The organism is Lentilactobacillus kefiri, assembly GCF_007989105.1.
GTDB classification, from domain to species: domain Bacteria; phylum Bacillota; class Bacilli; order Lactobacillales; family Lactobacillaceae; genus Lentilactobacillus; species Lentilactobacillus kefiri.
Genome location: NZ_BJVK01000010.1, coordinates 1 through 57671 on the forward strand (window position 1 = coordinate 1; position 57671 = coordinate 57671).

Here is a 57671-nt window from a genome sequence, read left to right on the forward strand (position 1 = left end):
GAGTTTCCAGACAGACCCTAATAATTAAGAAGAAAAGGCGAGAATCTAAATTAAAGATTCTCGCCTTTTGCATATATTTAAATTTGATTTTAACTTGGCAGAAGCAGCTAATGCTAATTTTTACCAGCCAATCTTACCAGCATCCTTAGGGATTTCAACCTCACCATTCTCAACGGCCGTAAAAGCATCGTCGAGGACTTGAAGAGCTTTGTCTAATTGCTCTCTTGGAATGACCAGAGGCGGCTGGAAACGCAGAATATTGCCTGCCAGGGTGATAATAACCACTCCGTGAGCAAACGCATAGTAGATAACCTTGGTTGCGGCATCGCTGTCCGGTTCCTTTGTCTTCGGATCCTTGACCAATTCGATTCCGCCATTGAGGCCCCACATGCGGACATCACCGATCATTGGGTGACGTTTTTGCATATCTAAGAATCGTTTCTTGGCATAGGCGCCATCAGTAGCTGATTTTTCAACCAACTTTTCATCTTTAATGACGTCCAATGTTGCCAAGGAAGCTGCAGAACAAACCGGGTTTCCGGCAGTTGTAAATAAGTGGGCAGGAGCATCAAGACTCTGCATGACTTCCTTCTTACCTACGACGGCACTAAGAGGCATGCCGGATGCCAACGATTTACCAACTGACATTAAATCGGGTTCAATATCCTTATACTGTTGAATTGACCATAATTTTCCAGTTCGACCCAGGCCTTGATTGACTTCATCGGTTGCAAACAAGATGCCGTTGTCGTGACAGAACTTATAAACCAGCTGCATGTATTCTTCCGGTGCCTTGATGATTCCGCCATCACCTTGGATTGGTTCAATCAGAACACAGGCCGTTTCATCAGCGGGTAAAAATGATTCAAATGGTTTCTTGAATTCATTAAAGTAACGTAACGAAATATCATGTTCGGTTTCTCCTGGATAAGTGCGATATGAATCAGGATATGGAACATGCACAACGCTGGGAAGCATTGGACCAATCTTTCTGGTCATGTTAAGACTACTTCCCGATAAGGTTTGCGAACCATACGTTGAACCGTGATAAGATCCCATGTAAGAGACAATGTACTGACGGCCGGTGTACGCTCTCGCAAACTTGATGATTGCATCGTTTGCGTCTGAACCGGAGTTACCGAAACTGACCATTTTAGGAGAGTTTCCAGGGGCAATCTTTGCCAGCTTCTCGGAGAGTTCCATTCCGGGTACATGGTGGAAATATGCTGGTGTGTAATGAATTAATTTTTGTGCCTGATCAGTGATGGCTTTAACAACTTTTTCATGGGTGTGACCAACATTAATGGCGGATGCACTTGCCAGCAAATCAATATATTTGTTACCGTCGACGTCCACTAATGTTGCCCCATGAGCGTGATCGATTACTAAATTATAATAGTTGATTCGCGCAGAACGAGCATAGTACTTGTTTTCTTCACCAATTAATTTAGAAGCTTTGTCCAAGTTACCCATGAAATCACCAACCTTTGTTATTCTTTTTCGTGTTCGGTTTTCTTATCAATTGTTGCTGTTGAATGACTCATTCCATATGCGAAGTAAATGACCATTCCCAAAACGAACCAAACGAGGGCGTATGTTTTTGCCTGAATATCAAGTCCCCAGAAGATTCCGAGGGCACCCAAGAAGCCAAGTGCCGGTAATACAGGGTAAAGTGGCATCTTGAAACTTGGCATTGGGATATCTTTACCTTCACGTGGACGCAATGAGTAAATTCCAAGAGATACAAACATGAATGCGATTAATGTACCGGCGGAAATCAATTGTGCCAAGAAAGTGAATGGGAAGAATGCCCCAAGTGCAATGGCAATAATTGTCAAAACAACTAATGCCCGGTTAGGCAGGTTGTTGTCCAACTTGCCAAGCCATTTAGGAAGCAAACCGTCACGTCCAAATGAGTAAATCAAACGTGATCCGGCAAGCATCATACCAATTAAAGCAGTAAACATACCGACAACCGCAATTGCTTGAACAACTGTGGCAACGACTGCGTGGCCACTTTGACGAAGTGCCCAGCCAACAGGTTCGGCGTTATTTGCATAATCTGAATATTTGAACATTCCAACTAATACCAAAGCCACTGAAATGAAAAGGATAACGGCAATCACCAATGAGCCAAGAATTCCTCGAGGCATGGTCTTTTGTGGGTTCTTTGCTTCAGCAGAGTTGGCAGCGATTGAATCAAAACCAATGTATGCCAGGAAGATTTCAGAAACCCCGGCATAGATTCCCTGCCAACCACCAAATGCCGATCCATCAGGATTAACATGGTACTTTGGAATAAATGGTGTGTAGTTACTTGATTTAAGTGCAGTTGCACCAACAAAAATAAAAATAAGAATGGCAATAACTTTAAGGACAACCAGGGTGTTTTCAACACGGGCCGTTTGCGATGCACCACGTGAAAGCAAAGTGGTTACCAGAATAATGACGATAATTGCAACCAGATCCATCAACCCGCCATTATCACCGGTAGAGGCAGTGGATAATGCTTTGGGTAAGTTAAATCCAACCGGTGAAATTAACCCTTGGAAGTTGGCGGAAAGCCCGGAAGCCACGAACGCCACGGCAATGAAGTACTCAGCCAATAAAGCCCAGCCGGCAATCCAGCCCCAGAATTCACCAAAGACAACGTTGATCCATGAATAAGCCGAACCGGCAAACGGCATTGCTGCAGCCATTTCAGCATATGCGAAGGCAACAATCCCGGCAACAATCGCTGCTGCCAAGAACGAAAGGGCAACGGCAGGACCGGCATGTTGGGCGGCAACAACACCAGGTAAGGTAAAGATTGAAGTTGAAACAATGGTTCCAACACCCAGTGCAAGAAAATCTTTTGTGGTTAGGCTTCGGATCAAATGAGAATCCTTATCTTGATACACAAGCGGATCTTCTTTTCGAAACATTTTATCTGTCAAACTACTCATATAATCACTCCTAATCTCATTTTGAAATTTAATAGCCAAACGAAAACTTTCGAAAATGACAAACAACGTATTGCGGAAACCATACTTTGTAAATACGAAAACGATCGCGGTTTTCTTCCTCGACCAATAATTATGTAAATAATCATTACAAATACACAAATTTTCTGTTAATTTTGATTCAGCATGCGAGTAGTTTACCTCATTTTTTATTAGATTGTCAACACAAAATCTAATTAAACTCTCATTTTAATGGAAACTTTGTTATAATTATTTATTAGGAAACTTCAGAATTTATTTGCCGAACGGTGTGTTAATCACTATAATAGTCTTGTGCGACTGCCAACAGCCTGTTGGCAAACTAAATTACTCATGTTGGGGGCGACATTATGGAACTGACTATCAAAGAGTTGGCGGACGAATTATCGGTATCGAAAACTGCAATTAGAAAACATATGGACGATAAGTTCAGAGATACATATACGATAAAAAAGGGAAACAAGATTCTGATCAAAGATGAGGGTGTTGAAGTTCTCAAAGGCCAATTCAAGAACCAGGAATCACACGTTTCAAAGGACGAACCAAAGCAAACCGCTAACCAGTTAGCAATTAAGAGTAGCGATAAGCAAACGGCGTTATTAGCTGAACAGCTTGAAGATCAACGTAAGCAGATTGATGCAAAGGACAAACAAATCGCAGAACTACATCAACTTCTTGATCAATCACAACGTCTTCAGTTGGATGTCCAAAATAAGCTCAAGCAGTTGGAAAGCAAAGGTACTTCTTCAATCAAGCAAACCATTCCAGAATCCGTTGATGAAGAAGAACAGTCGGAGGACAAAATTCCTGACAGCTACCAGCCGAGCAATGCGCGATTTCAAGACTCAGGAAAGAAAAAGCACTGGTGGCAGTTTGGCAGATAAGATATTCAATTCATTTTTCGATTAAGATTCAACATTCACGGATACATCGGCGCCGGCCGAAATCAGTAGCTATTATTTAAACAGCTCATTCTTTTGTATAAAAAAGGAAGCAGGAACGAATCCTGCTTCCTTTTTCTATTATTGAATTATTCTTTGTTGTAATGATATTCAAACCACAAGCGTTCTTCATATGGTTTGAGTTCCTTTTCCAATTGTGAACGGAGAAGGTTAACCCGAAGATCAGCAGCGAGAATCAATGCACAAATGGCGAGAATAGAAAGCTCCACGGCAATGAGGCCCCAATTTTGTTTGGCGTTCATGACAAGAACTTCTTCCAGGACCAACAGGCAGACCATGGACTTGGTCTTGCTTGCCAACCAATACCAGTTATTAATGGCCCTTAATTTCTTCGTTACAAAGGCCAACTTTTCTCCTTCCAGCTTATTCGGTTGTTTAATAGCAACCTGTAAGGGAGAAGCATCGCGAGAAACAAGCTTTGACACGTAAGATGACGATTTTCCAAGGGAATTCTTTGATAAGAAGTCGCCGATCCAAAGGGAAATCAGAAGATAAAGCATTAGACAATCAGTTATATCCAAAAATACTTTCATGATAGTGCCTCCTTGAACATATGTAATTGGATTCGTTGTGAAAGAAAACCGTGTGCTTTCATAAACGTCGTTCTTTGTATGAATCTCTATTTGAAGCGAGTATACAACGATTCAAGGCTAATTTCTATCAATTTTTGAGTCTAATTTTAGAATGCCTTTTCATGAAAACGAAGCCAATTGTTCAACGATAATTACTTCAGCAGTTTATTACAAATTGATGAGGACGGCTTTTTTGCCAGTGCTAATCAATGTATTTATACTTGCTGATTAGTTAAAATGAACGTGAATAACGTTTTATAAATGGATTTATCCGTAATGATGAAAAGAGGGAGCATAATGGCATCTATTCAATCTATTTTGCATGATCGATATCAATCAATTTTGGTTGAAAATATCAGGTACCTTAACAACCCCTATGATCCGGATCGCACACATGATTTGCGGGTCACAATCCGAACTCTTCGGGGTTTGGTTAAGTTTCTTAAACGGCGGATTGATCCGGCAGTCTATGAAAGTATTGATTCTAATTTAAGCCGGGCGGCAACTTTATTTAACACATTGCGGGAACTCGACGTGTTAATCGAACAAGCAGGTGAATACGCCTATCATCACCCGGAAGAAGGCCGTGGATATCGACATTTATTCACGGTACTGCGGGATAGTCGCCAGCAGGAAATGGAACGGACTTTGAGTGATCAGGAACATCATGCGTTTGAAAATGAACTCACTGAGGTTCATAAACAGATTTTCGATTTGAAGTTTAACCAGACAAGCAACTGGCACCAGTACATTTCAAAGGAATTGAACCGCAGAAATCATAAATTGATTAAAATGTATGACAAGCTTGATTTTAAAAACTATCCAGAAGTTCACCACGTAAGAAAGCGTTCGAAGACACTTCGATATGCATCGGTTAATTTTGCGGAATTTGCTGCCAATAAGGCTGAAAAGAGTGCCAAGTTGGCCAAGAGTATTCAAGACGATACCGGCACAATCACCGATGCCCATGTGAACTATATGCGTCTTCGTCAACTTGCCAACGCCGTTACCAAAGATGCCGATAAGCAGCTGTTGCTGAAAATTGCTGACGAGCAGCTCAAGAAGTTTAAATGATTTTAAGGGAGAACAATCATGGCGATTCTGAAATTGACACGTGCATGGCGCGCGTTGGAAGAACAGACAACAATTTATGTGATTCTCCCAAATGAGATCCAGCGAGACAAAAAACTACAAGTTCTGTGGTTACTCCATGGCTTGGGTGACGACGGCAGTGGATGGATTCGAAAAACAAATCTGGAAGTGTTGACGAAACACACCAATCTGGTTGTTATTACTCCGGAAATGAACCGAAGCTTCTATATGAATATGAAAGATGGCTTGCCATACTGGGATTATTTGGTTGATGAAGTAATTCCTGAGATGAGAAACTTACTGCCGCTATCTACCGATCCAAAAGATAACTTTGTCGGCGGGGTCTCGATGGGAGGCTTTGGTGCATTTAAATTGGCTTTCACGCATCCGGAATGGTTTAGTGCCATAGTTCCAATGTCTTCGGTAATTGATTTGACGGAACTTCCCAAGATAATGCCGGATTATCGAAACATTTTTGGTGGCCCGGGACCAGCGGGATACCTGGAAAAAATGGCTGCCAACGCTTCGCTTTCGAAGCTCAAACAACTGCGATTCTATGATTGTGTTGGTGACCAAGACGATTTCAAACCATCTAACGAGCAGTTTGCTGCTTATTTGAAAAATGATTTAGGCTTGAACGTTGGTTTCCACACGAGTCGAGGTGGGCACGATTGGCTTTATTGGCAAAGAATATTGCCTGACGTATTGAATTGGCTGATTGGTGTTTAGCTGCCTGATAGTAAATCTAAATCAAAAACCAGCTGCCAATAAAAATTGGTAACTGGTTTTTGATTAACGGGCCATGAAGCCGAAGTAGATAATCACGATGATACTTAAAACAATTCGGTACCAGCCAAATACTTTAAAGTTGTTGTGCTGGATGTAATTCAGTAAGAATCGAATAGCGAAGTAGGCAACGACAAACGACACAAACATTCCGGTAAGAAGAATTGCGGTTTGCAAGCCGGTAAACGCACCACCATTGCTGAAGTACTTATATACCTTTAATAGAGAAGCACCAAACATTGTTGGGATGGCTAAGAAAAACGAGAACTCAGTAGCAACGTAGCGTGATGTACCAATCAAGATTCCACCAAGAATGGTTGCCCCTGATCTGGAAGTCCCTGGAACAAGTGATAATAGCTGGAACATTCCAATAATAAATGCTGTTCTGTATGAGAGGCGTCCCAAATCCGTGAACCTTGGTTGCCGGTTTGCGTTTCGGTTCTCGATTACGATGAATAAGATACCATATAAAAGCAGCATTGCGGCGACAACCGCCCAGTTCATTAAGTGGGCATCCATCCAGTCATTGAACAGCAGTCCGATCACAACTGAAGGCAAGACAGCCACAATGACTTTGAACCATAAGATCCAAGTGTCATGCTGCTCGACATGGGTTTTGCTTGGTGACAGAGGATTCAGTTTGTGGAAGTACAACACAACAACCGCCATGATGGCACCCAGTTGAATAACAACGTTGAACATATCTGTGAACTGGGTACTTTGACTCATTTTGATAAATTCGTTAACCAGAATTAAATGTCCGGTTGAACTAATTGGTAGGAATTCAGTAATTCCTTCAACAATTCCAAGAATAATAGCTTTGATAATATCTAACATACGTGCCAACTTCCAATCCATTTAGTTTTATAAAGTAAGCATGCCATAAAATTGCCAATTAAGGAATTGTTTTTCGTAATATTTACAAGACTGATACTAAATCTTTAAATTATTTAACGATTCCAATTACTTGCTCCTACCCATGATTGCGCTTACAATTGCGCTAGTTGAAGAAATGAGGAGGAACAGATTATGAAAGCATTTGGATATGAGAAGCATGGGGCTCCAGAAGTCTTCCAAGAATATGATGTTCCAGAACCAACAATATCAGCAGACCAGGTTTTGATTCAAACGATTGCGGTTGGATTGAACAACCGTGAACGGGCTGAATGGGAAAATGGCCGCAGTACCACGTCACCGTATATTCCAGGTCGTGATGTTGTCGGGGAGATCGTTAAAGTTGGCGATCAAGTTTCCGATTTAAGTGTTGGCCAAACGGTCATGACACACACTGAACATGGTTATGCGGAATATGTGGTTGGTGATTTGGACGCCACGGTTGTTGTTTCCGATGGATTGACACCTACCCGGGCTGTCGGACTCATTACTCCTGGGTTGACCGCCTATAAAGCCGTGAAATACTTTGCGGATGTTAAGCCCGGGCAAACGGTTATTGTCAAAGGCGCTTCTGGTGGTGTCGGTTCCTTATCGGTGCAAATTGCCACCGACCTTGGCGCTCAAGTGATCGGCATTGCTTCCAGTCACAACGAAGCCTATGTCAAATCAATCGGTGCCGTTAAATTTGTTGCCTATGATCAAACTGATCCGGCAGAGGAGTTGGCTGATACCGGCGATGTAGTTTTAAATATGGCAATGAACGGAGCCGGAACCGATGACGACATTAAGATGGTAAAACCCAATGGGGTGATTGCCAGCGTTGCTCATCAGGCGCCAACAACGGATAAAGCATTGAAATTCGTTCACATTTTTCCAACCAACGCGATGACCGACCGCGAAGCGATGCAGGCGGTGATCGATCTTATGCGGGATGGAAAATTAGATATTAAAATTGGCTACACACTGCCATTTACTCGAGCAGGGTTTGTCAAAGGCCACCAGCTGCTTGAAGAAAAGCATGATGGTCGGGTCGTAATCATTAAATAGTTTTGACCAGATTAAAAGCCGGTCTCCCAAACGGAGGCCGACTTTTTGTTTGATTTTATATTGTTGTCGTTTGTACTAATCGAAGTGGCGCCATTCACGATCCATTAATGCTCTGGCCACAAACAAGCCCATTGGCAGGAAGATGATAATCAGAGCCGCCTTTGTCAGCCATAATGCACCAACGCTGATTTGGTTGATTCCGATATTATAGACTGCCCGGTAGATGTACAGCCCGGGGACCATGATGACGATTGATGGAACAGTCAGTGAAATTCGTGGATATCCATTGTAACGGTTAACAAGAGATGCGATCAACCCAGCGACCAACGCAGCAATGAACGCTGCGGCTGCAGGTGGAACGGTTGTCAGGTCAACCATTTCAAGTCTTAAGGTGTTGGCAACCGCACCGATCAAGCCGGCCGTCATTGCCATTTTTTGAGAACTGTTAAACATAATTGAGAATCCGTAGACCCCGCAAAAACTTGCCGGAATTCTCAGCAGCATTAAGGCAATTGGTGATAAGCCCAGCGGCAGGAAATTCTCAGGTCTGAAGTCAAACAGCAGGGCAACCAGCCACCCGACTAATGCCGCAACTGCGGTAATCATAATCGCATACGCCAGTCGTTCAAGCCCAGATCTCATATCCAATTTGGAAATGTCCAAGAAACTGGTGATAAATGGGAATCCTGGGATCACGAACAGCATTGCTCCAATATACCCAGCTTCATGTTGTGCCAGCACTTGGAAATTGGCTTCAAAAATTTTAAAGGAAAACATATAGGCAAGACAGGCAATGGCCACCGCAATGGCAATACTTGCGATTGTGGTAAGGTGCTGCTTTCCCATTGATCCCCGGAAAAACTGGCCGATTCCAGCGCCAATAAAGGAACAGATCATTTCTGGAATTCCACCTCCCAGCAAAAAAATAAATCCGCTGCAGGCTAATGCAGCTGCGAACCCAGAAATGACTGGATTGTACTGAACGGGGCGCTTTTCAATCTCGCTAATTCTTGTGTGGATTTGTTTGACGGTTGCCATCCCAAAATCGCGCTCAAAGTACTTCACGAAGTGTTCCAATGAATTCAACTTATCAGTGTTTACACCGGTATTTGGCAGTGCCAGTACCTGTGAATAACTGTGGTCATTAATGAAACAGGTGAACTGTAGAGAACTGAGGCCGATGTCCGCTGAACAGGTAAGCCCCAAAACTCTGGCGACGGTGTTCATGGCATCACGAACCCGCCAGGCTCCGGTTCCACATGAAAGCATGACAATTCCGACCCGGCCAACGATTGAAGCCCGTTCCCTCAAGCCGGCTTCTTTAGCAGGGACAGATTCATCCAACGTGAATGACTTCCAGGGAATCGTCATATGATGATTCTGCGATAGATGGAATTTTTTTGGTACATTTGGTTGCTGGCTGTTTGCCATGATTTCCTCCAGAATACTTTTAAATCGGTAAATGCATACAATTATGTATTATATGCGGACAGTCAAACAATTTTCAAGTTGGTAAAGGCTTACAGTTGAAAGTTTAAGGAATCCGGGACAAAAAATCCTTGATAATGATTATCAAGGATCAAAATTGGTGTTTATTTGGCATGTTATTGAGCCGATTCGGTTATTCAATTGACACCAGCTGGACATTACTTGCGCCCTCGACTTGGCGGATCTTTTCCAGGAGACTGTCAATCGTCCCTGAAAAGTTGCTTAAGTCCAGTGAGATCACGATACTGGCAATGTTATGAATCGGGATGTTTTGGTTGATCGTTAATACGCTGGCATTCGTTTCTGAAATTGTCGTCAAAACCTTCGACAAGATGCCGCGCTGGTTTTCAAGCATAAGGGAAATGACGGCTTTTCTGTCCATCACGCCCTCTTCGGGTAAGAAGACCAGATCTTTATATTTATAGAAGGTTCCCCGGCTGATGCCGACGACCTTTACAGCTTCACTGACCTGCTTAACTTTACCGCTCTCCAACAGCTGACGGGCTTGAATCACCTTATCAAAAGATTCTGGGAGAATCGAGCTATCAACGATGTAATACTTTTCCACGTTCGCTTACCTCACTCACGACGCCTGTTGAATCGACAGCCATCTTGCGCACAATCCATTTTGGAAATGCGGCTTGGGCATTGTTAACGATTCGATCGGCGTCCTTTTCGTCTGCAGTGATTGCCATCATAGTGGAACCACTGCCGCTAATGTACATTGTTCCGCCAAATTGTTCAGAAATGTTTTTTGCCTGACTGTAATCCGGAATCAATTCAGCTCGATAGGGTTCATGCATCCGGTCATCGCAAGCCTCATGAATCATGTCGCTGTTACCGATTTCCAAAGCTTTGGTCATCGCAGCACAGTGGCTGACTTGATGAATGGCATCCGCATAACTCAATGTTTTCGGCAATACTTTGCGAGCTTTATGGGTGCTGACTTCATAGTCCGGAATCATGGCAACAAAGTGCAGCTTGTCGCTCACCCCATATTGGATTACTTGGGGTTGGTTTTGGTCGTCAAGAAACGATACGCATAAACCACCGAGGATGGCTGGGGTGACATTGTCGGGATGACCTTCCATTTGAGTTGCCAATACCAACAGCTGGTCGGTTGAAATGGCATCGTCGAACCAAACACTGGCGGCTTTGAGCCCGGCAACAACACAGACTGATGAACTGCCAAGTCCGCGGGCAACCGGTACGTCGCCTTCGATGTCGATTTTGACATTTGGTACCGGCTTGTCCAAGAAGTTGCAGCCTTTGACAAAGGCTTTGTAGACTAAGTTGTCTTCATTTTGAAATTCTTTGGGGGATCCGGTGATGATGAGATGTTCGGCACTTTCGTCAAATGTAATGGTGGAATAATACGACACCGCCAAGCCAAGACAGTCAAAGCCGACGCCGACGTTTGCGCTAGTTGCTGGAACTTTGATCTTTATCATAGAATACCTCCTCAACTTTTTGCTTCACGTAATCAGTCATTTGATCTTTTTGAATCACACTTTCGTGACGGACTGGCAGGTCCCAAACTTTTTGCAGATTATCCGGGATTGGTGCGTGAGTCGCTTCATGTAAGTCCTTCATTACCTTTTGAACGTCATCGGATGTTTCGGGCAGCACCGCGTTGGCCACCGCATTTACAAATTTGTATGGGCTGGCGGTACTCAGCAGAATCATTGGGGTATCGGGATCGATCTTTTGGTAGTCACGCATGACTTTATAGCCCGCGGCGGTGTGAGGATCCATCAGGTAGCCGTTTTTTTCGTAAACTTCTGCGATTGAACTTTCAATATCTTCATCGGTACTGTAACCGCAATAAAAGTCTTCTTGAATATTGGCGAGGACCTCTTTTGAAACCTCATACTTGCCGCTGTCTTCCAAATCGTCCATTAATTGTTTGACGTATTCGGTATTTTCACCACTCTTATAGTAGAGAAGCCGTTCAAAGTTACTGGAAATTTGGATGTCCATACTTGGGGCGACCGTCTGGAAGAATGGCCGGTTGCGGTCGTACACGCCGTGGTTGAAAAAATTGGCGAGGACGTTGTTCTCATTACATGCCACAACGAACTTGTTAACCGGCAGGCCAAGCATCTTGGCGTAATAGCCGGCGAGTACATCACCGAAGTTTCCGGTTGGAACGGTAAAGTTGACCTTGTCGCCAACTTTGATTGATCCGTCGTTGACCAATTGTTTATAGGAATCAAAGTAATAAACAACTTGAGGGATGAGTCGGCCAATGTTGATTGAGTTGGCACTGGATAGGCTGACCTCGTCACCGAGGGATTCTTTCAGCGCTTCATTATTGAAAATCCGTTTAACATTGGTTTGAGCATCGTCGAAGTTCCCTTCAATCGCGGCAACCTTGGTGTTGTTCCCGCCAGTCGTGATCATCTGGAGCTTCTGAACTTTGCTGACACCGCCATCGGGATAGAAAACGATGATTCCCATATTGGCGAGGTCCTTAAAGCCTTCCAGGGCAGCCTTACCAGTGTCGCCACTGGTAGCCGTTAAGATCATTACCTTATTATTGTCGGTTAACACATGCTTCATTAATTGAGGAAGCAATTGAAGGCCGACATCCTTAAATGCACTGGTAGGGCCATGGAATAATTCCAAAACGTGGAAGTTGTCAACGTTCACTACCGGGGTGATCTTTGACGTATCAAAGCTTGATTTGTACGCGGTGTTAATACTCTCATCAATTTCGTCGGCGGAAAAGTCTGGCAGTAAAACCGTGAGGACTGCTCGGGCGATGTCTTGATAATTTAATTTAATTAATTTTTCGAAGTTTACTTGGAGCTTTTCCAAGTCGGGATAAACGAAGAGACCCTTGTCATCAGCGAAGCCCTTCTTGATAGCCTGCTTAGCTGAGATTTGTACTGAACTGTTTCTCGTGCTCGTATAATATTTATTCATCAACTTTACTCCTTGCATTTCTATGATTTATATGATAATCTGTTTTCATGTTAAATACAAGTGTTTATTATTTGTGAACACAATAAATTTGGAGGTTGAAGCTGTGAATATTGCAATATTAGGATTTGGGACAGTTGGTACAGGCGTTTACAAAATTATACAAAATGCAAAACGTCAGGCTCAAAACCTCCATGTAAAGCACATCTTAATTAGAAAAAATAAAAAACCGGATTTACCGGAAATGACCGACTCAATTGATGAAATTTTAAATGACGATGATGTTGACGTTGTGGTAGAAGTCATTGGCGGGATTGAACCGGCCCATCAATACATAGTTGATGCATTGAAGCATAAGAAGCATGTGATTACCGCTAATAAGGCAGTGATTGCCCAGTATATGGATGAATTTACCAGGGTTGCTGCCGAAAACGACGCCAAGTTCTATTTTGAATCAAGTGTCGGTGGTGGGATTCCTTGGATTCAAGGATTGGAACGGGCATTGCGGGTTGATGATGTCAACAAGATTCAAGGGATTTTCAATGGAACCAGCAATTTCATCCTTGATCAGATGCACCGCACCGGGAAGCCTTTCAATGAAGTTTTGATGGAAGCTCAACAATTAGGATATGCGGAAGCTGATCCAAGTGCCGATATTGATGGCCTCGATGTTGCCAACAAATTATGTATCAGCGTCGACATTGCCTATGACTTGTTCATCAAGCCAACCGCCGACCTGCCGATCTTTGGAATTCGAAATATTACTGAAGACGATATGACCCATTTCGACAAGCTGGGGATGACCATTAAGTTGATGGGTAAAAGTCATCAGCGGGGTAATGAATTTGACTACATGGTTGAACCCACCCTGTACTATGGGGACACGTTGGAAGCCCACACCCGTGACAACTACAACTTGATTTCACTGATTGGTGAAACCATTGGAACCTTGAAGTTCATGGGTCAGGGAGCCGGTCAATTACCAACTGCCAACGCTGTGATTCAAGATATTTTGGATATTTACCAGGGGAAGGAGCATTTGAAGCGAACCTTTAAAAGCAGCTTCAAATATCAGCCCGATTTGACCAAGAACGACTATATTGTCAGATCAGAGATTGACTGTTCACCACTATTCAAGGGGTTTGAATCAGAACTCCGCGGTGATTATCTTCTCATCCACGATATTCCCGTTGGCCAGATGCACCAATTGATGAAGAAAGTATTAAAACGCGATGAATCAGCATTCATGGCAAGTTTACCAACTAAGGAAGGAGGAGCAGAATAATGATAGTAGCAAAATTCGGTGGAAGTTCAGTTGCAGACGCAGGACAATTTAAGAAAGTCCGCGCCATCGTTGAAGCAAACGCAGATCGCAAAATGATTGTGGTGAGCGCTGCGGGTAAAAGTGATCGTGAGGCTGTTAAAGTCACCGACCTGTTGATTCAAGTTGAAAAGCTCAGAGACGCAGGTGAAGATTACATGCCGGTGTTCAATCATATTCAGAGCCGATTTGTTGGAATCAGGGATGCACTTGGTTTGAAGGTGGGCATTGAAACCGACCTCAAGAAGATCAGTAAGGAAATTCCTACATGCAGTCATGATTATCTCGTATCTCGAGGTGAATTTTTGACCGCCAAGTTAATGGCTGACTTTTTAGGCTACCAATTTATTGACGCTGCCCGCTTCCTAGTGTTTGACCAGAAAGGGGTTAATTATGGTCAGTCAATTAACCGGCTTCGTGACTTTATCAGTTATGATGACCATATTGTGGTTCCCGGATTCTATGGTGTTGACGAACATGGGATGACTCACTTGATGCCTCGTGGTGGAAGTGATATTTCCGGTGCTTTACTGGCCAACTTCGTGGATGCTGATTTGTACGAGAACTGGACTGACGTGTCCGGTATCAAGATGGCCGACCCACGGATCATCAACAATTCCCGCAAGATCAACGAACTTACTTATGAAGAGCTTCAAGAATTGTCATACATGGGCATTAGCGTTTTCCAAGAAGAAGCCATTCAACCTGCTAAAGAAAAGCAGATTCCAATTGCAATTTTAAACACCAATCACCCCGAAGAAGACGGAACACTGGTTGTCGATTCTGCTGATAAAACAGCCCCTTCTTTGGTAACTGGAATTGCCGGCAAGAAGGACTACATTGTCATTTCAATTAAGAAGTATCAGTTAAACAAACGTTTGGATGTGATGGCTAAAGTATTCTCAGTCATCCAAAAGTTCGGCGTAAAATTTGACTATGTACCAGCTGGAACGGATTCTGTTCAATTCTTAGCGAAACGAGCAGACGTTGACGGTAAGCTGATGGCAATCGTCAGTTCGTTGAAGTCGGAATGTTCTTTGGACGATGTAAAATTAGAAAAGAATATCGCCATGGTGGCGGCCGTTTCTTCCCAATTTGGTAAACGACCAGCGATTGCCGGTAAGATATTAGACTTGTTGGACAACAGCCAGATTAAGATTCATCTGGTTGTTCAGGAAGGTAGCGACATCAAAGTTGTCTTCGGAGTTGCCAACAGCGACTATGAAAAGACGATTGAAAAGATTTATCGAAGTACTGCTGTAAGTGCGACCAGACTTAAGATGGTCATCTAATATATAAACGTTGAGAAGGTAGAATTTTCTACCTTCTTTTTTTATTGCTTGAGTACAAAATAATAATAAAAAGTGTACCAAATAAATAAATATGTACCTAAAAGTATTTCATTTTCCCCTTTTCTATGATACCCTAACAGTGGCATTAGCCATAGCGGCATGTGAACGGGGTATTCAAGTCTTATGTGCCGACTACATTGAAGGGGGATTTTTCTATGCATAATTTATGGAAAGATCAGGATCGCAAGGTCCATTTCAAGATGTACAAGTCAGGCAAACATTGGGTGTTTGCCGGGCTGGCAGTTGTTGGACTGGGTATGGGGTTGGGCATTTCTGGGGGAAATGTTCTTGCTGATACCCATGTAGATGGAAGTGTTCCACAAACAGATCATGAAGATACAGCACAAATGATTATCACTGATAAACAACCTGGCGAACCAGATGGTACTAATCCAAAAGGACAAGTCAATCTCCCTGCGTCAGACGACGAGAGTCATTCTCAATCAGCAAAAGTTGAAATCAATCCATCTCTGTCGACTGATAATACTGATGAGAAGTCCGCAGCAGATGTGGCTGTTGTAAATACTCCAAAAGTGGCAGATCATACTACGACTGCTCAAAATACCATTAATAAGGATAAAAAAACTGATAATAATACCCACGTAAGTAAAACAAAACCAAACGAATCAGATAATCAGTCAGCATCGGCACCTATTGAAAAATTGTCAGATACCAATCCACAAACCAAACCAAATTCTGATACCAAGCAGAGCCTGAAGGCTAAAACAGCTTCAAACCATTCAGTTGAGGCGGACGCAGCCATCAGCTCTTCAGAAAGCAAGACTGCAGCAGATCATGAAACGAACTCCAATGAGTCCAATACAGTTATTGTTAAGCCGGAGAATTTTAAGGATTACTTTCAAGTAAACAGTCATGCGACTTGGAATGGGAATATGTTGACACTGACAACCGGTCATCACCAATCTGGAAATGCAACTCTGAAAACAAAAATTGATATGCAAAATAGTTTTCAGCTAAAAGGCAGTGTGATGCTTGGCGACGGAAATTATCCAAGTACTGAATGGGCTGATGGCATCTCATTCGGATTTCATAGTGGTGATGTCAATGCTCATGGCGGAGCTGGTGCTGACATGGGAATGGGCGGATTGCCTGATGGATTTGGATTTAAATTAGACACATATTCAAACACAGATCCAGACCATGAGGACCCTGAACGATTTATTTATATTCCTTATTTTGGTGGCCTACAGGAAACACAAGCTTTCGGGGCATTTGCTTACAATAACAACAAGCCAGGGAATCCGTCTGAAACATATAATCCCAGCAAATTGTCAGATCCTGACGCTCCTAAAGCATTAGCAGCTGGCGCTGACGACAGCTTAAAGCCAAAACATTTTTACCCTGTTGAAATTGATTATGATGGTAAAACCCACGATATGACAGCTATCTTTGATAATGATGTGGCACACCGCAAAATTACTTGGCACCACAATGTGTCACACTGGTCAGAAAACAAAAAGGCGTTGTCTTTTTTCATTGCAGCATCCACAGGACAAAGAGGTGGTCTTCAACAGTTTAAATTTGATAGTTTTCAATACACCGTTCCCAGTGTTGTCAATGTAAAATTTACGGACGAGGATGGCAGAACGATTCCAAACGCCCCTCAACCGCTAACAATCTACGGCAAACCAGGCCAAAAGGTTGATTTAACTGGGGTTACTGCCGATATTCAAAAGATTGAAAGGAATGGTCAATACTATTTCGATCGGGTCAAAAAAGAAGGAATAGGTGACTTTGATGTAAACAAGAATCTCTTGACAATGTCTAAGCAGACGCAAGATATTAATTACTATTTTGCAAAAAGTCAGGCAAAAATTAATGCTAATGATTTTACAATTTATGCCGGTCAGCCATGGACCTCAGATTTGAAAAATGTTACGGCGGTTGCAAAAAATGGTCAAGCAATTGATCCAAGTGATCTTGTGGTGATTCCTGAGGGCGACAGCCAAACACCAGGAACTTACAACGTTACCTACAGGTTGAATCAGCAGTGCTATCATAATGGACCTGTCCAATCGGTAACGAAGACTGTTAAGGCAACTGTTATAGAGAACAAATCAAAGATTGAGGTTAAAGATGCTTCATATTCTGTTGGTGATAAATTTGATCCAGCTAAGAGCCTTGTTTCTGCCGTTGATGGACAAGGAAAATCAGTTTCGTTAGATAGTGGGGAACTCACAAGTCAAGTTTCAGATGCAGATGGTCATTCAGTTGCTCAAGATGCTGTCACGGCGCATTCTGGAGATTACTACCTTCAATTTTCTTATAAGAATGGTCAGCAGGTCCTCTCCAAATCCAAACGTTCCAAGATTACAGTTATCCAGCCAAACAACATCACTGTTGATTTGATTGCACCGAATAACGACCAGGTAAGGTCAATTTTGCCTAAAGACCATCAGACCGGCGATCAAATTGACGTAGCCCCTTCCAGCAAATATTTAGCCAGTATCATACCGACTGGCTATCATTATGCGAAGGCCGATGAGTTACAGACTGACGAAACTCAGCCAACAGTCAATCCGGTGTATTCCGGAAAGGAACAAACGGTTAAAGTTTACGTCGTAGGGGACACTGTGGATAAAAACGCTGCTAATGCTTTGACAGTTCATCATTATCTTAAAGACTCTGCAGATGTCAAAGTTGCCCCTGATAGTTCGATTGGCGGCCGGATTGGTCAGAAGGTTGTGGCTACATTAAAGGATGCCGCCCATGCAGCTGAAGGCTATACCTTGGTGCCCAATCAAAAAGACCAGACAGCGACCTTGAAATTAAACCAAGGAAGCCAAGTGAAATTTTACTATACAGCAGATCCTCAGGATAATATCAAAGTCAATGTCCTTAATGCAGCAAACGTCGATATTGTAAAAGTGACAAAGCCGGAAGGACATCATACTGGAGATGTGTTGGATGTTTCTCCAAATAGTTCATTTTTGGATGTTGCTAAAGAACGTGGCTATCACTACGCGACCGGTGATGAACTGAATGGACATATCCAACCGCTGGGCAACCCAACTTATTCTGCAAAGCCTCAGGAAGTTAACATCTACGTTGTCGGGAACACCATCACTGATAAGATGGATAACTCACTTTTAATTCATTATTTTAAAGACAATACGACCACTGCCATAAAGCCAGAGCGAAGAGTTGGTGGCATTGTTGGGTCAACTGTCACTTTGAAACTTAATGATAAAGAGCAACAAGTTCCCGGTTATGAATTGGTATCGCCTGATAAGGACGTTGAATGGACACTAAATAATTCTAATGGACAGGTGCAAAACTTCTATTATAAGCCTAGTGAACAAAAGAATATTGCTGTTCATTTTATGAATGTCCAAACAGATAAACCTGTTGGAAGTCCTGTTGATCCGCTTGGCCATACCAATGAAACGTTAAATCTCAGTGAAACCAGCAACCAAATTCATGTTCCAGAAGGCTATCATTGGGCAACTAAAGAAGAGTTGGACAAATATCAAAGGCAACAGACTCAGGAAATGAAATGGGGAACTCAAAAGCAGAATGCCAATGTTTATGTAACTGGAAATCCAATTGATGCTAATTCGAAGAATGCTTTGACAGTTAATTACTATCTTCAAGATGATCATAGCCTAAAGACCAAAACGGCTATCAGAAATGCTGATAAGATTGGTGGAAACGTTGGCGATCAGGTAACGGTTGATCCGCAAAGTAAGGACAATCACATCGATGGATATACTGCCGTTGGAAAAGAAAAAATCACCCGCACATTGGGAACCTCCCCAACCGATCCGGTAAATCTTTATTACACTGCCAATAGCCTTAATAACATTACTGTTAAAGTGGTTGATGTTAATGGTAATCCTGATACCTTTGTTACAACGGAGACCCCAGCTGGTAAAACGGGACAGAAACTTGACTTAGCACACAATGTCAATATTCCTGATGGCTATCATTTAGCAACAAACGATGAGTTGAAGCAACATAACGCTACCCAACCAAATAATCCAACATACAAGGCAGATTCACAGCAAACAACTGTATATGTGGCTGGAGATGACGTAACAGATGCCGTGACGGTTCATTACTATTTGCAGGATGAACAAGGAAAGCCAACTATGACTGAAGTCGCAAAAGACACATCAATCAATAGTAAAGTCGGTCAAACCGTTACTGTTGACCCTGAACATCAATCTCCAAAAATTGATGGCTTCACAATTGTGCCTAATCAAAAGAAACAGTTAATAACCACCAAATATAAAATTCACAGTGTCGTCCCTGTCTACTATACGGGGAATGTCTCTTCCAACATTAACGTTCACTTCATCAATAGTAATACAGGTGAAACTGTTCAGACTGAGCATCCTCAAGGACATACTGGTGGGGTGTTGAATTTGAATGATGATTCGAGGGTTCCTATTCCAAATGGTTATCATCGAACGGATCCAAATGCAGCGGGCAATAAACAAAGCCAGAATCCAACTTATACAACTAAGGAAAAAGATGTTCAGGTATATATCACTGGAAATCCAATTAGTTCACATGATAAGAATGCCCTGGTAATCAATCATTACCTGGTGGATGATATGGGCCAAAAAACGACTGATTCTTTTCACACGTTGCCTAAGATTGTCGGTGGTCAAGTCGGTCAATCCATTACGATTGACCCTCAAGCACCTGAAAATCAAATTCCGGGGTATACAGCCATTGACCAAGCCAAGATTACTCGAAAGCTGGCCGCTCATCCAGTTGATCCGGTGAACTTGTATTATAAAGCTGATACGCTTCACAACATTACCATCGAAGAATATGATGACTTTGGGAATCCTGGCAAATACGTTACAACCGCTGTTCCAACCGGTAAAACGGGTCAGAAATTAGATTTAGCTGATAATCAAAATCTTCACATTCCGAATGGCTATCACCTTGCAACTTCTGATGAGTTGAAGGCTAACAAGGTTAGTCAACCAGCTGATCCAACCTATAGTCCAACTTCACAAACTGTCCGAGTATACATTGCCGGGAATATCGTCAAGAATGCTATGACGGTTCATCACTATTTACGAGATGAACAAGGTAAGCTAACTACAAAGATGATAGCAGATGATACACATTTACGTGGTCGAGTGGGTCAAACACTCACGTTTAAACCATCTTCCGAGCCCCAGAAGTTCCCTGGCTACACAATTGTGTCAGGTCAGCCTGAAAAGTCGGAGCCTGTTAACCCTGAAACTCCTGGTGAAACGGCTATTTACTATACTGGAAACCTCAATCAGACGATTAGTGTTCACTTCATTGACAAGCAAACCAAAAAGACAGTCACAGTTGAAGTTCCCGAAGGCCATACAGGGAGTGTATTGGATTTAACTAACCCTGATAAGGTCAAAATTCCCGATGGGTATCATCGAGTAGAACAAATCACTCAGAACCCAACGTACAGCACTGACAAGCAAGATGTGAACGTGTATGTTGCAGGTAATGAGGCTAAAGATTCCGTTACTGTTCACTATTATCTTCAAGATGAACAGGGCAGACCAACGACAATAAAGATTGCTGACGACAGCCAAATTGGAACTCAAGTTGGGCAAACTGTAACTTTTGACCCGAATAAGAATCCCAAGAAAATCGATGGTTACACACTTGTCTCGAAGCAAACTCAAAAAGTTGTTGAAATTCAGCCAAATATGCATCAAGAAATTCCTGTTTACTATACTGGCGACAAGAATAATAAGATCACTGTTCACTTTGTTGATCCCAAAAATAATGGAACAACTTTTCCAACAGAAAAGCCTGAAGGTCACACCGGTAGTGTCTTGAATTTGGATGATAACAATCAGATTAAAATTCCTGCCGGGTATCACCGACTAAATCCAGCTGATATTCCTAATAGCAAAAATCGACCTGCCAACCCGACCTATTCAACGAAAGATCAAAATGTGGATGTTTATATCACTGGAGATCCAGTTGATTCCAATGATGTGAATGCACTGATCATCAATCATTACCTCCAAGATGGAAAAGGCCAGCAAACAAAACACGTAGTTGGACCATCAAAAAGGGTAGGTGGTCAGGTTGGTGAAGTGATTACCATTGATCCTCAGAATTCTGATAATCAGATTGCAGGATATACCGCAGTCGGTAAATCCCCTATCAGCAGAACATTGGGTGTAAAAGCTGGTAGTCCAATCGACTTGTATTACACTGCCAATGCTGCTAATAACATTACCGTTCATGAATTTACTGTTAATGGGAATCATGTTGCTCTAATTAACACCGCAACGCCAAACGGAAAGACCGGGGAAACACTTAAACTGGATGATAACTCTAATTTAACAATTCCGGTTGGGTACCATATCGCAACGCCTGATGAATTGAAGGATGCAAAAGTTAGCCAACCGACCGATCTAACATATAAGGCCAGTCCTCAAACGGTAAGTGTCTATGTTGCTGGTAACCAAGTGGACAAAGCCGTTATGGTTCATTCTTATTTGCAGGATGAAACAGGTAAGAAAACAAAAACAAAGGTTGCGCACGATCAATTTCTTCACGGTCGTGTCGGCCAGGATGTGCCTGTCGATCCAGCCAAGTATCCTCAAAAAATTGACGGGTATACGATTGTTCCTAACCAGCCGGTCAACTCGTTGACAATCCCAGCGACAGGAAAAGAAGAAGCAGCTATTTACTATACTGGTGACAAGAACACCAATGTAGTTGTTCATTTTATCGATAGCAATACTGGAAAGTCGGTTACGGTTGAAACTCCGCAAGGCCATACTGGATCCAGCTTGGATTTGAACGATAATGCCAAAGTTAAGGTTCCGGAAGGCTATCACCGTGTTGATAAAGGTAACCAATCACAAAATAAGAATCTGAAATTCACTAATACCAAGCAGGATGTAAATGTTTATGTTGCTGGTAATGTTATTAAAGATGCTGTTACCACTCAGTACTATCTTCAAGATGAGAATGGTAAGCCGACAGATAGTCCAATCGCACCTGAAAAACCCCATAGTGGAACAGTTGGCCAAGACATAACGATTCATCCAGCTGTGATAGATGGGTATACGATTTCCCCTAATCAGGGCAAAATGGTATTTGACGTTACCCCTGGCATGCACAAAGTGGTTCCAATTTATTACACAGGGAACAAAAACAATATGATTAGTGTCCACTTTATTGATCCCAACGATCAGAACCACACTGTTCAGATTGAAAAGCCTGCTGGCCATACTGGTAGTGTCTTGAATTTGAATGACAATACGATTATCCATATTCCGGACGGGTATCACCGTGTTGATACAGCGGATATTCCAGGCAAAAAGCAAAGCGAAAACCCAAGATTCAGTATGAAAGAACAAAACGTTGACGTTTATGTGACAGGAAACCCAATTGATCAGAATTCCAAGAACGCTTTGATCGTGAACCACTATCTTGAAGATGAAAGCGGGAAGCCAACAACCAAATCAATTGGAAAACCGCTTCGAATTGGTGGTCGAGTTGGAGCAAAAATTATTGTTGATCCTCAGGACAAACAGAATGAAATTCCTGGTTATACAGTCGTTAAAGCACAGCCAATAACCAAGTATTTGACCAATCATCCAATTGATCCGGTTAGTTTGTACTACACCGCAAACGAGGTCCACAACATTACGATCAATGAATATGATGTGAATGGTGATTCTGATAAACCGATTCAAATAAGTGTACCAACAGGTAAGACGGGAACTCAGCTCGATTTGAATGATGTCAATAATCTCAAGATTCCGGAAGGGTATCACAAGGCAACTGCAACGGAATTGAAGGGCCATCAACAGCCAACCGATCCAACGTACACTGCAAGTCCACAAGACGTTAAAGTGTATGTTGTTGGAAATCGTGTTAAAAATGCAGTTACCGTACATTATTACTTGATGGATGAGACTGGAAAAGCCACAACCATTCCTGTGTCAAAGGATCAGACAAGTGATGGCCAGGTTGGCCAAAAAATAACAGTTGATCCATCTGACCAGCCTCAACAAATCGACGGCTATACACTTTTGCCAAATCAGCCAAAGCATCAATGGCTGGTAACACCAACTACTCAGGAAAAAACAACGATTTATTATACTGGGGATGTAAATTCGCACGTTGTTGTTCACTATGTTGATGCAAATACAGGTAAGACAATCTCAGTTGATCGACCTCAAGGCCACACTGGTGGAGCCCTTAACTTAGATGATAATTCCAAGATTGTTATCCCAGATGGTTACCACATATCTGATCAGCAAGAATTGTTGAATGGCGAAAAGCAGCCAACCAACCCAACTTATACGGCCAAAGATCAAAACGTTGATGTCTTTATTACAGGGGATGTCATTGAACCAAATGATGGTAATGCAGTGACGGTCCATCATTACCTATCTGGGACCTCCAATCCGATCATTCCGGATACCAAAGTCGGCGGAAGGGTCGGACAAGTTGTTCAGATTGATCCTCAAGCTGACAATAATCAGATTACCGGTTATACGTCAGACGCCGACCAATTCGTACAAAGACGAACTTTGGGAACAGCCCCTGTTGCCGATGCGACTATCTATTACACGCCCAATGATGAGCAAAATATTACCATTAAGTATGTTGATGGAAACACGGGTAAAGTTGTTGGGACAGCTACACCAAAGGGGCACTTCGGTGGTCAAATTGATATTGATAATCCTTCTGTTGCCAAGATCCCAGATGGATACCATCGTGCAGCAACAAATGAACTCCCTAAGGGAAAGCAGCAGCCTAAAGGAAACCTAACATTTACGGACAAAGATCAGGATGTTGTTGTTTATGTATTTGGAAACTACTCTGGCAATAACGGCGGATATGGTGGATCAGACGTTGTCACACCAACGCCAACCACCAAGCCCGAGCAGTCTAAAGCTTCACAGCCTGCTAATCCAGTTGTTAAAGTGCCTGTCTCAAATGATAGTGTTCCAAGAAATCGAAGAAGCACTATCAAGAAGGGCGAAGTCGTCTACTCCTTGAAGAAGATTTATCTTTACAAGAATAAGACCTTCTCCAAGAAGCAACGAATTGCTGGCTATGTCAAAAAGCCACGTGTTTATCGACCGATGTTCGTTGTCATCGGACATAGCTATTCCAAGAATGGGCTAATGAGATACAAGGTTCGAGATGTTAACCATTTGACTAAGAACCGGCATTTAGTTGGATATATTACTGCAAATGCGGAATACGTTCGACCAGTCTATTATCAAGGTACCCATCGAACAATTACCGTCATCAATCCACTTGGAGTAAACAGCTATAAGCATAAAGACTTATCTGGCAAGACTAGAAAGTACAAGCAAGGGACAGTTCTTCACGTTGCTAAAGTGGTTCATCATCATTTGACAACTCGATATGTGCTGACAAATGGTCGATATGTGACTGCCAACCGCAAGTTAGTGATCACTGGTAACAAGAAGATGCCAAGAACCATTCGGGTTAAGAAGACGATTAACCGATACAAGAATGTCAACTTTACTCACAGAAATAAGAAACACATTCAAAGAGGAACCAAACTTAGAGTTTTGGGTTACGATTATTCCCATGCAAACAGTGTTTCAAGACATGGTACATTAAGATACCGGGTCACAGGTGGTTACGTAACCGGAAATTCAAAATTCGTTAAAATTTATCGTTAGACTAACTTGTCTTTAAACAGCAAAAAGAACCGACTTCATTGTCGGTTCTTTTTTGGTGGGGTCATAAAATGGTTAATTCTGAGACTCGGCTACTTTAATGATTTCTTCGACTCTTTGGAGGATGGCATCATCTTTATTTTCATCTCGGTTCACGAGGTAAAAGTCACGAATGAAGTTGGTTCCAAGCTTTTCAGCCGGAACGTTCTCCGGAATATCTTGGTCAGATAGTAGTGCCTGGCCAACACCTTGGGAAACGATTCGTCTGATTAGCCCACTATTATTAACGTGAATGATCTTTTTCGGTTGAATATCAGCTTCCCGAAAATACTGATCGGTATAATATCCGACCCCTGATCCTGGTTCACGGGTAATCCAAGTTCCAGTGTTAATTCCAGCTTTGACTAGTTGGTCTTTTCCAATGGATTTTCGATTGATATTTTCGGTCACTAACGGTTTTTCAATTATGCCGACATCGATTTTATAACCTTCAAGTTGGTTCAAAACCCCTTCAGAGTTGGAAACTTCAACATCATAGGATAGCTCTGGAAAGTCGGACTTCAGTTGTTTGGCAATTTTTGAAAATAGAATTCTTGAGACGGTTTGGGAGATGCCAAAGCGAATGTGCTGGGTCTCATCGGCTTCAGCGTTCATAATTTCAGTGTTCACATCATGCCAGCTGTCCAATATTTTCGCTGCTCGATGATAGAGAATGTCGGCTGACTTGGTTGGCATAATCTCTCGTCGGCTTCGTCGTTCAAACAATTCCGTATGTAATTGAGATTCCAACTGTTTAATTTGATTTGAAACGGTTGGTTGGGTAATAAACAGTTGTTGAGCTGCCAAAGAAAAGCTTCTGGTTTTGTACACCACCATGAATGTTTCGAGAAATTTAAACATGCTCAGGGCTCCTTATAAATATGATTTATAATAAATATAAAATATATCAATTTTATTTATTCTACCATACACGCTATAATTAAGCTCATCTAAGAGAGGAGAGGACCGCATGAAGTTATTTTTGAAAAAGTTACCTTTACCAATTTGTGGATTAATACTTGGAATTGCCTCACTGGGGAATTTATTTAAAGCTATCAACTTCCCAATTATTGGTAACGCCGTTGGAATTTTGGCATTAGTATTAATTTTGCTAGTGATTGCAAAGATTGGTGTTCATTTCAAATTAAGCATGAACGATTTAAATGATCCAATCATTGCTTCAGTTGCGCCAACCTTTACGATGTCACTCATGATTATCAGTACTTTCTTGAAATCATGGGGAATTCCGGTAGTCGCAGTGGCAGTTTGGACATTCGCCGTTATTTTGCAATTCATTATCATGGGATACTTTATCTATCGTCATTTATTACGTCCAACTGTTGAACTTGATCATGTTTATCCAAGTTGGTTTGTAACTTTTGTTGGTATCGGAGTGATTCCGGTAACCGCCAATAACTTTATTCCAGCACTTGGGACACCGATCCTTTGGTTGTCACTGGGATTATATGCCATCCTATTACCAATCGTCTGCATCCGATTATTAAGACGTGAATTTATGTTTGAAGCAACTTTGCCATTGCTCACAATCATGGCTGCACCGGCTTCACTTTGCTTAACGGGTTATTTGACCATGAATACCAACCCATCTTGGGCATTTTCGTTGGTCATGGTTTTGCTGGCCCAAGGGTTATACTGGGGAACGCTTACCAAGATCGTTAAATACATCCGCCTATCATTCTACCCAAGCTTTGGTGCCTTTACTTTCCCGTTGGTCATTTCCGCAACCGCATTGAATCTGTTTAACAACAGTTTCCATTTAGCTAACGGATTTAATTCAATCATTGGTGCAATCGCAAATCTGGAAATTACCCTCGCAACTTTTATGGTTGTTTTCGTTGTTATCAAATACGGTCAATTTCTTGTTGGACTCATGAACCAATCACTTCAAGCAAAGAAAGAACATATTTCAGCAGATGAAACAATTACCAAATAAAATTAACTTTTAAGCCATTCGTAAAGGAGTGGCTTTTTTTATTTTCCTCGATAATTATAATCAATATAACCATTCCGTTTTAATTATAAAATTACCTATAAAATATCAAAATATCAATTATTATGCGTAATTATGCAAAAACAAGGTCTCGACATTGTAACGATTCTTAGGTAAGTTTCCGTTTAATTATGATAAAAATCCTTATTTAACGGCAAAGTGGAGATTCTAAATCGCTAACTAATAGTTATTAGCATAAAGTGGTTTGCGATTATTATATACAAATGTTATAATCGCTTAGTAATTGTACGGGATTCTTTCAGAGCCTTGTTTAGGCATTTTTAGATTGGAGTGGTTGTATGAGTGAAAGTTTTGCGAAACAAAATTCAACTAAGATTTGGAAATGGATCGGGGTTCTATTATTCCTATTTTCGATCTTTGTTGGATTGGGAATGAAAGCTCAACCTGTTCATGCAGCGGATATAACCAGCAGTGTTTCCGGGACAGGTGCTGGCGATGCACTTTATAATAACGAGCCAATTAATAAAGTTGATTTTGCCGACTGGGACAAATATGGCACCTACAAGCTTACATATAATTATACAATTGCCTCAGGAACGACTGTAAATCCAGGCGACACTGCCCAGGTTACTTTACCTAGTGGTACGACATTCTCTCAAGATCTTAGCTTTCCCATCAAGGCAACGGATGGTACTGTTATAGGGACATTTTCTGCCAAGTCAGGATCAACGTTTGGCCATATTACATTCAATGATTATTACAGTAAGTATAATAACGATATGAAAGGAACCATCAACATAAATGTCAGTGGTTCCAAAACTCATGGCTCAAAATCGAGCGATTACATTGGCAAAAACGGTTGGGCTTGGAATGGCGATTTCTTTGGGAAAACGTATGGACTAGACGAAAACGGCCGATACCAATATGCCGAATGGGATACAAAAATTAATCCTAATAAAAAATCCATTGTTGATGCCGTCATTACCGATGAACTCCAGGACACCACAAAGCAGAAAATATTGATTGATCCTGATACAAACAAGCCTGTCTTGAGATTAACGGATGAAAGTGGTAAAGAAATTCCATCATCGGAATATTCAATCACATACACACCATCTGATCAGCCTACCAAAATACAAATAAAGTGGAATGGCACTTTAGATAAGTCTGTTAACCTATTGTACTTAGTAAAAGTTACAGACCCAACATACGTTAATTCTGGTGATGCTACCACCCTTAATAACGATATTAATATTACAGGAACTACAAAAGATGATGGAAGTGGTGGCGGAGGCAAAAATATTAATGTGAATGGTAAATCCACAGGAACTCTCACGCTTGGTGGTGATGGAAGTGGGGGTGGATCTGACTTCAGTATTAATGTTAAAAAATTATGGAAGAATGTTCCCAACGAAGATGCTCTACCAAAACAAATTCAAGCAGTATTGTATAATAACGGCACAAAAACCGACAAAGTATTGACGCTTAACAAATCAAACAATTGGCAAGGAACCTTCGATAATCTTTTTAAAACTGACGCTAAAGGTGATCCAATTACTTACACTGTGGCGGAAGTAGCAGTTCCTGAAGGTTACATTGGGACAACGGCACCACAAAAAGTGGATTCAACGACGAATACTGCCACTTTAACAAACACATACAATGCCACCTCACTCAAAGTCAACAAAGTGTGGAAAGGAATTCCAGATGGTGTTGATAAACCTAGCAGCGTGTCCGTGAGCTTATTAGCAAATGGAGAAGCGACTGGGAAAACTCTGACATTAAATTCGGGCAATAATTGGTCGGATGAATTTACAGGTTTACCAAAAACTGATGATTCTGGTAAAACCATTATCTATACCGTCAAAGAAGCCACAGTGGATGGATATACTTCCGCTCAGACCACTAAGGATGGATCAGTTACTTTAACCAACACTTATATTCCAAAGAAAACTAGCATTAAGGTTCACAAGGAATGGACAGGTATCCCTGACGGAAAAGATAAAGACCGCAGCGTTATCGCTGTACTTTATAAGAATGGTAAGGAAACCGACCAAACGTTGACTTTAGATAAGAATAATAACTGGACCGGAACGTTCGGAAACTTGCCGGTAACTGATGAAAATGGTGGCAAAATTACCTATACCGTCGAAGAAAAGGCGGTTCCCAAGGGTTATACCACAAGCACTCCTGGTCCACGGGCTGTTAAGGATGGCAAGGTAACATTGGTTAACAAATATACCCCTGGTAAGACATCGATCAATGTTCACAAGAAATGGACAGGAGTTCCAAGTGGTGTTACAACACCAAAAGTTACGGTTACCTTGTTCAAGAATGGTAACGCAACCGACCAAAAATTGACTCTGGACAGTCAGAACAATTATTCAGGCAAGTTTGATAATTTACCGATAACCGATGACAATGGTAAAACGATTACTTACACCGTTGAGGAAACAGCAGTAGATGGTTATAAGGCCGATCAAAAGGGCCAAGTAGCTGTCAAAGACGGTGTGGTTACCTTAACGAATGAATATATTCCAAAGCAGACCAAGATTACCGTCAAAAAGCTATGGAAAGGTGTTCCTTCGGATAGTGATAAACGTAGTATCACCGCCGTCCTTTATGCCAACGGTGTCCGAACCGACAAGACCGTCGAATTGAATGCCAATAATAACTGGACTGCAGAGTTTACCAATCTGCCTGTGACAGATAAGAATGGTAAGACAATTACGTACACTGTTGCAGAAAAATCTGTTCCGGATGGCTTTACAACGACAACCAGCGGATTACAGCCGGTGAAGAATGGCGTCGTTACCTTGGTGAACGAATATGTTCCTCACAAGACTTCCGTCACTGTCAACAAGGTTTGGCATGGTGTTCCTAACGGTGTTGACACACCTCAGATTGTTGTAACGTTATTTGCCAATGGAAAGTCAACCGGCAAGACGTTGACCCTGGATAGTCAAAACGGCTATTTGGGAATATTCGACAATTTACCAACAACTGACAGTGATGGTAACGCCATTACCTACACAGTTGAAGACAATGGCTATACATCCACAACGACTGGTCAGAGAGCTGTTATCAATGGCGCGGTGACGTTTGTGAATGTGTTTGTTCCGAAGGACACGTCAATCAAAGTTGTTAAGCAATGGTCAGGTGTTCCATCTGGCACTGTACCGCCAAGCATCATCGCCAGATTGTATGCGAACGGTAAAGCAACTGACAAGACCGTGACGCTGGATGCAAGTAACCACTATTCAGCATCCTTTGATAACCTGCCGGAAACAGATGCGGATGGTAAGACAATCGTCTATACAGTTTCCGAAATCAAAGTGCCAAGTGGCTATACATCAAATACTGTTGGTCCGCAGCCGGTCAAAGATGGCGTTGTGACATTGAAGAATCAACGCACTCCGGTAACTCCGGATAATCCAAAGAATCCTAAGACGCCAAAGACACCAACGACGCCTGGAAAACCGGACAAAATTTCAAGTTCACAAACCCCTTCGAAGGTTACAACCAAATCAAGCAACGGTCACCACAAGAAGAATACCAAGACACCAACACCTGTAAATGCACAAAAAGAAAAGCTTCCACAAACAGGTGACAAAGCTAAGCAAGAAATTGCGTTAACTGTTGTCGGTATTGTAATGGGTGCACTGTTAATTGCTTGGAGATTTGTTGGAATCGACAGAAAAACAAAGTAAATTAACGAATTGATCACAATTAAAAGACGATTTTAGTAACCGTGAACGGCTGCCAAAATCGCCTTTTTATTATGCCAATGTGCGGATCCTTTAACTATTAAAAAATGCAAACCAAGCGAAAACTGGTTTGCACTACTCAATCATTTATCAAATGCAGGTAGATATTTAACTGTTCCAGAAACTCCGTCAAGTCCGCCATTTATCAATGGCTTTATCATGAAGACATCATCGGGAACCGGGAATGGGGGCTGAATATGATAGCTGCTTGCCTTTTTGTATTTAAACTTTGAATAGTAGTCAGGCCAGCCCGTCACACTGACAAACCGATAGCCTAGTCGAATTGCCCGATTATCCAGTTCATTGATGATTGCGGTACCGACCCCGCTCTTTTGAAAGGATGGCAGAACTGATAAAGGTGCCAAGCACAGGCCAACGTGATTCTGTTTGCCATTGACGACTTTGATTTCACTCAGCAGGCCGTGACCGACAATTTGGTTATTGTTTTCGGCAACGACTTCGAGCCGTTTCTTATATGTTTTATCTTCTCGGATCTTCTCGACCAGTTCGGACTCATCGCGGTATCCATTCGGTGTTTTTGCAAACGAAGTTCGAATTAAATCACTCACGTCAGAATAATCGCTTTGGCGAATTGTTCTAATTAACAGCATCCTAATATGCCCCCTCTGATTTGGTAATGAGATTCCTAATCCTTGTGATCTGTGTGGGTGATGTAGGTTGCTGCACCATAAGAGACAAGTAAAATGACCAATCCAACACTGACCAGTGGAACGGCAACTGTCCGGTTGCCCATAATTAAGAATATAACAGCGGCGATACACATAATCATTGAAATCAATCCCGCAAAGCCAACTATTGCCCGCATTCAATTCACCTCCAGTTAATTAGTTCATACTTCGAGTATACCCGATACAAACGGTCAAATTCAAAAATATTTTAAATCGGCCAATCCCCTGATAAAATGGCATTTTCATGAGAAAACTCTGATAAAAATTAAAAAAGGCTGTTGACAGACTCTGTGGTTGTGAGCTATAGTTCATTCAACATTTAAATACGACTAATTGATTTGGTCCGATGGATTAGAGTCATAGCTTTACAAAGAGAGTGCCTGGTTGGTGTGAGGGCATTAGAACTATGATTTGAAAGATCGAGCTCGATGAGTTCACTTTTCGAGGTGAGATGGTAGCACCCATTAACGTGCAGGCGTATCGGAAGTATTCTTCCTGTACGTTTTGAGGAGTTATTTGCGAAAATAACTCGAATTAAGGTGGTACCGCGTTAACTTAACGTCCTTTGGTTTTATAACCAAAGGGCGTTTTTTAGTCGGATTAATAAAAAATAAAAGGAGTGGTCATTATGAAGTACGGTGTAATTGGTGCAGGAGCAATGGGAGTAAGGTATGGCGTAATGTTACAAGAAAACGCCGGAGTTGATGTTGACTTCATCGATACTTGGGAACCCAACGTTGAAAAGATCCGTCAGCAAGGCGGCGTTACCGTTGCCCGTGATCACGAGAATCGACGCATCGTTCCAATTAACATTTACTACCCTGAAGAATATAAAGGTCATCCAGATGTTTGGATTATCTTCAAAAAGCAAATGCAGTTAGCTGAGGAAATGGAACGCAACAGTAAAGCCGGTATCTTCCATGATGATCAATACGTCTTTTCAGCAATGAACGGCATGGGACATTTTGAAAAAATTGAGAAGTACTTCCCTAAAGACAACATTATCTGTGGAACCGCGATGATCGCCACTCGAATGGATGGTCCGGCAGATATCGATTTCATGGGTGCCGAGGGCGACGAAGTGATGCATATGGCTCGCTACAACAATGAAAAGCCGGACGAGAAGACTCAAGCAATCTTCGATGACTTCACTAAGGCTAAATTAGGACCGGTATTCGCAGACGAATGGAAAGGCATGTGCATGTCCAAAGTTGTGTTCAACGCCGTGACGAACACATTATGTACCATGTTTGAAATGCAGATGGGCCAGTTCATCGAATACCCAGGGGTTCGAAAGATGTCCCGACAATTATTCGATGAGGCATATGATGCATGTGAGCGAGCCGGCATTTATCTCATTGCCACTCGTCAGGAACAAGTTGATTCAGTTATCACTGTAAGTAAAGAATATAAATACCATTATCCATCAATGTACCAGGACTTCTCAAAAGGCCGTCCAACCGAAGTTGATTATATCAACGGCTACATTGCCAAAATCGGCCGGGAACATGACTATGTTTGCCGAACTCACGAGTTTGTGGTTCAAGAAGTTCACATGGCAGAAATGATGCGAAAATATCACAAACCACAAACCAACGTGGCTGATAAGCGTGATGAGTCAGAAAAGGCGGGTGTTCGTGTATGAGTTTTCATTTTTCAGAACGGGTTCCAAAAAACGACAGTGATCCGGTCGGCGACATTTTAAAAGTTGCCGGTAGTCCCGACGTGATTTCCTTTGCCGGCGGATTACCAGCCCCTGAATTATTCCCTATTGATGCTTTAAAGAAAGTCACCAATGAGGTCTTTGATGAAAGTGGCCGGGAAGCATTACAATATGCCTCAGCAGTTGGTTATCCGGCTTTACGGAAACAAATTGCCAAACGTATGAACAATCAAGGAATCAAGGCGACGGTGGATAACATTATGATTACCACAGGTTCCCAGCAGTCAATCGACATCACAGCTAAAATGTTTATCAATCCTGGTGATACAGTGATTGTCGAAAAGCCAACTTACCTTTGTGCCCTTGATGTATTCCGTAGTTATGGTCCGCATATCGTTGGTGTGGAAATGGATGAAGACGGCATGAAGATGGACCAATTAGAGAAGGCCGTGAGTGAAAATCCGAACACCAAGTTTATCTATACAATTTCCAATTTCCAAAATCCAACCGGCCGGACCATGTCTGCTGAACGTCGGGAACAGATGATTGAGATTGCCAATAAACACGATATTATGATCATGGAAGACGATCCATACGGGGCAATCCGATTTGCCGGTGATGATATTGAACCGGTTAAGTTCTATGATAACGAAGAACGGGTGATTTACTTAAGCACGTTCTCCAAGATTCTGGCTCCCGGATTAAGATTAGGCTGGATCGTCATGAATAAAGACTTAATGCCAAAATACAGTGTCATGAAGCAGTCCGCCGATGTTCATTCTGATAACTTAACTCAACACATTGTGGCTAAATTCATGGAAGAATACGACATTGACGAACACGTCAGCAAGATCCGTAAAGTTTACCGTCAGCGTGAAAACGTCATGATGGCCGCCATCGAAAAGGATTTCCCAGCCGGCGTCAACTACAGTCATCCTGAAGGTGGCCTGTTCATCTGGGTTGAGGTCCCCGGTGACGTTGATACCATTCAATTATTCAATACCTGCATTAAGCATAACGTTGCCTTTGTACCAGGCGAACCATTCTATCCCGATAAGGTAACGCCTGGAACATTCAGATTAAACTATTCGAACATGTCTGAGGAACAAATTCAGACGGGAATTAAGCGTTTAGGCAGTGCCATTAAAGAAACCATTGAACAAAATGAAGCAACCAGTGTCGTTCAGCATTAATTGAACCATCCTGAAGGGAGTGGATACCAGCATTTCAATTACACAAAAAACCAACTCATTTATTAACTGACATAAAGAGGAGCTGGTATGCTCCACAGGTAAATCCTGACACATATTTATATAGAAGAAACACCAAAAATAATGATGAAATGAAATTGAAAGTTTCGGCAGGCATGCCGGAGCTTTTTTGTCATATAAGCTTCATTTAAGTTCTCTCAAGTACACTGTTTCCATAAATCAATCATGAATGGAGGATTCAATATGGATATTTTAAAAATGGATGCAACTGAATACTGGGAAGACTTTATGAGCCGAAGTAAGGTCCACCCCAGTAATTATGAAACTTGGTCGTTTGCTGATCGCCCAAACTCAATGGATATGCTGGCGGATATGATCATTCAGAAAAGGAAAACTGCCTATACTTTCTGGCTTGATTTCTATGATGCGGACCAGGTTGTGCCCAAAGTCGGTGATTATCGGATGGTATTGCGAAAAAATGGTGATCCGGTTTGTATCATTCAGCTGAAAGTGGTGGAAATTGTCCCGTTTAAATGGGTTTCACAGGAGCATGCATACTTGGAAGGCGAGGGTAACCGTTCCTTAAAGTATTGGCGGCAGCTGCATAAGCAACTCTTCCGCAAACAGGCAAAACGGCAAGGAAAGTCATTTTCATTGGAAAGCCCCTGCATTTGCGAAGACTTTGAAGTTGTTGACACCCCACAAATTTGATTGCCAGTGCGCGATGCTAAATGGTAGTATGTTAATTGCGAGCTAATTCGACTTCTACCAATTTTGGAGGCATCATCGTGAATTCCACAGTCAATCATCAAAACGATCGGTCAAAGAACCATCCTTTTTTAGTCATTACCGTCGTTGCCTTCATGACATTCATGGGTGTTTTAACTGAAACCTCAATGAACGTTACTTTTCCAACGCTGATGAAGCAATTTAATATTTCTCTGTCAACGGTGCAGTGGGTGACCACCGGCTACTTGCTGATGGTGGCTTTGCTGACCATTACATCGGCATACTTGAAACGGCGATTTACCAACAAACAGTTATTTGTATCGGCAGCGCTATTATTTATCACCGGCGATATTATGTGTGGATTGGCACCGAGTTATTGGGTTCTATTGGTTGGCCGACTGATTCAAGCTGGCTGTGTTGGCCTGACGGGACCGCTGATGAACAACATTATTTTGGAGATTGTCCCCGTTCATAAATTAGGAACGTATATGGGAATGGCCAACTTGATTGTTTTGGTTGCGCCAGCCTTGGGACCAACATTTGGTGGTGCCGTCGTTTCATTTGCCAGCTGGCGGATGATTTTCTGGATTACCGTCCCAATTACTGTGATTTTGCTGGTCCTGGGTCTGTTTATCATTAAGCAGTACAGCTCAACTGAGCACTACGAGTTTGATTGGGTTCGGTTCGGTGTGCTTGCCTTGGGGATGATCACCCTGCTGCTGGGCTTCAACATCATGGGTCAGCCAGGGGTGTTGGTTAAATTTATCAGCTATATGCTGGTCAGTGCGGCCTTGTTCACAACATTCGGCTGGCTGTCAAAGCGCAGCCACAAAGCATTGTTTAAGCTTTCCGTTTTCAAACGGCCGGTGTTTTTATTCAGCTTTCTACCCTATGTATTCCTTCAGTACGCCAATATCGGTATTAATTTTATGCTGCCAAGCTATGTTCAAATGGTTAACGGGGCAGCTGCAGTTATTGGTGGCCTGATATTGTTACCTGGAAGTATTTTCAATGGTTTGGGCCAGCCAATCTATGGTTGGATGCTGGACAGGTTCGGTGGCAAATTGCCGCTTTATCTCGGTAACTCACTGTTTCTGGTGCCAATTGTGGTCATGATGATCATGGGTCAAGAGATGTCCGTTCTGATCATTACGATTTTGTATACGATATTTGCAACTGGCCGTTCGATGGCTTTCGGCAACAGTATGGCATATGGCTTGAAGCATTTGCCAAGGGATGAGCAAAAAGATGCCAATGCGATTTATGGAACTGGCAACATGCTTGCGGGATCGCTTGGAACAACCATCATTGCGGCATTGATGACGTCCGTTCATATTGCCAGCTTTTCCCACGTCCAAAACATCGTCGCCGGTAGTCGAATGGCATTTGGAATGCTGGCATTGCTCGGTGTGATTAACTTTTTCCTGTTTAGGAGATTGTTTAAGAGTAGTAAGTAATGACACCTGATTGTTTCAGAGCAGACATAAAAGAGGCACCCTAAAATCTGTAATCAGATTTTGGATGCCATTTTTGTTACTATGCTAATTCTCATCAATCTGGCCTTCTTAACTCGATTTGTTGAGTAGATGCTTCGCTAATAAAATGTTCATCGTGATCAATTAGAATTAACGAAGGTTGGGATTCTTTAATCAGGTTGATCAATTGTTCTCTGGCACTGATGTCCAAATAATTTGTCGGTTCGTCCCAGATTAGTAAGGTGTGAGGCTGTGTTAGTGTATAAGCTAGTGCAGCTTTCTTTGTTTCTCCCATGCTCCATTCCTTTGGGGATGCCAACAATCTACTTCTGGAAACACCGAGTTGGTGCATAATGTTCCAGACGTTGGTTCGCTCTTCTAACCGTCCATCTGTAAAAAAGGGATTGTTTCGAACAAATGATTCAAAGCTTTGAGAGAGATAGCCGATGTTATTGGGCAATGTAACCAACTTATAACCATTGTAGTTAAGATCTACATTCTGCTGTAAGTATTGAATAAGTGTGGTTTTTCCAACGCCGTTTGGACCATAAATTGCTAAACGGCTATTTTCATGGAAATCAAGGTTGATTGGTAAGAAAAGCTTTGAACCGTTTCGGAGAATGGAAAATGAACGGAGACTGAAAAATAATTTGTTCCCAGTATTGGACTGAATGTTGGTGGTCAGGTTATCTACCTGATCAATATCGCTCAGGAGTCCTTTGCGTTCTTGGGAATTTTCACTTGCTCGTCGTTTAAAGACCTTCACCCTTTTCATTAATTTCTTGGCTGATTTTCGACTGGAAGCATCATTACTTTCTCGCTCTTTTTGTTCCGCCCATCTTTGCTGTTGATTTGCCCGTTGATCCAGTCGCTTGATTGATTTTCTAAGTCGGATATTTTTTTCTACGGCCGAATGGTCACGGGCCTCTTTATTGGATTTCCAGTCATTGATTGACCCACTGACTAGGTCGACACTGGAACGATTTAAGGACATTACATGATCGACAAATGAATTTAAGAAGCTTTCATCATGACTAACACAAATGAAGCCGGACTTGCTGCGTAAATATTGAGCAACCAGCTTACTACCATCAATATCAAGGTGATTTGTCGGCTCATCAATTAGGGGAAATGCACCGCGGGTCATAAATCCACGTGCAAGTAGTACCCGGGTTTGTTCGCCACCACTCAGCGAGTCAAAAGGTCGCTGATCATAGCTGCTTTCAATTCCAATGTGTTCGAGCTCAATTCTTGCCTGCCATTCTTCACCACCATTACTTGTCATGACATCCATGACTGATTGTGATGAGTCTGAAGGAAATGCGGGGAAATAGGTAAAATGAATATTTGTTTTAATAGATCCCTGATTATCCAGAGTTCCTAATAAAAGCTTGAGAAAAGTTGTTTTCCCGCGACCATTTCTACCGATCAGTCCCAAGCGCCAATGTTCATCGATGTCGGCTGAAAGGTTGTGAAAGATCGGCTCATCTGAGTCTAAATATTGATACGATAAATTTTTGATTTGAATGGTTCCCATAAGGAACATCACCTTATTTCTGTGAATAACTATTAATAATGATACAAGGACTAGCGGTTGTTAGCGAAAGGGACGGACAAAATATGCTATTTAATTTTATCATAAAAGTGCCATTATATTAAATTAATATGTGAATGGTACCAAACAAATTTGTTGACTAAAAAAGCTCCGGGAGATAATTCTCTCGGAGCTTTGATAGATATTAACTTAAATCTTCAAAAAGTTCGGATCTTTATAGGCTGGATTTGGATAGTGGTAGAATCCTTCGCCGGCTTCCATACCCAGCTTGCCTTCATCAAGCAATTCCTTCAGCTTGTCGGCAAGAACTTGAGCATCTGGATCTTTATCATTCTTTGCTTGTGCCAAAGTGATGTTGTAAGCAGTTCGAATTCCAACGACATCCAAGATTGCAAATGGACCCATTGGTGCACCGGTGGCTGCCATCCAAGTCTTATCAATCATTTGTGGATCGGCAACGCCTTTGACCCAGAGCCCTTCACCGGCACTCAGTAATGGAATTAACAGTGAGTTCAGGATGTAGCCGGGTTGTTCTTTCTTCAGTTCGATTGGAATCATACCAATGTCACGAGCAAACTGAACAATTTCCTTATAAATATCAGGATCGGTCTTTGGTGATCCCATGATTTTAGCGGTATTGTTCAACCAAACCTGGTTGGCGAAGTGCATGTTCAGGAATTGTGCCGGACGGCCGGTATCTTCCATAAACATACTTGGTACCAAGGTTGATGAGTTACTGGTGAAAATGGCATCTTTTGGTGCTAATTTGGCGATCTTAGTGTAGAAGTCCTTCTTAATGTCAGGACGTTCCGGAATGGCTTCAATCACTAGGTCGGCGTTTTTGACAGCTTCAGCGAGATCCCAAGTATAGGTGATTCTTGATAGACCAGCCTCAAAGTCTTCATCAGTCGCTGCGATATCATGTTTATACATGTGGCGCAAGCTCTTGATACGCTCTTTGGCTTTGCTGATTGCATCTTCATTAATATCGTAAACAACAACGCTAAATCCCTTATAAGCTGTTTGATAAGCAATTTGGCTTCCTAAAACACCGCTACCTGCAACTGTTACATTTTTAATTGTCATAATAGAATCCCCCTTATGCATTGAAAGCGGTTACCTAATTCGCCTTAATTATAAGTGATCGGGTATCGAAAGCAATGAAATGCATTTGGAAAGTGTGACTGAAGTGCCGCAACGACTGGTTGCCGGACTGATCTTTGTGGCGGTTATTGTGATTTTTGGAAACTAATAAACGCTTCTCTTGCATTCCCCCTTGAATAAGCATATATTGACCGCGAAAACAAAGGGGGAGTTTGTTATGTTTAATTGGGAAACATTTGAACCAAGTGAGTACAGTCGGGATCCGAAACCAAGTTATGTGGATTTAACCACTAGAAGCTACGTCACTGCAAAGGGTCATGCGGCCAAGCATACGGATGACCCCGACTTCATGAGATTGGCAAAAGCGACTGCCAAAGTAGCAAAGGCAATCAGCGGTGGCCCTGACAAAGGCATTCCAGTTGAAGGCTTTAAAGAATACCGACCATATCCGGTCCAAGCAGTTTGGACAGATGCCGGGGATGGCGAGGACTTCAAGATTTGGATTAAGCAGCCATTATTTATTAATGAAAAAGACTTCGATGCCGCTCTTACTCAGATTGATTTTTCGGATTTTGATCTGGGAGAAATCAAATTTGAGCATTTGGCTGAAGGCATTGAAATTCAGACAATTAATACTGGAACGGTCACACCAGATAGTGGGGCCTTGAAAGTGTTGACCGACACGATTCAAAAGAAAGGCTTCACCCGTCTGCATGACGATCAGCATCGAGAAGTATACATTGATGGCTTGCCAGTTGACTCTAGCAAGCTGGTTTTGGTTCGTTTAGCAATTGACGCGAATGGGCAGGAGCTGCCAGGACTGGTGCATAATTAAGATCACTGAAATGAAGTCATTTCAAAAAATATTATCAATAGTAAAGCCATACCAAGCATTAATTATACCTGGTATGGCTTTTTCGTTTTTAAAATAGCAATTCATTGATGTCACATTTGAAAATCTGAATCAGTTTAACCAGATTTTCGATGTCAGGATAAGTAAGATCATTTTCCCATTGAGAAATTGCTTGCCGAGTAACACCCAGCTTTCTGGCGATTGTCAGTTGGGAGATCGAACGATTGTGCCGAATTCTTTTTAAGTTGGTTCCTAGATTAATCATAGATACCTCCAAATCATCAATAACATACTCTTATTCAATCACAATTTCATGAATTTTTTGTGAAGTTCACAAGATAGATAACATATGCAAGCAATGCTTTCTTGTTTTCAAGGACAGTTTCAATGATAATACGAATCAAACGATTCATTATTAGGTTTGGAGGTAAAATATTGCTATTATCAGAAATTGAGGCAATTAAAAGTTCAAAAACAAGCAGGAAAACGATTATCTACACTTTTATTATGATAGTGGTAACGGAACTTCTTACTTGGCAGACATATTTTCTACATTCGATTAAGGGGTACCCTCATGGACTACCGGGATCTCAAATTATTAATCCACCAACAGCTGCATTTCTCTCTTTAAATTCATCTGGTGAATTTTTGCAACTTATCATTATGCTGCTGATGCCGATTTTCTTGATTCTGATTACGCTCCAACGAAAGATTGAGATCAGTCAAGGCAAGAGCAATTATATATTTCAAACGAGGATGGGAACAGTCAATCAATATCTGATCAAGGGGCAGATTACTCAGTTTGTTATCTTTACGCTATTTTATATGGCGCTCTTTTCATTTGATCTTTTAGTGAATATTGTTCTGTTTCACAAGGGTACAAGCTTCAAAGGTGTTGAAAACTCAACCATCAACTCCCACTTATTAAATTTAGAGCTTGCCCACCCCTATTTAACTTATATTTGGTTCATCATTATTGTCAGCATAGCATTTGGAATTTATGCAGTTGTGACATACATACTGGCACTTTCCTTGAAGAAAACATTTTTGGTGTATCCAATTTCTTTGGGGCTTTGGATCATGATGTTTGCATTACCGTATAGTTCGTCATACTTTATGCAGCCATTTATTGAGTTCGATTGGAAAGAATATGGAATGTCAATGCTCAGCTATTTACTGATTTGCGGAGTTGTGATTATTGTTGGAAACTGGATTGTTCGATTACGAAGTCACAACTCATACTGCTAGCAGGCTGCAACTTGAAAGGGGAGCCAATGAAAGTTAAATTAGTCAATGTTTCTAAGAGAATTCACGGATCACCAGTTCTTCAGAACGTCTCCTACGAGTTTGATGATTCCACAATATATGGATTAACTGGTTCAAACGGTTCCGGGAAAACGATGCTAATTCGAGCAATTGCCGGGCTCTTGATCCCCACTTCCGGCGAAGTGATTATAAATGGTGATGTATTACATCAAAAGGCTGATTTCCCGGAAAGAATGGGTATTACCATTGGAAATATTGTTTTTCCTAAAGACCTTACTGGTTTTCAGAATTTGGTTGCATTATCTAAAATCAATAAAGTTGCAACGATTGAACAAATTAAAAATGCGTTTAAAAAAGTTGGGTTAAATGAAGAGGATTGGAATATCAAGGTTTCAGATTACTCCCTAGGGATGCGACAGAAATTAAGTATTGCGCAAGCAATTTTTGAGAAGCCCAAATTACTTTTGTTAGATGAACCTACGAATGGCTTGGATGAAGAAAGCACGTGGATCCTAAGAAACACACTCAAAGAAATTGCCCAAGCTGGCAGTACTGTCATTCTCGCTAGCCACGATAAGGAAGACATTGCATACTTGAGTGATGAAGTGATTCAGATAGATGGTGGAAAGATTGTTAATATAAAGTAAATCCCGAAAACCGTTGCAGGTCCCGATGCAGCGGTTTTCTTTTACCCAAATTTCATCTAATCAGCAATTTGCTTGCACATTCTCAAATTGTACGTTATAGTGTAATAGTAAAATATAACACTAGGGAGGTGTCATAATGAAGTTCGATGACAAGATTCCAATTTACTACCAGATTAAGAATTATATCTATCGTGAGATCATTGTTGGTAAGTTGGCCCCCGGCGATAAGTTGCCAGCTGTTCGCCAATTGGCCGTTGATTTGACCGTTAATGTCAATACAGTCCAGCGAGCACTCAGTGAACTGATTTCAGAAAAGATAATTGAACCCCAACGAGGCAAAGGCAACTTTGTGACTGAAGATAAGGATACAATTGAGAAACTTAAAAAAATGCTGATTACAGAACAACTTCAAGATTTGTATGAAAACCTCCACAAACTCAATGTGAGCGATGAAGAGATCGTTAATTATTTGGAAAATTATATTAATGAAAGAAAGCAGGTGCAATCATGACGAACACGATTGAAATTAAAAATTTGAATTATCGCAAGAATTATCGAAGCATCCTCGAAGACGTCAACTTGAATATTGGTGCGGGCAAGACGGTTGGTCTGCTCGGCGAGAATGGTGCTGGTAAGACAACATTAATGAGGTTGATTGCCGGTGTTGCCAAAGGCGCTTCCGGAAGTATTAGCATCGATGGCAAAGACGATGTGTCACTCAAAAAATCGTTTGTCAGTTTCAGTGAACAGCTGAACGGTTTTAGTTCCAGCATGCGGATTGATAAAATAATTCGATTCTATGAAGATGTTTATCCGGACTTTTCAACGGAGAAGTACAATCAAATGGCAGGTTTTCTCCAGATTGACGAAGGTTTGCGCTTGTCGGCCTTGTCCAAAGGGATGAAAGAGAAACTGGTTATCGGTCTGACACTTTCAAGAGATACCAAAGTGTATTTGTTAGATGAACCATTTGGTGGGATTGACAGTATGTCTCGGAAGAAGATCATCCAAAGCATCATTAAGTGGAAAAACGATGATGCAATCATTCTGGTTTCCGATCACTACGTTTCCGAAATTGCCAGTATCCTTGATGAAGTTGTGATTATCAAGGACCGCACCATTTATACGCAAAAGAGTGCCGAAGAAATTCGTTCGAAGTACGCTGAAGGAATCGAACAATACTACGAAAGTGTTTACGAAGGGAATGATATTGATGACTAGTACTTATAGCTTGTTTAAATCGCTGACGCGGCCAAAGATTCGGATGATGAACCGCATCTTGTTAATTGATGTCATTGCCATTGTATTGACGATTCTGTATCAAGTATATCGAGGAGCGTTAGGCAGTGAATCACCGGTTGCTGATACCTTATCATATGCTTTCGTTGTTGGTTTTGCAGCATTTGTCCTGCTATCGCGGAATAGTGAACACATTTTTGTGAGTGACGCTTACCGATTGATTCCGGCAAGTGACACGAAGCTTTATTCAGTGAACCTGCTGTCATCATTCATTGGAATTGTATACACGGGCATTGTCCAAGCGGTGCTGGTATTTGTTACGACAATTCCGTTTTGGAATGATGTGATGAAGTCCTTGAAGGAGATGGCTCATTACACGGCGGACAAGCCACATTTCTTTTCACAAATGATTTATACCGGGACCGGCGGATTGGTATTGGCAATTGCCGCAACGATTCTGATGTGGACATCAATCACTTTAATTCATTTAACTGGTAAGGCTTTAACTGCATTCTTACCAGACACACGACAAAAGTTCTTCAGATTCATCCTGTATGTCGTGGTTGTGGTTGCTTTCCTATATGTCTCTTCAATTGTTGCTAACCGGGTAAATGGCGTTATCGATCACTTCTTTAACCTAAACGGTGATACGATTGCGAGCCTATATTATGCAACGATTTATCTTCTTGGATTTGCGGCAGTGGAATCAGTTGGAAGTGTTTATCTGCTCAAGCATTGGGTGGAAACCGGCGACTAATTTTACTGGTTAATATGAGTAGTCATCGGCAGCCTGTCGATGACTATTTTTTGTCGGTCTGATTTAGTGATATAATCAAAATCTAAATAAAAGGAAACGGCAGGCAGTCATTTTGAGAAAACCTTGGACGATGACAACATTTTATCTTAGCTACGGATTCATGATTGTGCTCTGGTTCTTTGGCAGAGAACTGATCAACTTTATCGAGCACCACTATACGACTGGGCTTGCGAGTGACTTAACCAGTCTAGCTATCAAAGCAGTGATCATGGTAGGCCTTGGTGTGTATTGGATCACCAAAACGGATCATCAATTATGGATAACTAAACGCAAACTCTATAACGGAAACTTTCCGATGGTGTTTTGGATTGTCTTGGCGATGTTTGTCGCATACCTGGCCTTCTTGATGTATGGTGCCCATCACAGCTTCTATATTCAGTCAGATCCCCTCAAAAGCGGTGAGTTTATTAGTGTGACCGTTGGTGCCGGCTTAATTGAGGAGCTGTTATTCCGCGGCTTCTTCATGAACTTTCTGATGAAGCACTACGGGATTTTTGCTGCAAATATTGTCCAGGCAATCTTATTTCAAATTAGTCATTTTCCCTTGTATTATCTAGAGGGCTTAACAATGACTGGCTGGTTGGTTAATATCGCAAACGTGCTGCCACTGGGCTTGATCTTTGGCTGGATATTTTATCGGACCAAGAACCTCTGGCCGGGAACCATTTTGCATTGCGTTTGGGATACTGGAGTGACATTGTTTATTTAAATGACCAATCCTTGACACGATGGTCATTTCTTGGCATAATAGTAACCGTTACTATTGAGTGTACACAAAATAACCTAAAACCCATTAATTAAACAATTACGATATTTGGAGGTATGATATTACATGGCAAAGAAGTCAAAAATTGCTAAGAACAAACGTCAAGAAGCACTGATTGCAAAGTATGCGGACATTCGTCGTCAGCTGAAAAAGGAAGGTAACTACGAGGCATTAGCCAAGTTGCCAAAGGATTCCAATCCCAACAGGTTACGTCATCGTGATGAGCTGGATGGCCGTCCACGTGGATACATGCGTAAATTTGGCATGTCACGGCTTAACTTCCGGAAGTATGCCCATCTTGGTCAAATTCCTGGTGTTCACAAGGCTAGTTGGTAATTCTTGATTTAACAAAGGAGTGATCAACTTGGAAAAACAGGATTTAGCGAGTGCATATCGTCGCCTAAAGAGTCCCAGTATCAAGGTTCGTAAACGGGCTTTGAAGATTATTCATGAAGCAAAAGCAAACAGGCAACATAACTAAATTGTGCATAAAAGCACCCCAAATGATTATGTTTAATCATTTGAGGTGCTTTATTTTACATGAATATTACATTTTTGGAATTGAATAGTATTTCCTTGACTTAGTATGGTTATCTTTGTAAGGTAATAATAACTTAAGATATTTCGAATCTCATATAAAAGTCATGGCACCTTTGATTTGGGAATTTAAGCGCGTTTCTATGTTGCTCACGGGGAAAGAGCGAGGCGTTGCCCATGAATATTAAGCGAATAGTGTTTTCGATCATTTTTGGAATATTGAATTTAGTTGCCGGATATTTTTTGTTCAATCCAATTATGCACATTGTTTATCGCCAATTTGAGGAAGCTGATCTCTACCAAATAATTGTGGTTTTAACGATAACCCTTATTTTGGATATCGGGACGTTTCAAGAGATTGCCGATTAGTATAGAAGGCTGACATCAAGACTTGGTGTCGGCCTTTTTAATTTCTGCTTAATTTCGTTAAATGTGGCGTGGTTACTGTTGATAGTAATCTTTTTTGCCAAGCTGAGTGTTTAGCCAGACGAAAAATAAGACGACAAGGAATAGCAGGATCCACAGGCAAATGAGCGTTACAATTATGACAACAAAGCCTAAGCCGCCATGTGTGGTAGAGGATTCAAGCAAATCCCAAAGGAAACTTTTATGTTGGAATAATAACTCAAGTGGGGTTGTAATCACATTCAAGATGAACACAAAAATGAAGAAGTCATTTACAGCGTGAACAGCTTTTCTTATCATGGAAGGTCTCCTTTGTTTATCTGATATGGTTTTTATGATAACATGAATGTTTTTTGGACCAATCTTTTATCGGAGTGAATGTTGGGAACAAAAAATGATGGTTCCCAGTATTAGTGAGAGCCATCATCCAATTGCATTTAAATTTGACTTTGATTTCTGCTCCACCGTGAATTTGAAACTCCGGGTAGAATCATCAAAATAAAGAACCAAATTGTTCCTAGCAGCGGAATAAGTTCAATTAAAATCCACCAGCCACTGCGATTGGTGTCGTGCAGTCGGCGAACTCTTAGCGACCAGGTCCCAATCCAAACAATTAGTACGATCAGCTTTGCAATATCGTTAATGTACCAGTCACCCCAAGTGTAAATGGTATTCAATGAGTGGCCCATGGCCAATTCAACAATCGTGACGGCAATGCCACCTAAGATGTAGTTCAAAATAATTGGCCACCAATATTGTGATCGGTTGGCTTTTGCGTTAAATGTAAAAATGTGACTCCAAAATTCTCCGTAACTCTTGATCATAGTTGACTCCTTATTTATAAATGAGGTACCGATAAAGTATATCACTAATCCGCGGAATCATGATGAATCTATTCCTGGAATAAATGTTCCCAAATGAATGTTTACGCTCCAGCTTTGTCCCTTGGAAAGAAATTTAATAGATGTATTTCGTACTTTCATTGATGTTAATCACCAAAAATTTACATTTATAATTGAATGTGCTATATTAGAACTACAAAAAATATTGGAATATTGATGCATCGAAGCCCTCAGCAGGCAAGAACTGCTGAGGGCTTTTTTCATGGCCGAATTGTCGCCTTAAATGTATCATTTATAATGTTTGCTATTAAGCCAATGTGCAAACAAAATAGAGATGAAAGTGTCCATACAATGTTTAATTACTCCTAATAAGCCTCCTAAAAATAATACCAACAGGTAAATGAGGAGTGGCATAACGTTATCGGGTTTCATTTTTTAAAAATAATGGTATATTAGGGAATACAAATTGCTTATTTGAGGATGTGGTGCTGCATGAGGGAAAAAGTTAAGATTAATAAGTCTATCGTAAAGGGTTTACTGCTGTATGGTGGACTGATATGGTTTGTATTGATTATTGCGATTATCCCCCATTTTGGGGGAATGATGGCCCTACATGACCCTGGTGATTTTGGGATTTCGAAATACACCATTGCGGACACTTTATATTTTGCGTGGCGGTTTCCACTTACATATCTAGTAGTTTCATTGATTCACACAAAGTGGTCAGTGGCATTCCCAGTTGGTTGGTATTATTCAATGTTTGCAATCTCAATGCTGCAGGTTGTAGTGGATCTCATGCGTGGCGATTTCTTTGTTGCATGGGTAATTCTGATCGATTCACTGGCGTTTGGTGCTGCCATTTACTTTTTCTCTCTGGTTACATTGAGGATCATTCATAACAATATGTTCATCAAAAGTGACAATTATTTTGTGCGATGGTTTGGTGCTTTGAAGATGTCACTGGGTGAATACTTGCAGTGGCTGTTGGGAACGTATGTGTTGTATTTGGTAGTTAATTTATTTGTGGATTAGTTGTACAAGACTCACAAATCTGAAAGTTATAGAATTTAAATCAGGTGATTCTCAAAAATGAGAGTCATCTTTTTGTTAACTTTGTTTGATGGATCTGAAATGGAAGGATGTTCCCATTCCCTGGAATATAAAAACTGGACTGCTCAATAGCAATCCAGTTGATTTATTTCCGGTCATTATTCGTCATATTAATGGGCTTCATCCACTTATCAAAATCTTCTGCGCTGACATAACCTAGTTTAATGGCGGCAGCTTTTAACTTTGTGCCGTCTTTGTGTGCTTGTTGAGCAATTTCAGCTGCTTTGTGATAACCAATGTGAGGTGAAAGAGCGGTGACTGTCATGAGTGAATTATCGACCAACTGTTTCATCCGATCTGGGTTCACGGTAATTCCGGCAACCATTTTATCAGTAAAGTTCTGCAGGATACCAGTCAGCAATTCAACTGATTCCAGGAAAGTATTGATGATAACTGGTTTATAAACATTCATCTCAAAGTTTCCCTGACTGGCAGCCACTTCAATGGTGGTGTCATTTCCCATTACCCTAGTAGTGGCCATTGTGATGGCTTCGGCCTGGGTGGGGTTAACTTTGCCTGGCATGATTGAAGAACCGGGTTCATTGGCAGGAATGCTCAGTTCACCATAGCCGGCCCGTGGACCACTGGCTAGGAAGCGAATATCGTTGGCAATCTTCAGTAAGTCGGCTGCCAGAGTTCGGATTGCGCCGTGAGTAACGGTTAATCCGGAGTGGTTGGCCAAGCCATAGAACTTGTTTTGAGTCTTAAATGGCAGATCATATTCTGTGGCTAATTCAGTAACCATTGCCTTGGCAAAGTCTGGAGCCGTGTTCAGACCGGTACCAACAGCTGTTCCGCCGATTGGTAATTCCAGAAGGGATTTGCTGGTTTCATTAATAAATTGAAGGTCATGTGTCAGTGCACTGGCCCAACCACTGATTTCCTGACCAAATGTGATTGGCGTTGCGTCTTGAAGATGGGTCCGACCTATTTTGACGACGTTCCAATACTGTTTTTGCTTTTCTTTGAGAACCGCAATCAGGTGTTCAATTGCGGGTTTCAGCTTCAAAATACTGGTGATCGCTGAAATATTCATTGCCGTTGGAAATGTGTCATTAGAACTTTGCGAGTGGTTGACGTCATCGTTGGGAAGAATCGTCACAGAACCGTCAAGCTGACGACAGAGGTTGGCGATAACTTCGTTAACGTTCATATTGGTTTGCGTTCCGGATCCAGTTTGGTAAACGTGAAGTGGAAAGTCGGCCATCAGTTTGGGTTCATTCAATGCCAAAAGGTTTCGGCAGGCTTTCTCAATTAAGTTTGCCTTTTTTTGATCCAGTGTCTTTTGAGTACCATTAACGACTGCCGCACACAACTTGATGTTAATAAGTGTCCGGATGACTTCAACTGGCATTAGTGGGCCAGTTGGAAAGTTATGCCTGCTTCGTTCAGTTTGTGGTCCCCACAGCGCGTCCTTTGGAACTTTGACTTGTCCGAGCGTATCTTCTTCAATTCGGTATTCAGTCATGATATCCTCCTGTTAATATTCCGGCTTCCATTGAGTTTCTTGAATTGCATCGGAAACCGAACTGATTGGATTTTGATTGAGTTTCTGATCAACTGCACTTTGGGCAACTGCTTCGGCAACCGTGTCCGAGAATGCACTCAGCTTGGAAACTGGTGGCAAGACTGCTGCTCCCGGCTGATTTGGATCGACGATTCCGCCTAATGAATGGGCGGCTGCCGAGATCATTTGGTCATTCAAGACAGATGACGAACTTGCGATTGCCCCCAGACCCAATCCAGGGTAGATTAAGGCATTATTTGCCTGGCCGATTTGGTAATCGATGCCATTGTATTGAACGACATCAGAAGGAACCCCGGTGGCAATCAATCCCTTGCCATTGGTCCATTTAATCAAATCTTCGGCAGTTGCTTCCAGCAGCTTGGTTGGATTGGAAATTGGGAAGATGATCGGTCTTTCTGTGTGGGCAGCCATTTCTTTCACGATTTCCTCGGTGAATGCTCCTGGCTGAGTAGAGGTTCCCACCATGATAGTTGGATGGATTGCTTTAACAACGGCAGTTAAGTTGGTGAGTTCATTTGCATTCGCAAACTCACTTCGCGATCTTGCAAATGGTTTCTGTTCCTGCGTTAAATCAGGGGTGTCGTCGAACAGCAATCCCTGTTTATCTACCATGTAGAAGTGCTTCTTCGCATCCTCTGGTGACAGCCCTGCGGCAATCATTTCATTATAGATTCGCTTCGTAATTCCGGCACCAGCCGTTCCAGCACCGAAACACAGATAAGTCTGGTCGGTTAATTTTTGCTTTGAAATGTTGAGGGCACCGATGATACCAGCCAGGACAATGATTCCAGTTCCTTGAATGTCATCGTTAAAGACGAGCTGGCTGTCTTTATATTTGTTTAGGATATTTGCCGCGTTGGAGCGACCGAAATCTTCAAAATGGAGGTAGACATCAGGAAATAATTTTTCGACTGCAGCGACAAATTTATCGATATAGGCATAGTAGCGATCGCCACGAACGCGGTGCTCTTTTAATCCCAAATACAAGGGATTATCTAGCAAACTTTGGTTATTGGTTCCGGCATCAATGACAACCGGCAAGACCTGACTTGGGTCAATTCCCGCAGCGGCCGTGTAAACCATTAGTTTACCAACGGTAATATCCACGCCTTGAGTTCCCCAGTCACCGATTCCAAGAATCCCTTCACCATCTGTTACACACAATAGACGGATGTCACGATCTTCAGCAGCGTTCTTGAGACTTTCTTCGATTGTGTCTGGATTTTCGATTGAAAGAAAGGCGGCATTTTGAGGTTGGATAAATAGCTCACTGTAGTTTTCGACAGTGGTGGCAATCGTCGGATCATAGACAATTGGCATGAATTCGGCAACATGTTGCGAAAACACCTTAAAAAACAGGGTTCGGTTCTCATTAAAAATGCTCATAAGCAGGGAACGCTTCTCAAGTGCCGATGATTGGCTTTGGTACTGTTGATAAACTTGGTCAGCCTGTTCATCTATAGTTTGTACTTTTGGCGGCAGCATGCCGACAATTCCGAGCTGCTGACGCTCAGACTTGGTAAAGCCAGTCCCCTTGTTTTTGAATGGGTCGTTTAAAATTGAGTTTGTCATTGAGTGATTGTCCTTCCTTAAAATGCCCGTTATTTATAAAGATATCATAACTCAAAAAATGATGGGCATAAAGCTGAAAACGCGACTTGGTAGGATTTCTTTGAAAGTTTGATGGGCTTATTTGCAAAATGACTTTGACATCAACTGTTTTATGGGGTATATTATAGTCAAATTTTAATCATTTTATAATCTAATTCAAATATAGGTAGGTGCGCTGATGAAAAAGATTTTGGCTTACAATATTTTGGGGTATGAAAAGGAATTTGTGTTGGAATGGGCTGCAGAACATCCAGATGTAAAGGTTGATTTCAACTCGATTGAACTGCACGACGACACCGTTGAACTTGCCAAGGGCTACGATGGGATTGACTATCGACAACGCAGTAAGCTTAGTGAGACGCCTGATTTATATCAAAAGCTCCATAGTTATGGCATCACTCAGTTGGCATTGCGATCAGCTGGAGTGGATTCATGTAATTTAAAGTGGGCGAAGGAAAATGGCTTGACGATCACCAATGTTCCGTCATATTCACCGGAAGCCGTTGCTGAAATGACATTGACCCACGCATTAAATCTGGTCCGCCACATTCCCCAATTTCAATCTCGAATTGCCAAAGACGATTACATTGTTGAAGGTCTTCGTTCACGCGAGCTTTCAGAAATGACTGTCGGTATCATTGGCGTTGGCCGAATCGGCAGCACAGTCGCCAAAATCTTCAAGCGGTTTGGCGCACGGGTCCTTGGAAACGATATAAAGGAAAACGACAAGTTCCGTGACGTGGTTGAGTACACGTCCAAAGAAGATATCTTCAAGAATGCCGATATTATCACGATGCACACATACATGAGTGATGATAATTATCACCTGATTGGCAAGGAACAGTTCAAGCAAATGAAGTCTTCAGCATTCTTCATTAACTGTTCAAGGGGACCAATTGTGGATACTGACGCGTTGATAGAAGCGTTGGAAAATCAAGAAATTGCCGGCGCTGGGATTGACGTGATTGAGAATGAAACAGAAATTTTCAATCAATCATTTGATGGGGAAATTCCGTTGAAGGCTTATACCAAGCTAAAAGCAATGGACAACGTTTTCTTAACACCCCATGTCGCCTTTTATACCGATATTGCCGTTCGAAACATGGTCAAACAGTCACTTGATGACACCCTCAAATTGATTAGCGGGTAATCAACTGGCCATACTATCAACGTCTAATAAGCATAAAAAAGGATAAAATAAAACAATCTAAGATGGATCCAGCCATAATGGCGTTTCATCTTAGATTGTTTTTTATTTGTATTATTTGAAAAATTATTGTTTGCTCTTAATTTCTTCGTAGCCTTCCAAATAGTTGGCATATCTGGCGAGGGCAAAGAGATAATCTGAAAGCCGGTTGAGGTATTCAAAGATCTCATCATTCAGTGGCTGCTGCTTATCGTTTAGTTCAATGACCATCCGCTCTGCACGTCTTGCTAATGAGCGGGCATATTGGAGAGCAGCTCCGGCTTGATTACCACCTGGCAATATAAATGCTTTAATCGCAGGAAGCTTAGCCATGATTTCGTCAATTTCAGCTTCGAGCTTTTTGGTGTCATCAAAAGTAATATTGTGATGGCGTTTAACGGTGATGTCCGCTTGAAGCTCATAGAGATTCCGTTGAACCGTTTGGATGCCAGGGGCAAGCTGACGGCTCTTTGGAGACAGAACAGAGACAACGTAGCCCAACCATGAATCCAGTTCGTCTAATGAACCCAGCGCTTCGATTTGGAGATCATATTTGGGAACCATCTTTCCTGTAACCTGCTTGGTTTTACCATGATCACCGACTTTGGTATAGATCTTTAACATGTTTTTACCTCCGAAATATATGTAATGAAAAAGGTCAGAGGCAAAATGTGTTTTGTCCTGACCTCATTCCGTGCAAATGATTATTTTTAACTTGATCCTTCGATGGGGGACGAAAAACCAAGGTGAAACACTTGGTTTGGTGGTAACTGATCTGCTAGGTTTTGTTTTGGTTCACTTTTACCTAGCTGAAACGTGTTCCGACGGGCCTGACGCTAACTTCTAAGCCAACTTTGGCTAAAACCCAAGTTCAGGGTTTCAACCAAAGTTATCTTAGAAACCGCGTCAACCAGCCCTCGTCACACTCTATTTTACCGGGCATGCTCCACCTATACAATCAGTCTGATCTACCAACTCGACACCCTTCTTATCATGGTTGCCGTTTTGCTTTGCGAAGACTGTTGCGACATCGCCATGGATTTCCATAACTTTGTCTTCGTAAGTCTTCTCATCAATTGGTTCCTTAGGAGCTTGTTTGAATTCATTTCCAACGTAAGGAAGCAATGATGTTGACTTGGTTGTGAAGCGGTATTGTCTCATCAATGGGGCAATTTGGTCACCTTCATTTGGTTGGAAGGTAACGGTACAACTAACCGCGTTGTCTGACCAGTAAGTCTGCAGGAAGGCTTGTGTTGCGAACTGTTCTGCAATCGAAACATTACCAGCTGAGGCGAAGTTCTTGCTGTCAGCGTGTGATGCGCGGATTGGGAATTCTGCAACCATTGTGCTCTTGGTGTAAACATCTGGTTCAACATGATAGCCACATGCCTTCAAAGCTGGAAGTAATGGATCTGAATCTTGGAAACGAATTCGTTGAATTAAATAACCTGCATAGTGGAAATGCATACCTTCAGAAACACCGGCTAATTTAGCAACAGTCCCTGATGGCTTAACAGTGGTGTGCTTGATTGATGGCTTGCATCCAAGTGTCTTGGAGTAGTTTTTATCAGCAGCTACAACCGCTTTGTAAAGACCATCGACTTCTTTAACAACTCGTGGGTCGTAAATTGGCTTCTTGATGGCTTCACCAGTTTCAGGATCAGTTGCATCTTCGTAACCAGTTACAACTCGGTTGCCAAACTTGGCAAGGATCCAGTCTTGGATACCTGACATTGAAATACCGATCCGACGGTTGTTTTCAATGACGTTACGTGAAACTTCCCAATCGTAGTTACTGAATGTAACCCGCTTTGAGAAACGAGTTCCCAAAGTAAATGCTTCGTCTAAGTCCCAACCTTGTTGGCTGGCAACATAAGGGAAGACTTCAAACAAGTTACATGGTTCACCGTTGGCTAATGAAATTTCACCACATGGGTTGGTTCCTTCAACGTTACCATCGATGTCTTTTTGCTTGCCATCAATTTTACGGCCGTAGTTCTTGGAAAGCTCCAAGTTAACAATTCCTGGTTCACCATTGTGTTGGATTGAATCAGCAACCGGACCGTAATTGTCAAATTCTGAATCAACGGCAACACTGTTGTTTGATGCCCAACGGTGATGGTAAAGCTTGTCTTTGTCCTGTTTCATTGTAATGAAGTCTTCATCGTCAGCTGAGCCTAAAGCTAATTCAGCTGAACGACGAACGTTTCCGGCAACAACAGTTTTACCAATTAAGTTACCAATATCAGTTGCATCAACGGATGACAAATGGCGGCCAACTCGTGAGTTCAGTAAATCGTTGATGTCGATTAACATTTCAATTAATGGCATTGGACCTGAGGCAGTTCCACCGAAGCCCTTGATCTTGGCACCTTTTTCACGGATGTCACTCATATCAAGAACAAGATCAGTCTTGCCATCAGCGTTGGTCCCGTTAAAGTGCATATCAATCAAATGAGCGTTGGCAATAACCCAACCTTCACGAGTATCTGGAAGACGGTAGTAACGAACGTCTTTGATTGAATGGTTCTTCAACCATTCATCTTTATCCATGGCACCCATATCAAGTGAATCTTTGTATGATTTACTGTTTTTATCAATGATTACCTTTAAGTCGATCTTGTTATCAACTAAAGGAATCTTGTGGATATTATTTTTAGTGACAGAAAAACCAACACCGCCGCCCTTCATCAATTGGTCGAACATGAATGAGTAAGGCATTGAAACGGCAGGAGTCTCTGGTTGAAGATACTCTGGCAAAATGTGGCTGTGACCGTATGATTGTGGACGCACAGCAATAAACCAACAGTTGTTTAAGGCATCACCGTTGCGATCCTGGTAGCTGGTACCTGAGATCCAAAGGTTACGTCCTGAAGGAGTAGCTGAGAGGCCATAAATCAATTTATAGAGCTTCTTAGCTTCTTCAGTTAAGGCATCAACAACTTGTGGGTCAACGTTATCTTCGTGTAAACGAGGATCAAGGTTAATATTACCTTCAACAACTCGCTTAACAGTTTCGTCCCAGTTTTCGGTACGGCCTTTTTCTGGAATCCAACGTGCATAAGTTCGTTTGTAGGTAACCCAGCCTAATTCGCCCCAGTGTGGTGTAACTTCTTCTTTAACTTTGTTTATAAATTCATCAGATAGTGAAACTGATGAAAGTTTCATAGCTTGCATAATCGTTCCTCCTATGTACATTATAATCGCATTTCTCTCGAATTGCTTGAACTGATACTATATATAGTATATCCAACTGACCTAAGAAGCAATATATTGTGTATTCCCAGGATTTGCTTGTACCGTGCATAATCGCATGAAGTCGGGGATTTAAAGAATTAAAAATTTTTTTGATCACACTGAGAGGTACATGACGGATAACAAATAGTTGTGTTGATTGCACCAGAAATTGCCCATATCTAGTCAATATGTCGGGGTATTGTTTTCTACCGGACCACATTATGTGCCGTCACGAAAACGATTTGTCACGTAAAAACAACGGATCGGTGTTTTTTCAATAAAATTCGTGTTTAGGCATTATTTTATGGATAAAGTTAACAAAATAGAGTATTATCATATTCATAGACGAACAATAATCCGATAAGACATCATATCATTTCTAATTAATTCGTAAAATTCGTTATTTTCATACTTTTCTTTCTATATATAGGGGCTGGAGGACAACAATGCAGAAACAATATGAATTAACCATTGGTAAATTAAAGCGGACATTACCAATTATCCCGATTACCGATACAGCAGCAATCGCTTCGTTTGTCTTGCTTGGGGACGCGGAATTGACCCGGTATGCCGCAAAAGAGTTGGCCAAGCGGATTAATATTCCCTTTGACTATTTGGTGACTTTGGAAAGCAAGGGCATTCCATTGGCCCAGGAATTGAGCTTGATTACCCATCATCCACGATACTTTGTGTTGCGAAAAAGCGTGAAGGCTTATATGAGAAATCCAATCGCCATTGGCATGCGTTCAATTACCACTGATTACCATCAGAAGCTGGTATTGGATGGATGTGATGCAGAAGAACTTCGTGGTAAGCGGGTCATTATTGTTGACGACGTGATCAGTACCGGCGGATCATTGGCATCTGCAGAGCATCTACTTACAAAAGTCGGCGCAAATGTGGTTCAACGCTGCTCAATTTTGGCTGAGGGCCCCGCAGCAAACCGGGATGATTGTGTATTCTTGAATACCCTGCCAATTTTTGCTGTGAAGAATGCCTAGTCATTTTAGAACTTCATCTGTATAAATGAAAGAAGGAGCCACAAATCCCAATTGAGATTTGTGGCTCCTTTTACTTGTTCCGGGATGTGTTGTTCACTCGATTCCCTTGTACTTGGCAAATCCATCTGTCAGGAAGTTTGATAGTGCTATCCACATAAATATGGGTTCAAGATTATTTTGCGGGCCGAGTTTAAAGAAGAGGTATATAAAGACAAGACTGGTTGAAATCAGTATTACCATGGGAATAAGTCCCCGCCGATAATTGTGATAATCGAGGTTGGGATGACGATCATAAAAATTTTCACCTGTGAAGAGACACCAAGAAATTAAAGCGATAAAGAGAAGACTGTACGCCCAAACAGGATCAAAATTAGCGATTTCTATAAATGGGTAAATGATAGCTACGAGGATTACTGGCGTATTTGTAAACAGCGCATATTTGTAGTTGAATGTCATGTGGTCTGCCCCCTATACGTTTTAAATCCACTGATTGTCGCGTTATATAAACCAAAAATTAATAGATAGCCGACTGGGGTTTTTGCAAAAAAGTCGAATATGACTAACACCATCAATATGATGGTGTTAATAGCAAAGACAACATTTGCCACGGTATTGAACTCAAAGTGCTGCGGGTCCAACTCTGGATGTCGCTTGAAGAATGGCTTGAAATATCGATAGTGAAAGAAAACATATAGGACCGAAAAAATACCTGTCGCAGCCAATATAGCGATAATCGTATTTGATATGTATACGTGAACCAACAAATAAAGCGCAATAATGGGAACGTATGGCGCAAAACAAATCAATGCAACCTTATAATTGAATTTCATAAAACAACTCTCCTTATCGTTAAATCCCCACCCTCAGAAAATTGTTGTTTTTAGCCTATCATATAAGAAGAAAATTGCAAAACTAATCAAGAAATATGGTAAACTTTGGTTATTCAAATAAGATCACTAGGGGTGCCTTGTGCTGAGATGGCAATTTGCCAATCCCTTTGAACCTGATTTGGTTAATACCAACGTAGGGAAGTGGAAAAATGATAACAACATGCGCCAAGTCCGGTCACGTTCTGTTTGAAAATTTTGCTTTAAGGAGCATTGACCCATGAAATTTTCTGAAGAATTAGTGGAAGCTGGACAACCAATTTTACACAAGATTTATCAGCATCCGTTTGTCGAGGGAATCGGCAATGGCAATTTGCCTAAAGAAGCGCTGACCTTTTATGTCGGTCAAGATTACAATTATCTGAATGCGTTCATCAAGGTGTACGCCGCTGCCATTCAAAAGTCGCAAACCCGGGCTGATATGGCAATCTTCGCAAAACAAATCGATTTTAT

General features: G+C 41.7%; 49 protein-coding genes and 1 riboswitch (1 of these 50 running past the window's edge). Of the genes, 27 read left to right on the forward strand and 22 right to left on the reverse strand.

The annotated features are described in order from the left end of the window. Nucleotides 1-120 precede the first annotated feature (120 nt). Complete coding sequence (locus LKE01_RS05100) at nucleotides 121-1473, reverse strand: aspartate aminotransferase family protein (RefSeq protein ID WP_056981067.1); 1353 nt, start codon at nucleotides 1471-1473, stop codon at nucleotides 121-123. A 17-nt stretch (nucleotides 1474-1490) separates the two neighbouring features. Continuing rightward, entirely contained in the window at nucleotides 1491-2945 is a 1455-nt protein-coding gene (locus LKE01_RS05105; RefSeq protein WP_056981065.1) for an APC family permease, read from the reverse strand. A 386-nt stretch (nucleotides 2946-3331) separates the two neighbouring features. On the opposite strand from LKE01_RS05105, the gene LKE01_RS05110 reads away from it, so the two are divergent. Beyond that, a complete protein-coding gene (locus tag LKE01_RS05110; protein ID WP_054769092.1) occupies nucleotides 3332-3865 on the forward strand; it encodes an HTH domain-containing protein in 534 nt (177 codons plus the stop codon). A 146-nt stretch (nucleotides 3866-4011) separates the two neighbouring features. Here the strand turns inward: LKE01_RS05110 and LKE01_RS05115 are convergent, their stop codons facing one another. Further along, nucleotides 4012-4476: a hypothetical protein gene (locus LKE01_RS05115; RefSeq protein ID WP_056981063.1), complete on the reverse strand. Its 465-nt coding sequence runs from the start codon at nucleotides 4474-4476 to the stop codon at nucleotides 4012-4014. Between the two features lie 336 nt (nucleotides 4477-4812). On the opposite strand from LKE01_RS05115, the gene LKE01_RS05120 reads away from it, so the two are divergent. Continuing rightward, entirely contained in the window at nucleotides 4813-5589 is a 777-nt protein-coding gene (locus LKE01_RS05120; RefSeq protein ID WP_054769091.1) for a CHAD domain-containing protein, read from the forward strand. An 18-nt stretch (nucleotides 5590-5607) separates the two neighbouring features. Continuing rightward, entirely contained in the window at nucleotides 5608-6336 is a 729-nt protein-coding gene (locus LKE01_RS05125) for an alpha/beta hydrolase (RefSeq protein ID WP_056981061.1), read from the forward strand. A 63-nt stretch (nucleotides 6337-6399) separates the two neighbouring features. On the opposite strand, the gene LKE01_RS05130 is transcribed toward LKE01_RS05125, so the two are convergent. Then, nucleotides 6400-7230 carry an undecaprenyl-diphosphate phosphatase gene (locus tag LKE01_RS05130; protein ID WP_056981059.1) on the reverse strand — a complete coding sequence of 277 codons (831 nt, stop codon included), beginning with the start codon at nucleotides 7228-7230 and terminating at the stop codon, nucleotides 6400-6402. Between the two features lie 192 nt (nucleotides 7231-7422). Here LKE01_RS05130 and LKE01_RS05135 point away from each other — a divergent pair, with 192 nt between their 5' ends. Then, nucleotides 7423-8334 carry an NADP-dependent oxidoreductase gene (locus tag LKE01_RS05135; RefSeq protein ID WP_054769090.1) on the forward strand — a complete coding sequence of 304 codons (912 nt, stop codon included), beginning with the start codon at nucleotides 7423-7425 and terminating at the stop codon, nucleotides 8332-8334. A gap of 75 nt (nucleotides 8335-8409) precedes the next feature. Here LKE01_RS05135 and LKE01_RS05140 read toward each other — a convergent pair whose 3' ends face one another. The 4 genes from LKE01_RS05140 to thrC form a co-directional block, all read right to left on the reverse strand. Beyond that, nucleotides 8410-9765 carry a threonine/serine exporter family protein gene (locus tag LKE01_RS05140; RefSeq protein WP_056981056.1) on the reverse strand — a complete coding sequence of 452 codons (1356 nt, stop codon included), beginning with the start codon at nucleotides 9763-9765 and terminating at the stop codon, nucleotides 8410-8412. A gap of 190 nt (nucleotides 9766-9955) precedes the next feature. Then, nucleotides 9956-10390: an ACT domain-containing protein gene (locus LKE01_RS05145; RefSeq protein ID WP_054769089.1), complete on the reverse strand. Its 435-nt coding sequence runs from the start codon at nucleotides 10388-10390 to the stop codon at nucleotides 9956-9958. Further along, nucleotides 10368-11273 (reverse strand): homoserine kinase, encoded by a 906-nt coding sequence (gene thrB, locus LKE01_RS05150; protein ID WP_056981054.1) that lies wholly within the window; start codon nucleotides 11271-11273, stop codon nucleotides 10368-10370. The genes LKE01_RS05145 and thrB overlap by 23 nt, the downstream gene beginning before the upstream one ends. Beyond that, complete coding sequence (gene thrC, locus LKE01_RS05155) at nucleotides 11245-12750, reverse strand: threonine synthase (RefSeq protein WP_056981052.1); 1506 nt, start codon at nucleotides 12748-12750, stop codon at nucleotides 11245-11247. Before thrC ends, thrB begins: the two co-directional genes overlap by 29 nt. A gap of 103 nt (nucleotides 12751-12853) precedes the next feature. Between thrC and LKE01_RS05160 the strand changes: the two genes are divergently transcribed. The 3 genes from LKE01_RS05160 (at nucleotide 12854) to LKE01_RS05170 (ending at nucleotide 25085) form a co-directional block, all read left to right on the forward strand. Continuing rightward, entirely contained in the window at nucleotides 12854-14032 is a 1179-nt protein-coding gene (locus LKE01_RS05160; protein ID WP_056981049.1) for a homoserine dehydrogenase, read from the forward strand. Further along, nucleotides 14032-15360, forward strand: a complete 1329-nt coding sequence (locus LKE01_RS05165; RefSeq protein ID WP_054769088.1) for an aspartate kinase — start codon at nucleotides 14032-14034, stop codon at nucleotides 15358-15360. The genes LKE01_RS05160 and LKE01_RS05165 overlap by 1 nt, the downstream gene beginning before the upstream one ends. Nucleotides 15361-15575: 215 nt before the next feature. Beyond that, complete coding sequence (locus LKE01_RS05170) at nucleotides 15576-25085, forward strand: lectin-like domain-containing protein (protein ID WP_056981047.1); 9510 nt, start codon at nucleotides 15576-15578, stop codon at nucleotides 25083-25085. Nucleotides 25086-25157: 72 nt separating this feature from the next. On the opposite strand, the gene LKE01_RS05175 is transcribed toward LKE01_RS05170, so the two are convergent. Beyond that, nucleotides 25158-25982: a LysR family transcriptional regulator gene (locus tag LKE01_RS05175; protein ID WP_054769079.1), complete on the reverse strand. Its 825-nt coding sequence runs from the start codon at nucleotides 25980-25982 to the stop codon at nucleotides 25158-25160. A 109-nt stretch (nucleotides 25983-26091) separates the two neighbouring features. Here LKE01_RS05175 and LKE01_RS05180 point away from each other — a divergent pair, with 109 nt between their 5' ends. Then, nucleotides 26092-27075 carry a TDT family transporter gene (locus tag LKE01_RS05180; RefSeq protein WP_056981045.1) on the forward strand — a complete coding sequence of 328 codons (984 nt, stop codon included), beginning with the start codon at nucleotides 26092-26094 and terminating at the stop codon, nucleotides 27073-27075. A 356-nt stretch (nucleotides 27076-27431) separates the two neighbouring features. Continuing rightward, nucleotides 27432-30803: a Cna B-type domain-containing protein gene (locus tag LKE01_RS05185; protein ID WP_056981044.1), complete on the forward strand. Its 3372-nt coding sequence runs from the start codon at nucleotides 27432-27434 to the stop codon at nucleotides 30801-30803. A gap of 140 nt (nucleotides 30804-30943) precedes the next feature. Here the strand turns inward: LKE01_RS05185 and LKE01_RS05190 are convergent, their stop codons facing one another. Then, on the reverse strand, nucleotides 30944-31471 hold the full coding sequence (locus tag LKE01_RS05190) for a GNAT family N-acetyltransferase (RefSeq protein ID WP_179286805.1): 528 nt from the start codon (nucleotides 31469-31471) through the stop codon (nucleotides 30944-30946). A 35-nt stretch (nucleotides 31472-31506) separates the two neighbouring features. Further along, nucleotides 31507-31686 carry a hypothetical protein gene (locus tag LKE01_RS05195; RefSeq protein WP_054769074.1) on the reverse strand — a complete coding sequence of 60 codons (180 nt, stop codon included), beginning with the start codon at nucleotides 31684-31686 and terminating at the stop codon, nucleotides 31507-31509. Between the two features lie 491 nt (nucleotides 31687-32177). Between LKE01_RS05195 and LKE01_RS05200 the strand changes: the two genes are divergently transcribed. The 4 genes from LKE01_RS05200 to LKE01_RS05215 all read left to right on the forward strand — a co-directional run bounded on the left by LKE01_RS05200 (nucleotide 32178) and on the right by LKE01_RS05215 (nucleotide 36609). Further along, nucleotides 32178-33194, forward strand: a complete 1017-nt coding sequence (locus LKE01_RS05200) for a ketopantoate reductase family protein (protein WP_056981042.1) — start codon at nucleotides 32178-32180, stop codon at nucleotides 33192-33194. After that, a complete protein-coding gene (locus LKE01_RS05205) occupies nucleotides 33191-34405 on the forward strand; it encodes an aminotransferase-like domain-containing protein (RefSeq protein WP_056981040.1) in 1215 nt (404 codons plus the stop codon). Before LKE01_RS05200 ends, LKE01_RS05205 begins: the two co-directional genes overlap by 4 nt. Nucleotides 34406-34666: 261 nt before the next feature. Then, a complete protein-coding gene (locus tag LKE01_RS05210) occupies nucleotides 34667-35134 on the forward strand; it encodes an ASCH domain-containing protein (RefSeq protein ID WP_056981038.1) in 468 nt (155 codons plus the stop codon). A 77-nt stretch (nucleotides 35135-35211) separates the two neighbouring features. Beyond that, entirely contained in the window at nucleotides 35212-36609 is a 1398-nt protein-coding gene (locus tag LKE01_RS05215) for an MFS transporter (RefSeq protein WP_146979216.1), read from the forward strand. Nucleotides 36610-36703: 94 nt separating this feature from the next. Here the strand turns inward: LKE01_RS05215 and LKE01_RS05220 are convergent, their stop codons facing one another. After that, nucleotides 36704-38164 carry an ATP-binding cassette domain-containing protein gene (locus LKE01_RS05220; protein WP_054769073.1) on the reverse strand — a complete coding sequence of 487 codons (1461 nt, stop codon included), beginning with the start codon at nucleotides 38162-38164 and terminating at the stop codon, nucleotides 36704-36706. Between the two features lie 207 nt (nucleotides 38165-38371). Next, complete coding sequence (locus LKE01_RS05225) at nucleotides 38372-39268, reverse strand: 3-hydroxyacyl-CoA dehydrogenase (RefSeq protein WP_056981034.1); 897 nt, start codon at nucleotides 39266-39268, stop codon at nucleotides 38372-38374. A gap of 235 nt (nucleotides 39269-39503) precedes the next feature. On the opposite strand from LKE01_RS05225, the gene LKE01_RS05230 reads away from it, so the two are divergent. Continuing rightward, the gene (locus LKE01_RS05230) at nucleotides 39504-40121 is read left to right on the forward strand and encodes a hypothetical protein (protein WP_054769071.1); all 618 of its coding nucleotides are present in this window, start codon (nucleotides 39504-39506) and stop codon (nucleotides 40119-40121) included. An 88-nt stretch (nucleotides 40122-40209) separates the two neighbouring features. On the opposite strand, the gene LKE01_RS05235 is transcribed toward LKE01_RS05230, so the two are convergent. After that, the gene (locus LKE01_RS05235) at nucleotides 40210-40404 is read right to left on the reverse strand and encodes a helix-turn-helix domain-containing protein (RefSeq protein WP_054769070.1); all 195 of its coding nucleotides are present in this window, start codon (nucleotides 40402-40404) and stop codon (nucleotides 40210-40212) included. Nucleotides 40405-40526: 122 nt separating this feature from the next. Between LKE01_RS05235 and LKE01_RS05240 the strand changes: the two genes are divergently transcribed. The 9 genes from LKE01_RS05240 (at nucleotide 40527) to LKE01_RS05280 (ending at nucleotide 45780) form a co-directional block, all read left to right on the forward strand. Beyond that, nucleotides 40527-41387, forward strand: a complete 861-nt coding sequence (locus LKE01_RS05240) for a hypothetical protein (protein WP_056981032.1) — start codon at nucleotides 40527-40529, stop codon at nucleotides 41385-41387. 26 nt (nucleotides 41388-41413) lie between these two features. After that, a complete protein-coding gene (locus LKE01_RS05245; RefSeq protein ID WP_056981030.1) occupies nucleotides 41414-42052 on the forward strand; it encodes an ABC transporter ATP-binding protein in 639 nt (212 codons plus the stop codon). A gap of 136 nt (nucleotides 42053-42188) precedes the next feature. After that, the gene (locus tag LKE01_RS05250; protein ID WP_056981028.1) at nucleotides 42189-42563 is read left to right on the forward strand and encodes a GntR family transcriptional regulator; all 375 of its coding nucleotides are present in this window, start codon (nucleotides 42189-42191) and stop codon (nucleotides 42561-42563) included. Further along, entirely contained in the window at nucleotides 42560-43273 is a 714-nt protein-coding gene (locus LKE01_RS05255) for an ATP-binding cassette domain-containing protein (RefSeq protein ID WP_056981026.1), read from the forward strand. Before LKE01_RS05250 ends, LKE01_RS05255 begins: the two co-directional genes overlap by 4 nt. Further along, nucleotides 43266-44048, forward strand: coding sequence for a hypothetical protein (locus LKE01_RS05260; protein ID WP_056981025.1), 783 nt, complete (start codon nucleotides 43266-43268; stop codon nucleotides 44046-44048). The genes LKE01_RS05255 and LKE01_RS05260 overlap by 8 nt, the downstream gene beginning before the upstream one ends. Nucleotides 44049-44160: 112 nt before the next feature. Then, nucleotides 44161-44817 (forward strand): CPBP family intramembrane glutamic endopeptidase, encoded by a 657-nt coding sequence (locus LKE01_RS05265; protein WP_054769068.1) that lies wholly within the window; start codon nucleotides 44161-44163, stop codon nucleotides 44815-44817. A 123-nt stretch (nucleotides 44818-44940) separates the two neighbouring features. Continuing rightward, nucleotides 44941-45210, forward strand: a complete 270-nt coding sequence (rpsN, locus tag LKE01_RS05270) for a 30S ribosomal protein S14 (protein WP_054769067.1) — start codon at nucleotides 44941-44943, stop codon at nucleotides 45208-45210. Nucleotides 45211-45238: 28 nt separating this feature from the next. Next, nucleotides 45239-45355, forward strand: coding sequence for a putative metal homeostasis protein (locus tag LKE01_RS05275; RefSeq protein ID WP_095344869.1), 117 nt, complete (start codon nucleotides 45239-45241; stop codon nucleotides 45353-45355). A 233-nt stretch (nucleotides 45356-45588) separates the two neighbouring features. After that, complete coding sequence (locus LKE01_RS05280) at nucleotides 45589-45780, forward strand: hypothetical protein (protein ID WP_179286804.1); 192 nt, start codon at nucleotides 45589-45591, stop codon at nucleotides 45778-45780. 72 nt (nucleotides 45781-45852) lie between these two features. Here LKE01_RS05280 and LKE01_RS05285 read toward each other — a convergent pair whose 3' ends face one another. Together LKE01_RS05285 and LKE01_RS05290 are read right to left on the reverse strand one after the other, a co-directional pair. After that, nucleotides 45853-46116, reverse strand: coding sequence for a hypothetical protein (locus tag LKE01_RS05285; RefSeq protein ID WP_056981023.1), 264 nt, complete (start codon nucleotides 46114-46116; stop codon nucleotides 45853-45855). A 137-nt stretch (nucleotides 46117-46253) separates the two neighbouring features. Then, entirely contained in the window at nucleotides 46254-46640 is a 387-nt protein-coding gene (locus tag LKE01_RS05290; protein ID WP_054769065.1) for a DUF805 domain-containing protein, read from the reverse strand. 510 nt (nucleotides 46641-47150) lie between these two features. Between LKE01_RS05290 and LKE01_RS05295 the strand changes: the two genes are divergently transcribed. Continuing rightward, nucleotides 47151-47690, forward strand: coding sequence for a hypothetical protein (locus LKE01_RS05295; protein ID WP_054769064.1), 540 nt, complete (start codon nucleotides 47151-47153; stop codon nucleotides 47688-47690). Nucleotides 47691-47853: 163 nt separating this feature from the next. Here the strand turns inward: LKE01_RS05295 and LKE01_RS05300 are convergent, their stop codons facing one another. Beyond that, nucleotides 47854-49236 (reverse strand): class II fumarate hydratase, encoded by a 1383-nt coding sequence (locus LKE01_RS05300; RefSeq protein ID WP_056981021.1) that lies wholly within the window; start codon nucleotides 49234-49236, stop codon nucleotides 47854-47856. Nucleotides 49237-49248: 12 nt separating this feature from the next. Further along, nucleotides 49249-50868: a malolactic enzyme gene (locus LKE01_RS05305; RefSeq protein WP_054769063.1), complete on the reverse strand. Its 1620-nt coding sequence runs from the start codon at nucleotides 50866-50868 to the stop codon at nucleotides 49249-49251. Between the two features lie 217 nt (nucleotides 50869-51085). Here LKE01_RS05305 and LKE01_RS05310 point away from each other — a divergent pair, with 217 nt between their 5' ends. Next, nucleotides 51086-52057: a D-2-hydroxyacid dehydrogenase gene (locus LKE01_RS05310; protein WP_054769062.1), complete on the forward strand. Its 972-nt coding sequence runs from the start codon at nucleotides 51086-51088 to the stop codon at nucleotides 52055-52057. A gap of 123 nt (nucleotides 52058-52180) precedes the next feature. Here the strand turns inward: LKE01_RS05310 and LKE01_RS05315 are convergent, their stop codons facing one another. Next, nucleotides 52181-52717 carry a cob(I)yrinic acid a,c-diamide adenosyltransferase gene (locus LKE01_RS05315; protein WP_056981019.1) on the reverse strand — a complete coding sequence of 179 codons (537 nt, stop codon included), beginning with the start codon at nucleotides 52715-52717 and terminating at the stop codon, nucleotides 52181-52183. A gap of 303 nt (nucleotides 52718-53020) precedes the next feature. Next, a complete protein-coding gene (gene nrdJ, locus LKE01_RS05320; protein ID WP_054769060.1) occupies nucleotides 53021-55270 on the reverse strand; it encodes a ribonucleoside-triphosphate reductase, adenosylcobalamin-dependent in 2250 nt (749 codons plus the stop codon). Between the two features lie 506 nt (nucleotides 55271-55776). Here nrdJ and LKE01_RS05325 point away from each other — a divergent pair. Next, the gene (locus LKE01_RS05325) at nucleotides 55777-56331 is read left to right on the forward strand and encodes a phosphoribosyltransferase family protein (protein ID WP_054769059.1); all 555 of its coding nucleotides are present in this window, start codon (nucleotides 55777-55779) and stop codon (nucleotides 56329-56331) included. Between the two features lie 93 nt (nucleotides 56332-56424). Here the strand turns inward: LKE01_RS05325 and LKE01_RS05330 are convergent, their stop codons facing one another. Together LKE01_RS05330 and LKE01_RS05335 are read right to left on the reverse strand one after the other, a co-directional pair. After that, nucleotides 56425-56787, reverse strand: coding sequence for a hypothetical protein (locus LKE01_RS05330; protein ID WP_054769058.1), 363 nt, complete (start codon nucleotides 56785-56787; stop codon nucleotides 56425-56427). Next, the gene (locus LKE01_RS05335; RefSeq protein ID WP_056981017.1) at nucleotides 56784-57161 is read right to left on the reverse strand and encodes a hypothetical protein; all 378 of its coding nucleotides are present in this window, start codon (nucleotides 57159-57161) and stop codon (nucleotides 56784-56786) included. Before LKE01_RS05335 ends, LKE01_RS05330 begins: the two co-directional genes overlap by 4 nt. A gap of 118 nt (nucleotides 57162-57279) precedes the next feature. Then, nucleotides 57280-57378: riboswitch (TPP riboswitch) on the forward strand. Between the two features lie 60 nt (nucleotides 57379-57438). Between LKE01_RS05335 and tenA the strand changes: the two genes are divergently transcribed. After that, nucleotides 57439-57671 carry the beginning of a thiaminase II gene (tenA, locus tag LKE01_RS05340; protein ID WP_054769057.1) on the forward strand. Its footprint extends 466 nt past the window's final position, so only the first 233 of its 699 coding nucleotides appear in the window; it begins with the start codon at nucleotides 57439-57441; its stop codon lies off the right edge, out of view.

Bases quoted from the DNA above. Each gene is read 5' to 3' on its own strand.
- LKE01_RS05315 (WP_056981019.1), bottom strand. From the start codon at position 52,717: ATGTTAAAGATCTATACCAAAGTCGGTGATCATGGTAAAACCAAGCAG.
- LKE01_RS05175 (WP_054769079.1), bottom strand. From the start codon at position 25,982: ATGTTTAAATTTCTCGAAACATTCATGGTGGTGTACAAAACCAGAAGC.
- LKE01_RS05295 (WP_054769064.1), top strand. From the start codon at position 47,151: ATGAGGGAAAAAGTTAAGATTAATAAGTCTATCGTAAAGGGTTTACTG.
- LKE01_RS05225 (WP_056981034.1), bottom strand. From the start codon at position 39,268: ATGACAATTAAAAATGTAACAGTTGCAGGTAGCGGTGTTTTAGGAAGC.
- LKE01_RS05165 (WP_054769088.1), top strand. From the start codon at position 14,032: ATGATAGTAGCAAAATTCGGTGGAAGTTCAGTTGCAGACGCAGGACAA.
- LKE01_RS05115 (WP_056981063.1), bottom strand. From the start codon at position 4,476: ATGAAAGTATTTTTGGATATAACTGATTGTCTAATGCTTTATCTTCTG.
- nrdJ (WP_054769060.1), bottom strand. From the start codon at position 55,270: ATGCAAGCTATGAAACTTTCATCAGTTTCACTATCTGATGAATTTATA.
- LKE01_RS05280 (WP_179286804.1), top strand. From the start codon at position 45,589: ATGAATATTAAGCGAATAGTGTTTTCGATCATTTTTGGAATATTGAAT.
- LKE01_RS05120 (WP_054769091.1), top strand. From the start codon at position 4,813: ATGGCATCTATTCAATCTATTTTGCATGATCGATATCAATCAATTTTG.
- LKE01_RS05195 (WP_054769074.1), bottom strand. From the start codon at position 31,686: ATGCGGGCAATAGTTGGCTTTGCGGGATTGATTTCAATGATTATGTGT.
- LKE01_RS05250 (WP_056981028.1), top strand. From the start codon at position 42,189: ATGAAGTTCGATGACAAGATTCCAATTTACTACCAGATTAAGAATTAT.
- thrC (WP_056981052.1), bottom strand. From the start codon at position 12,750: ATGAATAAATATTATACGAGCACGAGAAACAGTTCAGTACAAATCTCA.
- LKE01_RS05130 (WP_056981059.1), bottom strand. From the start codon at position 7,230: ATGTTAGATATTATCAAAGCTATTATTCTTGGAATTGTTGAAGGAATT.
- LKE01_RS05285 (WP_056981023.1), bottom strand. From the start codon at position 46,116: ATGATAAGAAAAGCTGTTCACGCTGTAAATGACTTCTTCATTTTTGTG.
- LKE01_RS05220 (WP_054769073.1), bottom strand. From the start codon at position 38,164: ATGGGAACCATTCAAATCAAAAATTTATCGTATCAATATTTAGACTCA.
- LKE01_RS05200 (WP_056981042.1), top strand. From the start codon at position 32,178: ATGAAGTACGGTGTAATTGGTGCAGGAGCAATGGGAGTAAGGTATGGC.
- LKE01_RS05140 (WP_056981056.1), bottom strand. From the start codon at position 9,765: ATGGCAAACAGCCAGCAACCAAATGTACCAAAAAAATTCCATCTATCG.
- LKE01_RS05205 (WP_056981040.1), top strand. From the start codon at position 33,191: ATGAGTTTTCATTTTTCAGAACGGGTTCCAAAAAACGACAGTGATCCG.
- rpsN (WP_054769067.1), top strand. From the start codon at position 44,941: ATGGCAAAGAAGTCAAAAATTGCTAAGAACAAACGTCAAGAAGCACTG.
- LKE01_RS05305 (WP_054769063.1), bottom strand. From the start codon at position 50,868: ATGACAAACTCAATTTTAAACGACCCATTCAAAAACAAGGGGACTGGC.
- thrB (WP_056981054.1), bottom strand. From the start codon at position 11,273: ATGATAAAGATCAAAGTTCCAGCAACTAGCGCAAACGTCGGCGTCGGC.
- LKE01_RS05235 (WP_054769070.1), bottom strand. From the start codon at position 40,404: ATGATTAATCTAGGAACCAACTTAAAAAGAATTCGGCACAATCGTTCG.
- LKE01_RS05330 (WP_054769058.1), bottom strand. From the start codon at position 56,787: ATGACATTCAACTACAAATATGCGCTGTTTACAAATACGCCAGTAATC.
- LKE01_RS05325 (WP_054769059.1), top strand. From the start codon at position 55,777: ATGCAGAAACAATATGAATTAACCATTGGTAAATTAAAGCGGACATTA.
- LKE01_RS05185 (WP_056981044.1), top strand. From the start codon at position 27,432: ATGAGTGAAAGTTTTGCGAAACAAAATTCAACTAAGATTTGGAAATGG.
- LKE01_RS05180 (WP_056981045.1), top strand. From the start codon at position 26,092: ATGAAGTTATTTTTGAAAAAGTTACCTTTACCAATTTGTGGATTAATA.
- LKE01_RS05255 (WP_056981026.1), top strand. From the start codon at position 42,560: ATGACGAACACGATTGAAATTAAAAATTTGAATTATCGCAAGAATTAT.
- LKE01_RS05310 (WP_054769062.1), top strand. From the start codon at position 51,086: ATGAAAAAGATTTTGGCTTACAATATTTTGGGGTATGAAAAGGAATTT.
- LKE01_RS05170 (WP_056981047.1), top strand. From the start codon at position 15,576: ATGCATAATTTATGGAAAGATCAGGATCGCAAGGTCCATTTCAAGATG.
- LKE01_RS05105 (WP_056981065.1), bottom strand. From the start codon at position 2,945: ATGAGTAGTTTGACAGATAAAATGTTTCGAAAAGAAGATCCGCTTGTG.
- LKE01_RS05300 (WP_056981021.1), bottom strand. From the start codon at position 49,236: ATGACTGAATACCGAATTGAAGAAGATACGCTCGGACAAGTCAAAGTT.
- LKE01_RS05230 (WP_054769071.1), top strand. From the start codon at position 39,504: ATGTTTAATTGGGAAACATTTGAACCAAGTGAGTACAGTCGGGATCCG.
- LKE01_RS05210 (WP_056981038.1), top strand. From the start codon at position 34,667: ATGGATATTTTAAAAATGGATGCAACTGAATACTGGGAAGACTTTATG.
- LKE01_RS05190 (WP_179286805.1), bottom strand. From the start codon at position 31,471: ATGCTGTTAATTAGAACAATTCGCCAAAGCGATTATTCTGACGTGAGT.
- LKE01_RS05135 (WP_054769090.1), top strand. From the start codon at position 7,423: ATGAAAGCATTTGGATATGAGAAGCATGGGGCTCCAGAAGTCTTCCAA.
- LKE01_RS05335 (WP_056981017.1), bottom strand. From the start codon at position 57,161: ATGAAATTCAATTATAAGGTTGCATTGATTTGTTTTGCGCCATACGTT.
- LKE01_RS05125 (WP_056981061.1), top strand. From the start codon at position 5,608: ATGGCGATTCTGAAATTGACACGTGCATGGCGCGCGTTGGAAGAACAG.
- LKE01_RS05260 (WP_056981025.1), top strand. From the start codon at position 43,266: ATGACTAGTACTTATAGCTTGTTTAAATCGCTGACGCGGCCAAAGATT.
- LKE01_RS05110 (WP_054769092.1), top strand. From the start codon at position 3,332: ATGGAACTGACTATCAAAGAGTTGGCGGACGAATTATCGGTATCGAAA.
- LKE01_RS05290 (WP_054769065.1), bottom strand. From the start codon at position 46,640: ATGATCAAGAGTTACGGAGAATTTTGGAGTCACATTTTTACATTTAAC.
- LKE01_RS05245 (WP_056981030.1), top strand. From the start codon at position 41,414: ATGAAAGTTAAATTAGTCAATGTTTCTAAGAGAATTCACGGATCACCA.
- LKE01_RS05240 (WP_056981032.1), top strand. From the start codon at position 40,527: ATGATAATACGAATCAAACGATTCATTATTAGGTTTGGAGGTAAAATA.
- LKE01_RS05100 (WP_056981067.1), bottom strand. From the start codon at position 1,473: ATGGGTAACTTGGACAAAGCTTCTAAATTAATTGGTGAAGAAAACAAG.